General features: G+C 72.2%; 45 protein-coding genes and 4 pseudogenes (2 of these 49 only partly in view). 22 read left to right on the forward strand and 27 right to left on the reverse strand.

Features of this window, described 5'->3' with window-relative positions; genetic code table 11:
* From BUS84_RS10290 to BUS84_RS10320, 7 genes are all read left to right on the forward strand, one after another.
* Positions 1 to 102 carry the 3' portion of a sensor histidine kinase gene (locus BUS84_RS10290; protein WP_074310848.1) on the forward strand. The gene continues 1095 nt to the left of window position 1, outside the view, so the window shows 102 of its 1197 coding nt (coding positions 1096-1197); its start codon lies off the left edge, out of view; it ends in the stop codon at positions 100 to 102.
* Entirely contained in the window at positions 102 to 740 is a 639-nt protein-coding gene (locus BUS84_RS10295; RefSeq protein WP_074310850.1) for a response regulator, read from the forward strand. The genes BUS84_RS10290 and BUS84_RS10295 overlap by 1 nt, the downstream gene beginning before the upstream one ends.
* A 33-nt stretch (positions 741 to 773) precedes the next feature.
* Entirely contained in the window at positions 774 to 2177 is a 1404-nt protein-coding gene (gene sthA / locus BUS84_RS10300; RefSeq protein ID WP_074310852.1) for a Si-specific NAD(P)(+) transhydrogenase, read from the forward strand.
* Between the two features lie 62 nt (positions 2178 to 2239).
* Positions 2240 to 3307 carry a LacI family DNA-binding transcriptional regulator gene (locus tag BUS84_RS10305; RefSeq protein ID WP_084757317.1) on the forward strand — a complete coding sequence of 356 codons (1068 nt, stop codon included), beginning with the start codon at positions 2240 to 2242 and terminating at the stop codon, positions 3305 to 3307.
* A gap of 127 nt (positions 3308 to 3434) precedes the next feature.
* Complete coding sequence (locus BUS84_RS10310) at positions 3435 to 5291, forward strand: GH39 family glycosyl hydrolase (RefSeq protein ID WP_074310854.1); 1857 nt, start codon at positions 3435 to 3437, stop codon at positions 5289 to 5291.
* Between the two features lie 3 nt (positions 5292 to 5294).
* Entirely contained in the window at positions 5295 to 7085 is a 1791-nt protein-coding gene (locus tag BUS84_RS10315; protein ID WP_084757318.1) for a GH39 family glycosyl hydrolase, read from the forward strand.
* A complete protein-coding gene (locus BUS84_RS10320; protein ID WP_074310856.1) occupies positions 7082 to 8620 on the forward strand; it encodes an alpha-amylase family glycosyl hydrolase in 1539 nt (512 codons plus the stop codon). Before BUS84_RS10315 ends, BUS84_RS10320 begins: the two co-directional genes overlap by 4 nt.
* A gap of 17 nt (positions 8621 to 8637) precedes the next feature.
* Here BUS84_RS10320 and BUS84_RS10325 read toward each other — a convergent pair whose 3' ends face one another.
* The 5 genes from BUS84_RS10325 to BUS84_RS10345 form a co-directional block, all read right to left on the reverse strand.
* Positions 8638 to 10515 (reverse strand): ABC transporter ATP-binding protein, encoded by a 1878-nt coding sequence (locus BUS84_RS10325; protein ID WP_074310858.1) that lies wholly within the window; start codon positions 10513 to 10515, stop codon positions 8638 to 8640.
* Between the two features lies 1 nt (position 10516).
* The gene (locus tag BUS84_RS10330) at positions 10517 to 11446 is read right to left on the reverse strand and encodes an ABC transporter permease (protein ID WP_074310860.1); all 930 of its coding nucleotides are present in this window, start codon (positions 11444 to 11446) and stop codon (positions 10517 to 10519) included.
* Between the two features lie 22 nt (positions 11447 to 11468).
* Positions 11469 to 12464, reverse strand: coding sequence for an ABC transporter permease (locus BUS84_RS10335; protein ID WP_074312456.1), 996 nt, complete (start codon positions 12462 to 12464; stop codon positions 11469 to 11471).
* 63 nt (positions 12465 to 12527) lie between these two features.
* Positions 12528 to 14198 carry an ABC transporter substrate-binding protein gene (locus BUS84_RS10340; protein WP_208869567.1) on the reverse strand — a complete coding sequence of 557 codons (1671 nt, stop codon included), beginning with the start codon at positions 14196 to 14198 and terminating at the stop codon, positions 12528 to 12530.
* On the reverse strand, positions 14195 to 15226 hold the full coding sequence (locus BUS84_RS10345; RefSeq protein WP_074310862.1) for a LacI family DNA-binding transcriptional regulator: 1032 nt from the start codon (positions 15224 to 15226) through the stop codon (positions 14195 to 14197). Before BUS84_RS10345 ends, BUS84_RS10340 begins: the two co-directional genes overlap by 4 nt.
* 119 nt (positions 15227 to 15345) lie before the next feature.
* On the opposite strand from BUS84_RS10345, the gene BUS84_RS10350 reads away from it, so the two are divergent.
* The 6 genes from BUS84_RS10350 to BUS84_RS38190 all read left to right on the forward strand — a co-directional run bounded on the left by BUS84_RS10350 (position 15346) and on the right by BUS84_RS38190 (position 23464).
* The gene (locus BUS84_RS10350; protein WP_074310864.1) at positions 15346 to 17748 is read left to right on the forward strand and encodes a beta-galactosidase; all 2403 of its coding nucleotides are present in this window, start codon (positions 15346 to 15348) and stop codon (positions 17746 to 17748) included.
* Between the two features lie 101 nt (positions 17749 to 17849).
* Positions 17850 to 20600, forward strand: coding sequence for an AAA family ATPase (locus tag BUS84_RS10355; RefSeq protein ID WP_074310868.1), 2751 nt, complete (start codon positions 17850 to 17852; stop codon positions 20598 to 20600).
* A 46-nt stretch (positions 20601 to 20646) separates the two neighbouring features.
* On the forward strand, positions 20647 to 20928 hold the full coding sequence (locus BUS84_RS10360) for a hypothetical protein (protein WP_074310870.1): 282 nt from the start codon (positions 20647 to 20649) through the stop codon (positions 20926 to 20928).
* A gap of 1 nt (position 20929) precedes the next feature.
* A complete protein-coding gene (locus tag BUS84_RS10365) occupies positions 20930 to 21448 on the forward strand; it encodes a hypothetical protein (RefSeq protein ID WP_074310872.1) in 519 nt (172 codons plus the stop codon).
* 31 nt (positions 21449 to 21479) lie between these two features.
* Positions 21480 to 22052: a DUF3558 domain-containing protein gene (locus tag BUS84_RS10370; RefSeq protein ID WP_074310874.1), complete on the forward strand. Its 573-nt coding sequence runs from the start codon at positions 21480 to 21482 to the stop codon at positions 22050 to 22052.
* A gap of 17 nt (positions 22053 to 22069) precedes the next feature.
* Positions 22070 to 23464: a hypothetical protein gene (locus BUS84_RS38190; protein WP_074310876.1), complete on the forward strand. Its 1395-nt coding sequence runs from the start codon at positions 22070 to 22072 to the stop codon at positions 23462 to 23464.
* Positions 23465 to 23587: 123 nt separating this feature from the next.
* Here the strand turns inward: BUS84_RS38190 and BUS84_RS36595 are convergent.
* Positions 23588 to 24465: pseudogene (locus BUS84_RS36595) on the reverse strand (endo-1,4-beta-xylanase); the annotation flags it as partial.
* A gap of 48 nt (positions 24466 to 24513) precedes the next feature.
* Here BUS84_RS36595 and BUS84_RS39775 point away from each other — a divergent pair.
* On the forward strand, positions 24514 to 24822 hold the full coding sequence (locus BUS84_RS39775) for an acetylxylan esterase (RefSeq protein ID WP_244298556.1): 309 nt from the start codon (positions 24514 to 24516) through the stop codon (positions 24820 to 24822).
* A 63-nt stretch (positions 24823 to 24885) separates the two neighbouring features.
* On the opposite strand, the gene BUS84_RS10395 is transcribed toward BUS84_RS39775, so the two are convergent.
* The 3 genes from BUS84_RS10395 to BUS84_RS36600 all read right to left on the reverse strand — a co-directional run bounded on the left by BUS84_RS10395 (position 24886) and on the right by BUS84_RS36600 (position 29992).
* Positions 24886 to 25890 carry a hypothetical protein gene (locus tag BUS84_RS10395; protein WP_074310878.1) on the reverse strand — a complete coding sequence of 335 codons (1005 nt, stop codon included), beginning with the start codon at positions 25888 to 25890 and terminating at the stop codon, positions 24886 to 24888.
* Between the two features lie 124 nt (positions 25891 to 26014).
* Positions 26015 to 27163 (reverse strand): acyl-CoA dehydrogenase family protein, encoded by a 1149-nt coding sequence (locus BUS84_RS10400; RefSeq protein WP_074310880.1) that lies wholly within the window; start codon positions 27161 to 27163, stop codon positions 26015 to 26017.
* Between the two features lie 24 nt (positions 27164 to 27187).
* Positions 27188 to 29992 (reverse strand): AAA family ATPase, encoded by a 2805-nt coding sequence (locus BUS84_RS36600; RefSeq protein WP_244298464.1) that lies wholly within the window; start codon positions 29990 to 29992, stop codon positions 27188 to 27190.
* 132 nt (positions 29993 to 30124) lie between these two features.
* Between BUS84_RS36600 and BUS84_RS10420 the strand changes: the two genes are divergently transcribed.
* A complete protein-coding gene (locus BUS84_RS10420) occupies positions 30125 to 30676 on the forward strand; it encodes a DinB family protein (protein ID WP_074310882.1) in 552 nt (183 codons plus the stop codon).
* 21 nt (positions 30677 to 30697) lie between these two features.
* Here the strand turns inward: BUS84_RS10420 and BUS84_RS10425 are convergent, their stop codons facing one another.
* The 8 genes and pseudogenes from BUS84_RS10425 to BUS84_RS10460 all read right to left on the reverse strand — a co-directional run.
* Positions 30698 to 31309, reverse strand: coding sequence for a TetR/AcrR family transcriptional regulator (locus tag BUS84_RS10425; RefSeq protein ID WP_074310884.1), 612 nt, complete (start codon positions 31307 to 31309; stop codon positions 30698 to 30700).
* An 85-nt stretch (positions 31310 to 31394) separates the two neighbouring features.
* Positions 31395 to 32162, reverse strand: coding sequence for an SDR family oxidoreductase (locus tag BUS84_RS10430; protein WP_074310887.1), 768 nt, complete (start codon positions 32160 to 32162; stop codon positions 31395 to 31397).
* 197 nt (positions 32163 to 32359) lie between these two features.
* Positions 32360 to 33646 carry an ABC transporter substrate-binding protein gene (locus BUS84_RS10435; RefSeq protein ID WP_074310889.1) on the reverse strand — a complete coding sequence of 429 codons (1287 nt, stop codon included), beginning with the start codon at positions 33644 to 33646 and terminating at the stop codon, positions 32360 to 32362.
* Positions 33647 to 33732: 86 nt separating this feature from the next.
* Complete coding sequence (locus BUS84_RS10440) at positions 33733 to 34845, reverse strand: branched-chain amino acid ABC transporter permease (RefSeq protein WP_074310891.1); 1113 nt, start codon at positions 34843 to 34845, stop codon at positions 33733 to 33735.
* Positions 34842 to 35720 (reverse strand): branched-chain amino acid ABC transporter permease, encoded by an 879-nt coding sequence (locus tag BUS84_RS10445; RefSeq protein WP_074310893.1) that lies wholly within the window; start codon positions 35718 to 35720, stop codon positions 34842 to 34844. The genes BUS84_RS10440 and BUS84_RS10445 overlap by 4 nt, the downstream gene beginning before the upstream one ends.
* Positions 35721 to 35747: 27 nt before the next feature.
* Positions 35748 to 36470, reverse strand: a complete 723-nt coding sequence (locus tag BUS84_RS10450; protein ID WP_074310895.1) for an ABC transporter ATP-binding protein — start codon at positions 36468 to 36470, stop codon at positions 35748 to 35750.
* 58 nt (positions 36471 to 36528) lie between these two features.
* A complete protein-coding gene (locus tag BUS84_RS10455) occupies positions 36529 to 37314 on the reverse strand; it encodes an ABC transporter ATP-binding protein (protein ID WP_074310897.1) in 786 nt (261 codons plus the stop codon).
* A 137-nt stretch (positions 37315 to 37451) separates the two neighbouring features.
* A pseudogene (locus BUS84_RS10460) lies at positions 37452 to 37859 on the reverse strand (poly(ethylene terephthalate) hydrolase family protein); the annotation flags it as partial.
* On the opposite strand from BUS84_RS10460, the pseudogene BUS84_RS10465 reads away from it, so the two are divergent.
* A pseudogene (locus tag BUS84_RS10465) lies at positions 37855 to 39256 on the forward strand (catalase); the annotation flags it as partial. The pseudogenes BUS84_RS10460 and BUS84_RS10465 overlap by 5 nt on opposite strands.
* Positions 39257 to 39321: 65 nt before the next feature.
* Here the strand turns inward: BUS84_RS10465 and BUS84_RS10470 are convergent.
* The 4 genes and pseudogenes from BUS84_RS10470 to BUS84_RS10480 all read right to left on the reverse strand — a co-directional run bounded on the left by BUS84_RS10470 (position 39322) and on the right by BUS84_RS10480 (position 42913).
* Complete coding sequence (locus BUS84_RS10470) at positions 39322 to 39738, reverse strand: NUDIX hydrolase (RefSeq protein ID WP_074310899.1); 417 nt, start codon at positions 39736 to 39738, stop codon at positions 39322 to 39324.
* A 26-nt stretch (positions 39739 to 39764) separates the two neighbouring features.
* A complete protein-coding gene (locus BUS84_RS39780) occupies positions 39765 to 40184 on the reverse strand; it encodes an RICIN domain-containing protein (RefSeq protein ID WP_425293446.1) in 420 nt (139 codons plus the stop codon).
* 54 nt (positions 40185 to 40238) lie between these two features.
* Positions 40239 to 41816, reverse strand: a pseudogene (locus tag BUS84_RS10475) (serine/threonine-protein kinase); the annotation flags it as partial.
* 221 nt (positions 41817 to 42037) lie between these two features.
* Positions 42038 to 42913: an LLM class F420-dependent oxidoreductase gene (locus BUS84_RS10480; RefSeq protein WP_074310903.1), complete on the reverse strand. Its 876-nt coding sequence runs from the start codon at positions 42911 to 42913 to the stop codon at positions 42038 to 42040.
* A gap of 186 nt (positions 42914 to 43099) precedes the next feature.
* Between BUS84_RS10480 and BUS84_RS10485 the strand changes: the two genes are divergently transcribed.
* The 3 genes from BUS84_RS10485 to BUS84_RS10495 are packed head-to-tail and all read left to right on the forward strand — an operon-like array spanning position 43100 to position 46409.
* Positions 43100 to 44251, forward strand: coding sequence for an acyltransferase family protein (locus BUS84_RS10485; RefSeq protein WP_074310905.1), 1152 nt, complete (start codon positions 43100 to 43102; stop codon positions 44249 to 44251).
* Positions 44248 to 45390 (forward strand): alanine racemase, encoded by a 1143-nt coding sequence (gene alr, locus BUS84_RS10490; protein WP_074310907.1) that lies wholly within the window; start codon positions 44248 to 44250, stop codon positions 45388 to 45390. The genes BUS84_RS10485 and alr overlap by 4 nt, the downstream gene beginning before the upstream one ends.
* Positions 45387 to 46409 carry a D-alanine--D-alanine ligase family protein gene (locus BUS84_RS10495; RefSeq protein ID WP_074310909.1) on the forward strand — a complete coding sequence of 341 codons (1023 nt, stop codon included), beginning with the start codon at positions 45387 to 45389 and terminating at the stop codon, positions 46407 to 46409. Before alr ends, BUS84_RS10495 begins: the two co-directional genes overlap by 4 nt.
* A gap of 16 nt (positions 46410 to 46425) precedes the next feature.
* Here the strand turns inward: BUS84_RS10495 and BUS84_RS10500 are convergent, their stop codons facing one another.
* The 4 genes from BUS84_RS10500 to BUS84_RS10515 all read right to left on the reverse strand — a co-directional run bounded on the left by BUS84_RS10500 (position 46426) and on the right by BUS84_RS10515 (position 50162).
* Complete coding sequence (locus BUS84_RS10500) at positions 46426 to 46932, reverse strand: hypothetical protein (protein WP_084757322.1); 507 nt, start codon at positions 46930 to 46932, stop codon at positions 46426 to 46428.
* Complete coding sequence (locus tag BUS84_RS10505) at positions 46929 to 48395, reverse strand: sensor histidine kinase (protein WP_074310911.1); 1467 nt, start codon at positions 48393 to 48395, stop codon at positions 46929 to 46931. Before BUS84_RS10505 ends, BUS84_RS10500 begins: the two co-directional genes overlap by 4 nt.
* Complete coding sequence (locus BUS84_RS10510) at positions 48392 to 49087, reverse strand: response regulator transcription factor (RefSeq protein ID WP_074310914.1); 696 nt, start codon at positions 49085 to 49087, stop codon at positions 48392 to 48394. Before BUS84_RS10510 ends, BUS84_RS10505 begins: the two co-directional genes overlap by 4 nt.
* 61 nt (positions 49088 to 49148) lie before the next feature.
* Positions 49149 to 50162 carry a phosphatase PAP2 family protein gene (locus tag BUS84_RS10515; protein WP_074310916.1) on the reverse strand — a complete coding sequence of 338 codons (1014 nt, stop codon included), beginning with the start codon at positions 50160 to 50162 and terminating at the stop codon, positions 49149 to 49151.
* Positions 50163 to 50506: 344 nt separating this feature from the next.
* On the opposite strand from BUS84_RS10515, the gene BUS84_RS10520 reads away from it, so the two are divergent.
* Positions 50507 to 51022, forward strand: coding sequence for a winged helix-turn-helix domain-containing protein (locus BUS84_RS10520; RefSeq protein WP_074310918.1), 516 nt, complete (start codon positions 50507 to 50509; stop codon positions 51020 to 51022).
* Between the two features lie 73 nt (positions 51023 to 51095).
* On the opposite strand, the gene BUS84_RS10525 is transcribed toward BUS84_RS10520, so the two are convergent.
* Positions 51096 to 55466 (reverse strand): S8 family serine peptidase, encoded by a 4371-nt coding sequence (locus tag BUS84_RS10525; protein ID WP_244298465.1) that lies wholly within the window; start codon positions 55464 to 55466, stop codon positions 51096 to 51098.
* A 323-nt stretch (positions 55467 to 55789) separates the two neighbouring features.
* On the opposite strand from BUS84_RS10525, the gene BUS84_RS10530 reads away from it, so the two are divergent.
* Positions 55790 to 56341, forward strand: coding sequence for a winged helix-turn-helix domain-containing protein (locus tag BUS84_RS10530; RefSeq protein ID WP_244298466.1), 552 nt, complete (start codon positions 55790 to 55792; stop codon positions 56339 to 56341).
* 53 nt (positions 56342 to 56394) lie between these two features.
* On the opposite strand, the gene BUS84_RS10535 is transcribed toward BUS84_RS10530, so the two are convergent.
* On the reverse strand, positions 56395 to 57291 hold the full coding sequence (locus BUS84_RS10535; RefSeq protein ID WP_074310924.1) for an AurF N-oxygenase family protein: 897 nt from the start codon (positions 57289 to 57291) through the stop codon (positions 56395 to 56397).
* A 48-nt stretch (positions 57292 to 57339) separates the two neighbouring features.
* Here BUS84_RS10535 and BUS84_RS10540 point away from each other — a divergent pair, with 48 nt between their 5' ends.
* Positions 57340 to 57671: the start of a TetR family transcriptional regulator gene (locus BUS84_RS10540; RefSeq protein ID WP_074310926.1), read on the forward strand. Its footprint extends 397 nt past the window's final position; only the first 332 of its 729 coding nucleotides appear in the window; its start codon is at positions 57340 to 57342; its stop codon lies beyond the right edge, outside the window.

The following is a 57671-nucleotide window of genomic DNA, read 5'->3' on the forward strand; positions in this document are numbered from 1 at the left end:
GAGCGGGTACGCGCCCTCGGCGGCACGATCACCGCCGGGCCCGGCGTCGCCGGCGGCTGGGTGCTCGATGCGGCGTTCCCGCTGCGCACGGCGGTGCGCTGATGATCCGGGTGCTGATCGCCGACGACCAGGCGATGGTCCGCACCGGCTTCGGCATGATCATCGGGGCGCAGTCGGACATGGAGGTGATCGGCGAGGCCGCCGACGGGGTCGTCGCCGTCGAGTTGGCCCGGCGACTACGCCCGGACGTGGTGCTGCTGGACATCCGGATGCCCCGCCTCGACGGCCTCGAAGCACTGCGGCTGCTCGCCGGACCGGGCGTCGCCGACCCGGTCCGGGTGGTCGTGGTGACGACCTTCGACCTCGACGAGTACGTGCACACCGCGCTCTCCAACGGCGCTTGCGGCTTCCTGCTCAAGGACTCCGGGCCGGCGCTGCTGGTGGAAGCGGTCCGCGCGGCCGTCTCCGGTGACGCGCTAATCAGCCCGTCCATCACGGTACGACTGCTGGAGCACCTCAGCTCGCCCGCTCCGGCGCGCGACGACGCCGGGTTGTCACCGCGGGAACTCGACGTCGTGAAGCTCGTCGCCCGGGGGCTGACCAATGCCGAGATCGCCGCCCAGCTGTTCATCGCCGTCGGCACGGTCAAGACGCACCTGGCCAGCGTGCAGATGAAGCTCAAGGCCCGCAACCGGGTCGAGATCGCCGCCTGGGCCTGGGAACGCCGCCTCGTGGGCTAGCGCGGGTGCCGGCATCTTGCGACGCTAACGGTTGTGTATGACTACGACCTGGTGGTGCTGGGCTCCGGACCCAGTGGGCAGAAGGCCGCGATCGCCGCTGCGAAGCTGGGCAGGCGGGTCGGCATCGTGGACCGCCGCGACATGATCGGTGGGGTGTGCATCAACACCGGCACCGTCCCGTCCAAGACGCTGCGCGAGGCGGTGCTCTACCTGACCGGGCTGAGCCAGCGGGACCTCTACGGCAGCAGCTACCGGGTCAAGGAGGAGATCACGGTCAGCGACCTGGCCGCCCGGACCCAGCATGTGATCACCCGGCAGACCGACGTCATCCGCAACCAGCTCGCCCGCAACCGGGTCGCGATGATCACCGGCACGGGCAGGTTCGCGGACGCGCACACGATCTGGGTCGACGGCGGCTCCGGGCGCGAGTCCAGGGTCACCTTCGACAAAATCATCATCGCCGCGGGCACCCGCCCGGCCCGCCCGGACAGCGTCGACTTCGACGACCGGACCATCGTGGACTCTGACGGCGTCATCAACCTCCAGGCCGTGCCCCGCAGCATGGTCGTGGTCGGCGCCGGTGTGATCGGGATGGAGTACGCGTCCATGTTCGCCGCGCTCGGCACCAAGGTGACCGTGGTGGAGCGCCGGGACCGGATGCTCGATTTCTGCGACGAGGAGATCGTCGAGTCGCTCAAGTACCACCTGCGCGACCTGTCCGTGGCGTTCCGCTTCGGTGAGGAGGTCGCCGCCGTCGAGAAGCACCAGACGGCGGCGCTGTGCATCCTCAAGAGCGGCAAGAAGATCGTCGCGGACACGGTGATGTACTCGGCCGGCCGGCAGGGCCAGACCGACGACCTGGCTCTGGAGGCAGCCGGGCTGGAGGCGGACAGGCGCGGCCGGATCAAGGTCGACGCCAACTACCGCACCTCGGTGGAGAACATCTACGCGGTCGGTGATGTGATCGGCTTCCCGGCCCTCGCGTCCACGTCGATGGAGCAGGGCCGGCTGGCTGCGCAGCACGCCTGCGGCGAGCCGATCCGGGAGATGCACGGCCTCCAGCCGATCGGCATCTACACGATTCCGGAGATCAGTTTCGTCGGGCAGACCGAGGCGCAGCTGACCGACACCTCGACGCCGTTCGAGGTGGGCATCGCGCGCTACCGCGAGCTGGCCCGCGGCCAGATCGTGGGTGACTCGTACGGCATGCTGAAGCTGCTCGTCTCCCCCGACGACGGCCGGCTGCTCGGCGTGCACGTGTTCGGGACGGCCGCGACGGAGATCGTCCACATCGGGCAGGCGGTGATCGGCTGCGGCGGCACGATCGACTACCTGGTCGACGCGGTGTTCAACTACCCGACACTGGCCGAGGCGTACAAGGTGGCCGCCCTGGACGCGTCCAACAAGATCCGTAACATCACACGCATCGACGGCTAGCACACGTGCCTGCGTAGTGCTGCTGCAACCGGTTTCGGACCGACAGGAACGGATCGAAGAGCATGGGCAACGGTCGACTGACGGCCCGGGAGATCGCCCGTCTGGCCGGCGTGTCCGTCGCGACGGTCTCCCGGGTGTCCAACGGCACCGGCCAGGTGTCCGAGGAGACCCGCCGCCGAGTGTTGCGGGCCATCGAGGAGCACGGGTACCGGCCACACCACCTCGGCCAGGCCCTGGCCGCCCGTCGCCACGGCGCCGTGGGTCTGGTCTTCCCGGGGCTGTCCGGGCCGTACTTCTCGGAGCTGATCCAGGGCTTCGAATCCGAGGCGGTCAACTCCCGGACCAGCGTGCACATCCTCTGCACCCATCTGCGCGCCGACTCCGACGCGGAGGTGATCGAGATGGCGCACCGGGTGGACGGTCTGGCCGTGCTCGGTGGCACCCTCTCCGACGAGACGCTCGAAGAGCTGGCCGGAATGCTCCCGGTCGTGGTCCTGGCCGGCGGTGGACCGCCCGGGGTGCCGGCCGTACGGGTCGAGAACACGGACTCGACGGCCGCCCTGACCCGGCACCTGTTGGCCGACCACGCGTTGCGTCGGCTGGACTTCGTCGGCAACCCGAGCGGGTCGCCCGACGTGAGCGAACGCTGGGCCGGCTTCCGCGAGGCGCACCGGCAACTGGGCCTGCCGCTGCCCCGGGCCCCGATCCGGGTCGGGTTGCAGCAGCCCGACGGTGTCTTCGCCGCCGAACAGCTGCTCCGCCGGAGCATCCGCCCGCAGGGCATCGTCTGCGCCAACGACGAGACCGCCCTCGGCGTGCTCGTCGGCGCGTCCGGTCTCGGGCTGCGGGTGCCCGAGGATCTTGTGATCACCGGTTTCGACGACACACCGATGGCGGCCCTCGTCACCCCCGCGCTGACGACCGTCCGGCAGCCGGTCCGCGAGCTGGCCGCGCAGACCGCACGGCTGCTGATGCAGGTGGCCACGGGGGACGTCGACCGCAGCGGGCCGACCCTGGTGCTGCCAACCGATCTGGTCGTCCGGCGTAGCTGCGGCTGCGCGGCGCCCACCACACCAGGCTCCACGCCGACCGGCCGCCGTGCCGAGACTGGCCTTCGCCACAGCCGCTAGCACCGAGCGGCCGGCTTCGGGTAGGCGGCGCGGTACGCGAAAAAGTCGCAACTCCCCGGGCGCAACCATCGCAGAAACCGGTTACAGTGCTCGGACCGGACCACACGACACACCTGGAGGTGCCCCGGTGACGAGCGCAAGCGACCACCAGACGGCAGACGCCCGATCCGACTGGGAGGCCCGTATCGCGCTGCGCAGCGATGAGGAGGGCACGACCAGCGGCACGCCGCGGCTCGCCCCGCCCGGTGACCTGGTGGCCACCGCCGGAGTCGGTCACGTTCGACTGTCCTGGTCGCCGGTCTCCGGCGCCGTCGGCTACCTGGTGCACCGCGCACCGCTGCGCGACGGCGTACCCGCCGGCGACCTCACCCCGATCGACCACCTGGGCGGCGACGTCCTCTCGGTGCCCGACACCTGGTACGTCGACACCACCGGCGAGCCCGGCCAGTCGTACGCCTACGCGGTGGCCGCCGCTCCCGAGGTCACCGTGACCGGCCCGCTCAGCGTCCCGGTCCACGCCGCCGCGCTGGCGGCGGACGGCACCACCCCGACCGTCACGATGCGGGTCGACGCCGCCGACGCGGGCGTGCCCCTGCACCGGCCGTGGCAGCCGATGATCGGCAGCGAGCGCCTGTCCCAACTGCTCTGCACGGACACCTCCGGCGGTCGGGAGATCGGCACCGAGCTGTTCGCGGCGCTGCGCCGCATCCGCGCGGAGGTCGGCGTGGAGACGGTCCGCGCGCACGCGATCCTCCACGATGACCTGGGCGTCTACCGCGAGGTCGACGGCGAGCCGGTGTTCGACTTCACCGGCGTCGACCGGGTCTACGACCTGATCCTCTCCATCGGCCTGCGACCGGTCGTCGAGATCGGCTTCATGCCCCGCGACCTGGCCAGCGACCCGGAGCGGACGGTCTTTCAGTATCGCGGCGTCATCTCCCCGCCGAAGGACTGGCAGCGCTGGGCCGAGCTGGTGCGGGCGCTCGTCGCGCACCTGCTGGAGCGGTACGGCGACACCGTGCTGACCTGGGACTTCGAGGTGTGGAACGAGGCCAACCTCGAGGTGTTCTGGTCCGGCACCCGGGACGAGTGGATGCGGCTCTACGACGTCACCGCCAAGGCGGTCAAGGACGTCGACCCGCGGATTCCGGTCGGTGGGCCGTCGTCGGCCGCGGCCGGCTGGGTCGACGCGCTGCTGGAGCACGCCAACCGATCGGGCGCAGCGGTCGACTTCGTCTCCACCCACACCTACGGCAGCCCACCGCTGGACCTGCGTCCGACCCTGCACCGCCTGGGCTTCCCGGACGCGCGGATCCTGTGGACCGAGTGGGGCGTCACGCCCACCCACTTCCACCCGGTCAACGACGGCACCTCGGCGGCGACCTTCCTGCTCAGCGGCATGCGCTCGGCCGCCGGCCGGGTCGACGCGCTCTCCTACTGGGTGGCCAGCGACCACTTCGAGGAGCTGGGCCGCCCGCCCCGACTGCTGCACGGCGGCTTCGGTCTGATCACCGTCGGCGGCATCGCCAAGCCCCGCTACCACGCCCTGCGGATGCTCGCCCAACTCGGCGACACCGAGCTGACCGTCCGGGCCTCCGGAGACGGCGCGGACGGGCTGGTGCAGAGTTGGGCCAGTCGACGCGCCGACGGCAGCGTCGCCGTACTGGTCTGGGCCTCCACCCTCGACCAGTCCAAGCGCGACGGTGATCCGGCGTTGGCCCGGCAGATCCGGCTGGCCGTCGAGGGTGCCGCCGGCCGTACGGTCACGGTGACCCGCCTCGACCGCGAACACGGCGACGTCACCACGCTGGCCGAACGGCTCGGCGTCGGCGACTGGCCCGCCGAGCAGCAGTGGGAGGCGTTGCGCGCCGCCGACTCGCTGCCGACCGAGAAGGTCGACCCTCGGGTCAGGGGCGGGGCCGCGGTGGTCGAGCTGCACCTGCCCCAGCCGGGGGCCGTGCTGATCGAGGTCGCCGGGAGCTGAGCGGTGACCACCCCCGCTGAGATGTCGGCAGGCCGCGGGTCGGACGGCCCTCGGATCCGGGCCGGTCGTGGTCAGGTGAGCGTCGACTGGGATCGGGTGCCCGACGCCGTCGGTTACCTGGTGCACCGGGCCGACGGTGACGGCCCGTACCAGGTGGTCGACCATCGCGGCGGCGACCTGCTGGCGGTGCCCGGTCCGCCGTACGCCGACACCACCGTCGAGCCCGGACGGACCGTGCGGTACGCGGTGCGCCCGGTGCTCGACGCGGACCGGCCCGGCGACGGCCCGCTCGGGCCGCCGTCCGCGCCGGTCGCCGCCAGGGCCGACGGCGACGGCCTGGTCGAGGTGAGCGTCGACGCCGCCCGCCCGCTCGGGCCGGTGCACCGCCCGTGGCGGGACATGATCGGTTCCGAGCACCTGAGCCTGCTGCTCAGCACCGAGCGGGTCGGCGGCGAGCAGATGGGCGCCGGGCTCGCCGCCGCGCTCGCCCGGGTGCACCGCGAGCTGGGCGTCGAGCGGGTACGGGCGCACGGCATCCTCGGCGACGACCTCGGCGTCTACCGCGAGGTCGACGGCGAACCCGTGCACGACTTCGCCGGCATCGACGCGGTGCTGGACGCGCTGGCCCCGACCGGGCTGCGACCGGTGCTGGAGTTGTCGTTCACCCCCCGCGCGCTGGCTCGCGACCCGTCGCGGGTGGTGACCGACGCCGGCGTGTCCAGTCCACCCCGCGACTGGGATCGCTGGGCGACCCTGGTCGGGCACCTGGTCCGGCACCTGCGGTCCCGGGTCGGCGACGCCGAGCTGCGCCGGTGGGCGGTCGAGGTGTGGAACGAACCCGACCTGGACTGCTTCTGGACCGGCAGCCGGGAGGACTACCTGCGGATGTACGACGTGACCGCCCGCGCCGTGCGGGCGGCCTGCCCCGGCCTGCCCGTCGGCGGGCCGGCGACCGCGGCGACCAGGTGGATCGAGCCGTTCCTCGATTACGTCGACGCGTCCGGCGCTCCGCTGGACTTCCTCTCCACGCACGTCTACGGCAGCCCGCCGCTGGACCTGCGCCCGGCGCTGGCCCGGCACGGACGGGCCGGCACGCCACTGCTCTGGACCGAGTGGGGACCCTCCCCCACCCACTTCGCACCGGTCAACGATTCGGTGCTCTCGGCGACCTTCGTGGCCACCGGGATGCAGGCGGCGGCCGGCCGGGTGGCCGCGCTCGCCTGCTGGGTGGCCAGCGACCACTTCGAGGAGCTGGGCCGACCACCCGCGCTGCTGCACGGCGGGTTCGGGCTGCTCTCGGTGGGCGGCCTGGCCAAGCCCCGGTTCTGGGCGCTGTGGATGCTGGAGCAGCTCGCCCCGGCGCAGCTCGACGTCCGGCTCGACGGCGACGGGGCGGGCACGCTGGTCCGGGTCTGGCCGTCGGTCGACCCGCGGACCGGGCGGCTCGCGGTGGTGCTCTGGAACGGCACCCTCGACCAGGGCGTGCTCGACCGGTCCGACCAGCTCGACCGGCTGCACCGGTCGATCCGGCTGCGGGTGGACGGGCTGCCGCACGGCGCGTACGAGCTGCGGCACCGGCGGCTCGACGAGCGCACCTCCAACCTGGGCGCCACCGCGCGCCGCCTCGGCGTCGACGAGTGGCCGACCGACGAGCAGTGGGCCGCCCTGCGCGCCGCCGATCACCTCGCCGACGCGACCCCGCCGGTGACCGTCACGCCGGATCGCGGCACCGTCGCGCTGCCGGTCACCCTGCCCATGCCGTCGATCTCGCTGCTGGAGCTGACCCCGCGATGACCGGAACCGGACCCTGGTGGCGCGAGGCCGTCACCTACGAGGTCTACCTGCGCTCCTTCGCCGACGCCGACGGCGACGGCCTCGGCGACCTGGCCGGCGTACGGTCCCGGTTGCCCTACCTGGCCGACCTCGGCGTCGACGCGGTCTGGCTGACCCCGTTCTATCCCAGCCCGGACCACGACGCCGGCTACGACGTGTCCGACCATCGCGACGTGGACCCGCGCGTGGGCACTCTCGCCGAGCTGGACGGGCTGATCGCCGACGCGCACCGCCGCGGCCTGCGGGTGGTGGTCGACCTGGTGCTCAACCACGTCGCCAGCGCCCACCCCTGGTTCGTCGCGGCCCGCGCGGCCGGCCCCGGCTCGCCGGAACGGGACCGGTTCCACGTCCGGCCCGGCCGAGGCGTCGCCGGGGAGTTGCCGCCGAACGGCTGGCGCTCCATCTTCGGCGGGTCGGCATGGGCGCCGTTCGGGGACGGCGAGTGGTACCTGCACCTGTTCGACATCGAGCAACCCGATCTGCGCCACGAGCATCCCGAGGTGGCAGCGGACGCCGCGGCCACACTGCGGTTCTGGCTGGACCGGGGGGTCGACGGGGTGCGCTTCGACGCCGCCGGCTCGCTGGTGAAGGACCCGGCCTATCCGGAGTTGCCGGACGGCTGGCGGGCCGGCGACCCGTCGCCGTTCAGCGATCGCGACGACGTGCACGAAATCTACCGGCGGTGGGCACGGCAACTCGCCGCGTACCCGGGTGACCGGCTCGGCGTGGCCGAGACCTGGGGTGGGCCGGAGATCATCGAGCCGTACCTGCGCCCGGACGAGCTGGGGCAGGCGTTCGCGATGGACCCGATCTACTGGCCGCTGCGCCCGGAACCCTGGCGGGCGGGGGTGGACGCGCTGCTCGCCGCCACCACCCGACACGGCCGGCTGCCGGCCTGGGTGCACGGCAGCCACGACGTGAGCCGGGCGGCGCAGCGGTGGGGCCGCGACGGGGCCCGGGCCGTGCTGCTGCTGATGCTCGCGCTGCCCGGCGCGGTGTACCTCTACGCCGGAGACGAGCTGGGCCTGCCCGAGGTGGCACTGGCCGACGACGAGATCCGGGACCCGGTGTTCCGCCGCTCGGCGGGCGCCGACCGGGGGCGCGACGGCGCGCGGGTGCCGCTGCCCTGGACCGAGCAGCCGGCACCGTACGGCTTCGGGCCGGCCGGGTCGACGCCGTGGCTGCCCCAGCCGGCCGGCTGGGGCGGCTTCTCGGTGGCCCGCCAGGCCGACGACCCGACCTCGGCGCTGGCCCTGACCCGGGCGGCACTGCCGCTGCGCGGGACGTGCTGGCGCGGCCGGCCGGCGGAGGTGTCCTGGCTGGACGCCCCCGCCGACTGCCTCGCCTTCGAACGTGGCGCCGGCGGCCCCCGGTGCCTGGTCAACCTGGGCGACACGCCGGTCGACTGGCGACCGTACGGCCAGCGGCTGCTGCTCTCCAGCGCCCCGGTGGACGGGGCTTCGCTGCCCGGCCACTCGACCGCCTGGCTGCGCTGACCGGACCCGCGCGGTCGCTACGAACGGGTGGCCGGGGCGAAGGGGTTCGGGATCGAGTCGAGCAGCAGCCTGGTGTAGTCGTCCCGTGCGGCCCCGATCACCTCCCGGGTCGGGCCGTGCTCCACCACCACCCCCTGGTTGAGCACCAGCACCTCGTCGGCGAGCAGCCGGGCGCTGAGCAGGTCGTGGGTGATGTAGAGCATCGCGAGCCGGCGGTTGCGGACCAGTTCACCGAGCAGCTCCAGGATCTCGGCGCGGATCGAGACGTCCAGCATCGAGATCGGCTCGTCGGCGATGAGCACCCGCGGGTCGGGGGCGAGGGCCCGGGCGGTCACCACCCGCTGGCGCTGCCCACCGGAGAGCTGGTGTGGCAGCTTGTCGAGGAACTGCCCGGCCGGGGCGAGCCCCACGCTCTCCAGCAGCTCCGCCGAGCGCTCCCGGATCGCGGCGCCGCGCAACCCGGCGAAGTTGACCAGCGGGCGGGACAGGGCGTACGCGACCGTCCGGGTCGGGTTGAGGGCGCTGAACGGGTCCTGGAAGACCATCTGCACGTGCCGGCGGTAGTCGACCAGGGCGCGTCCGCGCAGCCCGTCCACCCGGACCGTCCGGCCGGAGTCGCCGTCGAAGCGCACCTCGCCGGAGCTGGGGCGTTCCACCCCGGTGATCAGGCGGGCGATCGTGGACTTGCCACTACCGCTCTGTCCGACCAGGGCGGTGACCCGGCCCGGGTGCAGGGTGAACGACACGTCGCGAACCGCGTCGACCGAGTGGGTGCGCAGCCCCCGCCGGCTGGTGTAACGCTTGCTGACCCGATCGACGGTGAGGACGGCCTCGGCCGCCACGTCGGACGTGTCGGCCGGATCGGTCAAGGCCCCGGTGGCCGGGAAGTGGCTGCCGATCGTGGCGGCGGCGTCCGCCGCGCCGAGACGCACCACCGGCAGCCGGTCCTCCTGGGCGACCAGGCAACGGACCAGCCCGCCGTGCTCGGGCAGCAGCTCGGGATGGATCTCCCGGCAGGCGTCCTCGGCGTGCGGGCAGCGTGGGGTGAACAGGCAGCCGCGGTGCGGCCGGGACAGGTCCGGCGGGCGGCCCGGAATGTAGGTGACCTGCACATCGGGCAGCCGCGGGTCGGCGTACGAGCCGAGCAGGCCGCGCGTGTAGGGGTGGCGGGGCTCGTGCAACATGCCGGCCGCCGAGCGGTTCTCGACGATCTCGCCGCCGTACATCACCATCACCCGGTCGGCCATCTCCAGCACCGTGCCGAGGTCGTGGCTGATGAACAGCACCGCGAAGCCCAGCTCGCGGCGCAGCTCCGCCAGCCGGGTGAGGATGCTGCGCTGCACCACCACGTCCAACCCGGTGGTCGGCTCGTCCAGCAGCACCAGTTTGGGGCGCAGCGCCAGCGCGAGGGCCAGTGCCACCCGTTGCTTCATGCCGCCGGAGAGTTCGTGCGGGTACGCCCGGAGCACCTGGCGGTCCAGCGAGACCAGCTCGAGCAGCTCGGTCGCCCGCGCGGTGACGTCGCCGGGGATCTTGTGCGCGGCGAAGGTGTCGGCGAACTGCGCCTGCACCCGGATCACCGGGTTGAGCGAGTTCATGCTGCTCTGGAAGACCGTGGACAGGTTGGTCCAGCGCAGCGTGCGCAGCTCGTCCTCGTCGGCGGTGGTCAGATCGACGCCGTCGAAGGTGACCCGGCCGCCGCTGATCCTGGCCGGCGCGGAGAGCAGCCGCAGGACGGCGTTGCCCAATGTCGACTTGCCGCAGCCGGACTCCCCCAGCAGCCCGACGAACTCGCCCTCGGCGATGTCGAACGAGACGTCGTGCACGGCACGGTTGGCCGGCAGGTCGCGCGGCGTGTAGGTGACGGAGAGGTTCTCCACCTCAAGCAAGGCCATCTCAATCCTCCCGGAGGTGGGGGTTGCTCAACGCGTCGATACCAAAATTGATCAATGTGAACGACGTGATCAGCAGCGACAGCGCCAGACCGGGCGCGATGAGCCAGGCCCACTGGCCGGTGAGCAGGGCCCCACCGAGGCTGGCCTGGTTGAGCATGGTGCCCCAGCTGACCGTCTGCGGATCGCCCAGCCCGAGGAAGGCCAGACCCGCCTCGCCACCGATCGCGCCGAGCGCCGCGCCCATGAAGCCGACCACGATCAACGACGTCATGTTGGGCACGATCTCGCGGGCGATGATCCGGGCGGTGCCGTCGCCGGCGAACCGGGCCGCAGTGATGTAGTCACGGGTGCGCAGGGTGATGATCTGCGACCGCTTGATCCGGGCGCCGTACGCCCAGCCGGTCACGCTGATCACGGCGATGATCAGCCACAGTCCACGGACCGGCGCGTACGCGGCCAGCGTCACCATCAGCGGCAGCGCCGGCACCACCAGACCGAGGTTGATCAGGAAAGAGAGGACCTCGTCGACCCAGCCCTGCAGGTAGCCGGCGGTCAGCCCGATGACCAGCCCGATCAGGGTGGAGAGCAGCCCGGCGGCGAGCCCGACGATCAGCGAGGTGCGGGCGCCGACGATCAGCTGCGAGAAGACGTCCTCGCCCTGTGCCGTGGTGCCGAGCCAGTGCCCACCCGTGGGGCCGAGCGAGGTCGGGAACGCGTCGCCGCGCGGGTCGTACGGCGCGATCAGCGGGGCGAAGAGCGCGACCAGCACGAAGGCGCCCAACAGCAGCAGTCCGGCGCGACACTTGCGGTTGCGCCACAGGATGACGAACCAGCCGGGCAGCCGGCTGCGCCGGGACAGCTCGGTGGCGCTCGCCTGGAGGGCCTCGGTGTCGGTGCCCGGGACCGGTACGGCGGGAGCGGGTGTGCTCATGTCAGCTCCTCGGTGCGCTCGGTCATGCCGTATCCGCCTTTCGCACCCGGGGGTCGAGGAACCCGTACAGCAGGTCGGCGAGGAAGTTCGCCACCAGCACGCCGACCGTGGTGAACAGGAAGATCGCCTGCATCAGCGGGTAGTCCCGGCTGGACACCGACTCCAGCAGCAGCCGGCCCATGCCCGGGTAGTTGAAGACCGTCTCGACGAGCACCGTGCCGCCGAGAACGCTGCCCAGCGCGATGGCGAAGCCGGTGACGTTGGGCAGGATCGCGATCCGGGCACCGTAGGTGAGCGCGATGCGCCGGCGGGGCAGGCCGCGGGCGACGGCGAGCCGGGCATGGTCCTCGCCGAGGCTCTGCACCATGTTGTTGCGCATCCCGATGATCCAGCCGATCGGGCCGGTGATCAGCAGCGCGACGGCCGGCAGCACGCTGTGCTGGAAGGCGTCGGAGATGAAGATCCAGCTCCAACCGGGACTGCTGCCGCCGCCGTAGCCGCCACGCTCGGGGAACCAGCGCAGGGTGATCGCGAAGACGTAGATGAGCAGCAGGGCGAGCCAGAAGAAGGGCAGCGTGCCGAGGAACGTCGAGCCGAGCGTGATGACCGAGTCGACCCGGCTGTTACGGCGGTACGCGGCCCAGGTGCCCAGCAACGTGCCGACGATGAACGAGATGATCTGGGTGACGCCGACCAGGATCACCGTCCACGGCAACGCCTGGCCGATCATGTGGGTGACGCTGTAGGGGAAGTAGGTGTACGACACCCCGAAGTCACCCTGGACGATCGCTCCCAGGTACTGCACGTACTGCTCGAAGAGGTTGCCGTCCGGGGCGCCGAGCATGATCCGGATGGCTTGCAACTGGGCCGGGTCGATGCTTTCGCTCTGCCCGGCCAGCCGCGACACGATCGCTTCGGCGGGATCGCCGGGTTGCAGCCGGGGAATCAGGAAGTTGAGCGTGACGGCCGCCCACAGGGTGCCGATGAAGAACAGGAAGCGTCTGGCGAAGTAGGCCACCGGGGCCATCCCTTCCGGGGGACGGGTCGGCCGGCGCGCCGGGGCGCGCCGGCCGGCCATCGGCTACTTGGTGTTCCCGGCGGGCTGCAGGTGGGTGATGATCAGCAGGTTGTCGCTGGGCGCGGCGTACGGGTTCTGCTCGTTCGGCCAGCCGGTCGCCTTCGCGGTGCGGTACTGGAACCACTTGGCCCCGTACCAGAGCGGGATCACCGGCACCTGCTCGGTCATCACCGTGGTCAGGTCGGCGACGGCCGCCTTCTGGGCCACCTCGTCGGTCGCGGTCCGCAGGGTGGCGATCAACTGGTCGGTGCGCGGGTCGTTCCAGCGGACGAAGTTGCTGACCGCCTTCTTGCCGATCGGCGCGGACTGGTCGCTGGCCAGCGGCTCCTGGAAGTTGCGGAACATGTTGCAGCTACCGCCGTGCACGCCGAGCAGGGCGTCGTAGTTGCCGATGGCCCGGTCGTTCTCGTACGCCTCGGGGGTGGGCGTCTCGGCCCGGACGGTGAAGCCGAGCGCGTTCAGGTTGGCCACGATGATCCGCTGTGCCTGCACCCAGTCGGTCCAGGAGCCGGGCACCCGGAAGCTGAAGGCGATGGGCTTGCCGTCCTTGCCGACGCGCTTGCCGGCACCGTTCTTCGGGTAGCCGGCGGCGGTCAGATCGGCGTCGGCGCGGGCCGGGTCGTAGCCGACCACACCCTGGTTGGGCAGGTCCTTGGGCAGCCACTCGGCCTGCCCCGGCACCACCAGGCCGGTCTGGCTGGCCGGCTTGACGTAGCCGAGCTGCGCCTTGTCGACGATCTCCTGCCGGTTGAACGCGGGCACGAGTGCCTTGCGGAACGCGGTGTCGTTGAACGGCGCCTTGGTCAGGTTGAGGTAGACGCTGATCGAGCCGCCGGAGGGGAACCAGTACTTGTTGTGCTCCGGGTCCCGGTCGACGTACGCCTTCTTGATGTCCGGCACGAACATGGCGTTGCTGTCGTACTCGCCGCGGCTGAGCTTGAGCTGGTCGATCTGACCACCGCCGTCCGCCTTGTGGAACCGCAGCTCGTCGACCTTGACCTTGTCGGCCTGCCAGTAGTCGGCGTTGCGGCCGAGCGTCAGCTGCTGCGGGTTGAAGGCCTTGACCGTGAACGGGCCGGTGCCGACGGGCTTCTCGGCGTTGGTGAAGGTGACCGGGTCACCGACGGTGGACCAGACGTGCTTCGGCACGATCTTGATCTCGCCGAAGAGCGTGAACGCCGCCGCGCCGGGCTGGGTGAACCGCATCGTCACGGTCTTCGGGTCCGTCGCCTCGACCGCGCTGAGGTAGCGCCAGATCCCCTTGGTGTCCAGCGCCTTGTGCTGCTTGAGCATGTCGTAGGTGAAGGTGACGTCCTCGGCGCTGAACGGCTTGCCGTCGTTCCAGGTCACCCCGTCGCGAAGCTTCCAGACCAGCGTCTGCGGGTCGGTCCACGTCCACTGGGTGGCGAGCCACGGCTTGGCCTGACAGCCGTAGCTGTCGTAGGCGATCAGCTGCTCGAAGACGTACTCGGTGGCGCCGAGACGGGTGGCGTCGAGGTAGGGGTTGTAGTTGGCCTGCGGGTTGCTGCCGCCGCCGAAGTCGCCGTAGTCGAGGAAGGCGATGCGACCGTCGGTGCCGGGGCCCGATGCCGATTCCGTACCGGTGCAACCGGTTACCGCCAGTGCCAACGCCGCCGCCAACGCGGCCGTGCGAACGAGCTTGGATCTCTTCACTTGCCGGTACCTCCTGTGGGGGTCGACGTCGAGCAGCCGCAACTGCGGCGCACGACGAGCTCGGTGGGGAGGACGATGCTGTCCGGCGCGGGGGCGCCGGGGGCGTCGGCGGCGCGCAGGATCAGCCGGGCGGCCTCGGCCGCCAGCTCCCGCACCGGCTGCCGGACGGTGGTGAGCGGAGGGGAGACGAGCGCGGCCATGGGCGCGTCGTCGAATCCGGTGATGACCAGGTCCTGCGGCACCCGCAGGCCCCGGCCGAGGGCGCCGACGAGGGCGCCGAGGGCGACCTCGTCGTTGGCGCAGACGATTGCCTCCGGAGGCCGGCGGTCGCGCAGCAACTGGTCGGCGGCGAGCACTCCGTCCGGCTGTTGCATGCTGACCCGGACCGGTTCGGTGGGCGGGGTGAGCCCCAGCTCCCGGTGGGCGGCGAGGAAGCCGGACCACCGCTGGCTGACGTCGGGCGACCCCTCGGGCGTGCCCACGAAGACCAGGTCGCGCAGGCCGTGCTCGACGAGCAGGTGCCGGGTGAGTCGTTCCATCGCCGTGGTGTTGTCCACGCCCACCGAGGGCACCGAGTCGCGGCCCGGGCCGGCCAGGACGACCACCGGGACCAGGTCGGCGAGCCGGAGCAGCGTCTCCTCCGAGATGGTGCCGCCCATGACGGCGATGCCGTCGACCCGCCGGGCCATCTCCAGCACCTGGGCGTCGGAGTCCTCCCGCAGGTGGGTGCAGAGGATGTGCACGCTGGCCCGGGCCGGCACCGCCTCGGACTCGAAGCCCTGGATGAGCTCGCTGAAGTAGGGGCCGGACAGGCCCGGAAAGACCAGGCCGAGCGCACCGTGCCGGCGGGCGGCGAGCGCCCGGCCCAGGTGGTCGGGTCGGTAGCCGTGCAGCTCGATCGCGTCGAGGACCCGCTGCCGCAGGTCAGCCGACACCTGGCCGGTGCCGTTGGAGACCCGGGAGACCGTGGCGACGGACACGCCGGCCAGGCGGGCGATCTCCCGAACCGTGATCCGACTGTTGCCCATGGCCCCCTCGATCCGTAACGTGCGGTGAACAGAAACCGGTTTCAGGCACCATAAGCAGGCTCGTGGCAGATCACAAGAGGACAGCCCGAGATGCCCGCCGAGAGGATGAGACAGGTCATATGTCCGAAGTGTTGCTCCAGAACCGCAGGATCGTCATCGACGGTCGCCCCCGACTGCTGCTCGCCGGGGAAGTGCACTATTTCCGGCTGGCCAGGGCGGACTGGGCCGACCGACTCGACCGACTCCGCGAGTGCGGCGCCGACACGGTGGCCACCTACGTGCCGTGGCTCTGGCACGAGCTGCCGGACGGCACCGTGGACCTCACGGGGCGTACCCACGAGCAGCGGGACCTGGCCGGCTTCCTGGACCTCGCCCACGAGCGGGGCCTGCACGCGGTGGTCCGGCCCGGGCCGTTCATCATGGCCGAGGTCAAGAACGAAGGCATCCCCTACCGGGTGTACGACGAGCACCCGCACCTGCTGCCGACCACCTGGGACGGCACGCCGATCGCGACCCGCACCATCGACTACCTCGCGCCGGAGTTCCTCGCCGCCGCCGACGGCTGGTACGCCGCGGTGATGCCGGTGATCGCCGAACGGCTGGCCGGGCGGGGTGGGCCGGTGATCGCCGTCCAGCTGGACAACGAGATCGGCATGCTCTCCTGGGTCACCAACTCCCCCGACCTCACCGACCTGCTGTGTGAGGATCTGCGCCGGTGGGCGATCGACCGGTACGGCAAGGACGCCGCCGCCGATCGGGTCGGCGCTGACGCGGGCGACCCGGCGGCCTGGGCGGCAGCGCTGCGCACCCCGCCGGAGGCGCGGTCCCTGGCCGTACACGACGACCTCGGCCGCTACATGCGCGACCGGTACCGCCGCTACGTGGCCGAGCTGCGCGCCAGCGCCGAGCGGCACGGGGTGCGCGGCGTACCGTTCCTGATCAACGTGCACGGCACGGGCGGCGGACGCGGCCGGACCTTCCCGATCGGCATCAGCCAGCTCTTCGAGTCCTACCGGGGCCAACCGCAGGTGACCTCCGGCTCCGACTACTACCTCGGCGACCTGACCGTCACCAACGTCGCTGACCTGTACGTCGGCAACGCCTTCCTGGCCGCCGTGCACGACGCCGACCAGCCGCTGACCTCGCTCGAGTTTGAGGCCGGCAACGGTGACTACGGCGAGGACCTGTCGACGCTCTACCCGCCCGAGGCGGTCGAGCTGAAGACCCGGCTCTGCGTGGCACAGGGCAACCGCCTGCTCAACCTCTACCTCTTCGCGGGCGGTCACAACCCGCCGCTGGCGCAGCCGGTGGGCGACGGCAACGACCGGATCGCCTTCACCGGCGAGCGGCACGGATTCGCCGCCCCGGTCGGCCCGGAGGGGCTGCTCAACCCGACCTTCGACGCGGCGAAACGCGCGCTGCACGCCGTGCGCTGCGTCGCCGACCTGCTCGCCGACTCCGACGAGGAGTACGACGGGCTGGCCCTCGGTTTCGTCCCCGACCACTACCTCACCGAGTACCACCACCCGGCCTCGCCGTCCCGCGCCGAACAGGTCGCCGACCTGGAACGGTTCCGGGGCATGGGACCGCGCGACGTACTGGCGCGGGCACTGCTGCTGGCCGGCCACTCCTTCCCGGCGCTGGATCTGCAGTCGGCCGGCCCCACCACCGGTGTGATCGCCCTGGCCAGCGCCACGACGCTGGGACGGGACGTGCAGCAACGACTGGTCGCGCACCTGCACGGCGGCGGCGGACTGCTGCTGCACGGGGTGCTGCCCGAGCGCGATCACGACGGCAGCCCCTGCACGCTGCTCGCCGACGCGCTGGGGCTGAGCGTCACCGGACGGGTCGAGGGCGGGCCGCACTACTTCCCGTCGGTTCTCGGGCACGGCTGGGCGTCCGGGCGGCCCGAGGTCCGGGTCGGCTACGCCCAGCACCTCGCCGGCACCGACGCCGAGCCGATCCTCACCGAGGTCGGCTCCGGGAAGCCGTGCGCCGTCGAGGTCGGGCACGGCGCCGGCCGGGCCGTGGTGGTCGCCGCCGACCTGCCGTGCGACCTCGACTTCTGGCGTGGCGCCCTGCACCGGCTGGGCGTACGCCCCCGACTCGACCCGCGGACCGACGGGCCGGGCCTGGTGGTGACCTCCACCGTCGACCCGACCGGGCAGCGGCTGCTGCACCTGATCAACGTCGCTCCGTCGGCGGTAACGGTCGCGCTGAGCTGGCACGGCGCACCGGTGCTGGGGGGCCGGCGGCTCCGGGTGCCCGCCCGCACCGGTGTGATCCTGCCGTACGGGATCCGGGTCGGTGACGCGACGCTGGTGGAGACGACCTGCGAGCTGGTCCGCGTCGACGACGACGCGGTGCTGCTGCGCCCCACCCAGGGCGACGACGTGGTGGTGCTGGCCACCGAACGGCCGGTCACCACGAGCCGGGGCACGGTCGCGGCGGCGGACGGCCGGGTGACCGTGCGCCTGCCCGGCGGGCCGACTGACGAGCCGGTGCGGGTCAGCCTCGGCTGATCTCGGGACGGCTGCGGAGGGGCGAGGCGCCCTCCGCAGCCGCACCCGCTCACCCGTTGGCGGGATGTCCCGTCCAGATAGGCGGGTGCCAGAATTCCCCCATGCGACGCGCCATCGTCGGCCGGGACGAGGTGTTCGACCGGGCCTGGCAGCTCCTGAGCCGACCGGGCCCGGTGATGTTGGAAGGGCCCCCCGGCATCGGCAAGACCGAGCTGTGGCGGGCGCTGGTCGCGCACGCGGCGCAGGCCGGTTGGCTGGTGCTGAGCTGCGCGCCCACCGAGGCCGAATCCGAGCTCCCGTACGCGGCCCTGGCCGACCTGCTCCGCCCGCTCGCCGACCGGGTCGCCGCGCTGCCCCGGCCACAGCGGATCGCCGCCGAGGTCGTTCTCCTCTCCGGCGACGCACACGAGGCGGTCGACGTACGGGTGGTCGGGGCGGCCACGCGCTCGCTGCTGGAAGCGGGGGCAGCGGCGACCATCCACCCGACGGTGCTCCTCGCGGTCGACGACGCGCCCTGGCTGGACCGGCCCAGCGAACGCGCGCTCCGGTACGCGCTGCGCCGGGTCACCGGCCTGGCCACCCTGCTCAGCCGCCGACGTAGCCCGGGCGCGGCCGACGACGTACCGCTCGGTCTCGACGAGGGCCACGTCGGCGGCCCGGTCGGACGGGTCGAGGTGCCTCCTCTGGACGTCGGCGCGCTCCACCACGTCCTGCGCGAGCAGCTCGACGTCACGCTCAGCCGGCCGATGCTCGTCCGGGTGGCCAGGGAGGCCGGTGGCAATCCGCTGCTGGCCATCGAGGTCGTCCGCTCCGTGCAACGCCTGCCGCGCCAGCCCTCGCCCGGCGACGATTTGCCGGTGGCCGCGTCCATGCACCACCTTCTCGCGGACGTCCTCGCCAGGCTGCCCCTGGCCAGTCGCACCGCCGTACGGCTGGCCGCGCTGCTGACCGTGCCGACCCTGGCCGACCTGGCGGCGGCGGGGGTGTCCACCGCTGCGCTGGACGCGCCCGAGGAGGCGGGGCTGATCGTGGTGACGCCGAGCGGCGTGCGGTTCACCCACCCGGTGTACGCGGCGGCCGTCCGGGCCGGTATCCCGCCGGGAGTCCGCCGCCGGCTGCACCGCCAGCTCGCCGACCTGCTCACCGATTCGGACGAGCGGGCCCGCCACCTCGCGCTCTGCGCGACGGACCCGGACCCGGTGGTCGCGGACACCCTGGCCGCCGCAGCCGCACGCTGGCACAGCCGGGGCGCACCCGACCTCGCCGCCGAGCTGCACTACCGCGCGAGCCAGCTCACCCCGGCCGACGACCTGGTACGCCTGGGCCGGCGGCGACTCGCGGCGGCCCGCTGCCGGTTCGACAGCGGCGACTTCCCGGCGGCCCGGCAGGCGGCCGAGGCGGTCGCGGCCGAGTTCACCGGCGAGGTACGGGCGGAGTCGCTGCTGCTGCGCGCCATCCTCGCCTGGTCGGGCGGTGAGGCGAGCCGGGCGGCGCTGGAGAACGGCACCCGGGCGCTGGCAGCGGCCCGACCCGGCTCGGCCCTGGCCGGCCGCATCCATGCCCACCTCGCCGTCTTCGAGGATCACACCGAGTCGGCCCGGGAGCACGCCGAGGCCGCAGCCGCACTACTGGACGGACGCGACGACGACCACGACCTGCTCGCCGCCGCCCTGGTGCTGCTCTTCTTTCAGGAGGTACGACTCGGGCGGCCGCCGCGTACCGACCTGCTCGACCGCGCGCTCGCCCTGGAGGGCGACGAACCGGCGTGGCTGGCGAGCACGGTGCCCGCGATCTGGTGGAAGTCCATCGACGACGCGGAGCGGGCCCGCCTGCGGCTGCACCGGATGCTGGGCCGCGCCGAGGCCCGGGGCGACGAGCCGCTACAACACGAGCTGCTCTCCCATCTCGGCGAGGCCGAGCTGCTGGCCGGGCGGTGGGACGACGCCGAACGGCACATCACCGCGGCCCGGGAGCTGGGTGACCAGCTCGGCACGGGCCTGGTCGGTGAGACCTGGCTGGCCGCACTGCTCGACGCGCACCGGGGTCGGCTGACCGACGCGACCAGGGTGGCCGAGTCCGGCCTGCGGCTCGCCGACGAACTGGACGACGACTGGTGCCGGCGGATCCACCAGCAGTTGGCCGGGTTCGTGGCGCTTTCCGCGGGCCGGATGGCGGAGGCGGCCGCCGCCTACGCCGGCCTGGCCGCGACGATCGACGCGAACGGGCTGGTGGAGCCACTGGCCATGCGGTTCGAACCGGACTGGATCGAGGCGTGCGTCGGGGCGGGCGATCTCGACCTGGCAGCGACCGTGCTGGCCCGGCTGATCGCTCGACACCGCCGGTTGCCGCGTCCGTGGACGATGCTGGGTGCCGCCCGGGCCCGCGCGCTGCTCGACAGCGCCACCGGCGTCGACGCCGGCGCGGCTCTCGACGCGCTGACGGCGGCACGGGACGCCGTACCGCCGGATGTGCTGCCGCTGGACCGCGCCCGCTGCCTGTTCGTGGCCGGGATCGTGCACCGCCGGTCCCGCCGCAAGCTGCCGGCCCGGCAGGCGTTGGAGGCGGCGGTCGCGGAATTCACCGCGATCGGCGCGGCCGCGTTCGCGGATCGCGCCCGGGCCGAGTTGGCCCGCGTGGGTGGCCGCCCACCGACGCCCCGGCACCTCACCGCCACCGAGGAGCGCGTGGCCCAGCTCGCAGCGCGCGGTCGGACCAATCGGGCGATCGCCGACGAGCTGTTCGTCAGCCCGAAGACCGTCGAGGCGAACCTCGCTCGGATCTACCGCAAGCTCGGCATCTCCACCCGCGCGGAGCTGGGCGCCGCGATGACCAGGGCCGACGCGCAAGCATAGGGAAACGCCCGATTCCTCGCCGTCCGCCCGGACCTAGCCTCAGGTCATGGCCGGTCACCTGTTCGCACTGGAGCAGTACGACCGTTCACCCGGCGCGGACGACTCGGTGCCGGCGTTCGGCACCCCGGGCTGTCGGCTGGTGGCCGCCATTCGGCTGCCCACCGACGATGTCGTGATCGCACTGGTCGAAGGCCCCGACGCGGAGGTCGTGGCCGCGGCCGCCGCAGCCGCCGCCTGGCGGGTCGACCGGCTGATCCCGGCCCGGTGGATCCAACCACCGGGGACCTCAACCACCGACCTGGACCTCCGACGAGCGAAGGAAGACTGACGTGCGCCGTCTGATCGCACCCCTGTGGTGTTCGCTGCTGCTCCTGCCGCTCGTCGCGTGTGGTCCCGAAGCCGCGGGCGACGCCGACCCGGCCGCCGATGCCGGCGCCGGAGTCGACGTCGGCGGCGGGGACCTGCCGGACGTACCCCGGCCCGCGTGCCCGTTCACCGCGACCCAGGTCGCGGACCTCCTCGGTCAACCGATGGAGGACCAGGGCGACTGCCTGTTCGGCGACGGCAAGGGCGTCGCCGCGCTCACCATCACCACCGCCTCCCCGATCGCGGGCGGAGCCACGTACGACTACCAGCGCCAGCAGGCCACGACGGCGTACCGGGAGGTGAAGGACGTCGACAAGGGACGCAAGGCATACCTCGCCGTCAAGGACATCGGCGGCGAGGCCGTCGTAATCAGTGACAAGGGCAGCTTCACCGTGATCCTGAGCAGCTTCGAGCGGATCGGCGCCGGCCCCGGCGGATACGAGCCGGCCCTGCGCAAGGTGCTCGACGCCCTCCCGCTGTAATGCCGAGCCAACGACCGGAAGGGGAGCCGCGATGACCCACCTCGGAACCGGCCAGCGGTGGGGTGTCGCCGCGGCCACGATATTGACGCTCACCGCCCTCGCCGGCTGCGGAATGATCGGCGGTGACGACGCTGGCGACACCCCGGCGGCCGGAGCCGGAAAGAGCGTGGCGGCCACACCGGACGACGACCCATCGGTCGCCGCGTCGGCGGAGGCGCCGCCCGCTGCGGCAGCCGTCGACGCCTGCGCCCTGGTGACCAGGCAGGAGGCCGAGAAGCTGGCCGGCACCCGGCTGGAGGACCCGCTGGAGAAGCCGACGGACCGGGACACCTGCACGTACACCGGCCCGGTCACCGGCCCCACCGCACAGGTGGAGGTGTACGTCGGCGACGGCGCGAAGAAGTTCCTCGACATCGACCGCGAACTCGGGCACAAGATGACCCCGATAAGCGGTGTGGGCGACGAGGCGTACGCCGAGGACGGCACGGTCTTCGTCAGCAAGGGCGGGGTGTGGGCCTGCGTCCGGCTGGTCCGCAGCGAGGACCCGGCCCTGTACCGCGCGGGCCTGGAAGCCGTGGCGCGTACGGCCGCCGGGCGGCTCTGATCCCCGAGGGAGGCGACATGGTGACACCCCGATCGCGGCGTCTGCGCGCGACGGCGGCGCTGCTCGCGATAGCCCTGTTGCTTCCCACGGCCTGCGAGCGGGGTGACGCCGGCCCGAAGCCACCCGGTCCGCGGGCCGGTGACACCGGCGGGGACCAGCGGTACGGGGCGGCGCCCGCCCCCGACGAGAAGGTGACCTACCAGCCCGACGTGGTGTTCGTGGGCGGCGGTGGCGGGTCGGTACGCGGGCTCTCGGAGGACGCGCTCACCTGGCGTATCGATCCGGGCGCCAGCGGCGCCGACCAGCTCGCCCGGGGGAAGGTCATGTTCCTCACCGGCCGGGCGGTCGGGCGGGTGCTCGACGTCCGCCGGGACGGGGCCGACCTGGCGGTGACCCTGGGGCCGGTGGACGTCACCCAGGTCATCCGTGACGGCACCTTCACCGGTGACCGTCCGGTCTCCCTGGAGCGTCCCACCCGGTTCGACGCGGGCACACCGTTCTGGGCCGAGTATGACGCCGCGAACGGCGGCACCGGCGGCGGCGTCCCCGAGGCTGTCGCGGCAGAGCGGCGGATCGCGGGCTTCTCGGTCACCCCGGTCTGCTGCGCGGACGGAGTGGGCGCGCGGTTCAGCTACGACGGCGGCGGGGTCCGCATCATCGGCACGGCGACGTTGCTGATGAAGAATCCGACGGCCCAGTTCCACCTCGAGATCCGGGGCGCTACGGTGCGCCGCGCGGAGCTGCGGATCGGCGGCATGGCCGGGTTGCGGATCGACATCTCCGGTGCCACCCGCACGGGCCAGAACATCAACAAGCGCATCCCGATCCCGCTGGACTTCAGCGTGCCGGTCGGCGAGATCCTCGGCGTGCCGTTCTCCATCACGGCGAACCAGCTCATCGGGGTGCAGACGGCGTTCAGCGCCAAGGACGGAAACCTCAGGGCGGCCGGCGAGTGGTCGCTGGGCGGCTCGCTCGGGTTCGGGTACGCCAATGGCACGTTCGGGGTCACCAAGCCCTGGAACCTCACCGTCCGCAACAGCATCACGGACTCGATCTACGGGCCGTCAGTCGGCGTCAGCGGGGTCATCCTCCACTACCAGGCGGCCTTCCGGGCCGGTCTGGGCGCCTTCGGCTTCACCGCAGGGCTGTACGCCACAGTCACCGCCACAGTGGGGCTGACCGTCGGCTCCGCCCTGGGTGCGCCGGTGGCGCTGTGCCGCAGCACCCAACTCGGCCTGTACCTGGACTACGGGGTTGGCTACAGCCTCCCGGCCGGTCTGGTCAAGGCGATCAACACGTTCCTGGAGCTGGTCAACGCCGGGTCGATCGAGGCGAAGGCGGGGATCGGCCGGGTCGACAACGTGTTCAACAAGCTGGACATCCAGCCGGACGTGAAGGTCTGCCGGGCCTGACGCCGTGACGCCCACCGACCGTGGCGTCCGACCAGCTCCGGGCCCCGGCATCACCGGGACCCGGTGCCGGGCCGGCCGGTGTGGAGCGCGCGCTCACCGCTCCACACCGGCCGGTACGGCCCGTCAGCCCGCGGCGCAGGTCAGGGTCAGGCCGCCGGCGGTGCCATTGGCCTGGAATCCGAACTCAGCGGACTGGCCGGCGCCGACCTGGCCGTTGTAGGCGACGTTGGTCCAGCGCGTCGTGCCGGCGTCTGCGCTGCGGTTGGCGTTCCAGGCGTTGGTGACCGTCGCGCCCGACGGCAACGCGATCGTCACCGCCCAGGAACTGATGGCCGATGATCCGGCCGTCACCTTGACCGTCGCCACGAAGCCACCGGTCCATTGGTTCACCGACACGGTCGCGGTGCAGCCACCCGGCCCCGGCGGCGGGGTCGTCGGCGGCGGAGTGGTCGACGGCGGGGTGGTGGGCGGCGGGGTCGTGCCGTTGTTCAGCGCGGCGAGGACCGCGTCGTACGCCGGCTTCTTGGCACCGCCGCTGGTGAACAGCAGCGGGGTCTGCGAGGCCCGCCACGAGTCGCTGTCCCGGATGCCCCAGACGGTGATGCCGTTGCAGCGGGCCACGGCAAGGCAGTCCTGCACGACGCTGCGGTACGTGGCCGCCGAAGCCCCCTCGATGTCCAGCTCGGTGATCTGCACGTCAACGCCGAGCGCCGCGAAGCTGGACAGCGTGGTGCGGTAGTTGCTGGGGTACGGCGAGCCGCTGTTGAAGTGCGACTGGAATCCGACGCAGTCGATGGGTACGCCACGCTGCTTGAAGTCGCGCACCATCGTGTACACGGCCTGGGTCTTGGCGTGCGTCCAGTCGTCCGTGTTGTAAGTCGTTGTAGCAGAGCTTCGCGCCGCGGTCGGCCGCCCGGGCGGGCCCGGAAGGCCGCCTCGATCCAGTCGCTGCCGGTCCGCTGGAGGTTGGAGTCGCGCCGGGCGCCGGAGCCACCCTCTGCGACGTCCAGCGGGCCATCGGGCTGACCGACGCCTCGCCGTACGGCGAGATCGCCCGGTACCTGGCGGTGCACCGCGAGGCCGAGGAGGCGGTCCGCCGCACGTTGTCCTATGTCGAAGGGGTGTCCTTCGCACGGCGGGCGACGGCCCCCGCGCACTTCGGGATCGGCCTGCGTGACACCGTCTGCCCGCCGAGCACCGGCTTCGCCGCCTACAACCAGTACGGCTGCGCGACCGGCCGACCGCTCCCGCCCGATCGGGAAATGCACGTCTACCCGTTCAACGGCCACGAGGGCGGTGAGGCCGTCCACGTTCGGCGCCAGCTGCGCTGGCTCGGCGCGGTGCTCGGCCGGGACTGACGCGGCACGCCGGGCCGGCGAGGAGCCGGCGCGCAGCGACGCTCCGGGTGGGACACGTCCAGGTCAGCAAGCCGTCCACCGCACGGCGGTCACCTTGCCGGCAGTGTTGCGGAAGCCCACGACGGTCCCGTCGTCGGCGATCGCCCGGCCGGAAATGGTCACCCGGTCACCACCGCCCGGCAACTGGCGGGCGGTGGGACCGGGGACCACCCATTCGCCACCGACGGCCACCCCGCGCGCGTTGACGTCCTCGATCCCGTACACCTGCCGGTCCAACTGGGTGTACACGCCGGTGCGCAGGTTCCAGCGCACCGGGAACTGGTCACCATCGCTGAAGGAGACCCGGCCGACCGCCCAGCGGCCCTCGGCCGCCAGGACCTGCGTGGACTGGGCAGCGGGCACGGTCAGCTCCGAGTACCGGCCGTCCGGGTGCCGCACCCAGCCGGTGAAGTACTCCGGGCCGGAAGCGGTGCCCACGATGCTGCCGTCTCGGGTGACGCCCAGCGCCAGCGCTCCGGCCGGGGCGTCCAACTCCTCGACCGTTCCCGGCCGGGACGCCGGCCACCGTAGCGCGACGAATCCGCCGGTCGCGTCGTCGAAGCGGTATCCCACCACGTCACCAGCGGCGTTGATCGCCGAGACGTAGACCTGGTCCGACGGAGTCGGCAGGAGGGTGAAGACACCGTTCCGGTAGCTCCACGGCTGGGTCCGGCCGTCGGCGTTTCCGTTGCCGATCACCACGCCGCGAGCGTTGACGTCGACGACGCCGTCGCCGTTCGGCCAGGGCACGGTCGTCAGCCGGCCCCGGTCCCAGAGCAGCAGGAACGCCTCGGTGGGGCTCTCCTCGTGCACCCGCAGCGCTCCGCCGGCGACGTACCGGCCGGTGGGGTCGATGGCGTATGCCTCGGTGCGGTACATGTTCGGCGGCTGCGGCAGCGTCTCAATGGCGCACGACGGCGCAGGTGGACGGGGAAACGCGGTGGCGGGCGACGCGGCGACGACGGCCGCGGTGGCCAGCAGGCCGACGGCGGCGCCGGCCGCCAGGGCGCGTCGAACGAGACGATGCATCGGAGTCTCCCCGTGGTGGCCGGGACGAGCGGATGCGCTTGATGGTTCCACCGCCACGGCACCGTCCGGTCGGGCGCCGGCTGTCGGATCCGCGATAGCCCGCCGCACGCCACGGTGGACGAGGTCAGAAGGCGTTGACTCCGGTGAGCGCGCGCCCGATGAGAAGTTCCTGGATCTGGCTGGTGCCCTCGTAGAGGGTGGCGACCCGGGCGTCCCGAAGGTACTTGCCGACCGGGTACTCGTCGATGTAGCCGTACCCCCCGAACACCTGGACCGCGTTGTTGGCCGCCCGGACGGCGGCCTCGCTGGCGAACAGCTTGGCCATCGATGCCTCGGTCGCGAAGGGCTGGCCGCGGTCGATCAGGTCGGCCACCTGCCACACCAGGAGCCGGGCCGCGGCGGTGTCCACCGCGATGCTGGCGAGCAACTGCTGGACGAGCTGGTGCCCGGCGATCGGTTTGCCGAACTGGGTCCGCTGCCCGGCGTAGCCGACCGCGGCGTCCAGGCAGCCCTGGGCGATGCCGACGCAGCCGGCGGCGACCGACATCCGGCCCTTGGCGAGGGTGGCCAACGCCAGACGGAAGCCGCCGCCCTCGGCGCCGAGGCGGGCCGCGTCGGGCACCCGTACCTCGTCGAAGCGCAGCTCACCGGTGGCCTGGCCGCGCAGGCCGAGCTTGCCGTGGATCTCGCGCCGGGTCAGCCCGGGGCTCTCGGTGGGCACCAGGAACGCGGTGATGCCCCGGTGCCCGGGGCCACCGGTGCGGGCGAAGACCAGCGCGACGTCGGCGGTGGTGCCGTTGGTGATGAACGTCTTCGTGCCGGTGAGCAGCCAGTCGGTGCCGTCGCGCACCGCGCGGGTGCGCAGCGCGGCCGCGTCCGAGCCGCTGTCCGGCTCGGTCAGCGCGAAGCAGCCGAGCGCGGCCCCGGAGCAGAGCCGGGGCAGCCATTCGGCCCGCTGTGCGGCCGACCCGTGTGCGGCGATCGACTTGGCGACCAGGCCGAGCGAGACGGACACGATGCCGCGTACGGCCGAGTCTGCCCGGCCGAGCTCCTCCAGGACCAGGCAGTAGGCGAGGTGGTCGCCGCCGGAGCCGCCGTCGGGCTCGGCGATGGTGAGCCCCAGGAAGCCCAGGTCGCCGAGCATGCCGACGACGGCCGGATCGACCGACTCGCGGCGGTCCCAGGCCGCCGCGTGCGGCACCAGCTCCCGGTCGACGAACTCGGCGGCGAGCTGGCGGACGGCCGTCTGCTCGGCGGAGAGGGTGAGCTCCATGACCCTTAAACTAGCGGTGATAGTTTACGTCGTCCAGGGCGGACGGTGACCGGTCGGCGATCGCCGGTCGGGGGCCAGGCCGGCGTGCCGCTCGGCGGCGAACGCGCGGGCCAGCTCGGTGCGGGAGCGGATGCCGAGCCGGTGGAACACGTTGCGCAGGTGATGGTCCACCGTGCGGGTGGAGAGGAACATCCGGGCGGCGATCTCCCGGTTGGTGGCACCCTCCGCGACCAGTTCAGCGATCCGTAGTTGCTGGCCGGTCAGCAGCCGTGCCGCCGGCAGGTCCGGCGGGCCCACCGATTCGCCGGCCGCGCGCAGCTCCGCGGTGGCCTGCTCGGCCCAGCAGCTCGCCCCGAGCAGGGTGAACGTCTCGCGGGCCTGGTGCAGGTGTGCGCGGGCGTCACGCGGACGCCTCCTGCGGCGCAGCTCCTGACCGAAGAGCAACTCGGTGCGCGCCCGCTCGAACGTGCCGGCCTCCGTCGGGTGCAGCCGCAGCGCCGTCCGGAACTCCCGCTCGGCCTCAGCGCTGCCCCATGGCGCGAGCAGCGCGTGACACCGGGCGGAGAGTGCCCGGCGCAACGGGCTCGCCGTGCTGCTGGCCCACCGGTCGAAGACGGCGAGCGCGGCCGTTGCCGCCGGTCGGTGCGCCAGGTGGGCGGCCGCCTCCACCAGGTACGGGGTGGCCATCACCTGCACGAGGACCTGACCCCGGACGGTACCGAGCCGGGCCAGGGACGCCAGTCGGGCCGCGGCCTCGGCGTGCCGCCCGTCGACCAGGTCGAGCACCGCCAGTGCCCACCCGGCGAAGGCGTGTGGCCGGCTGCCCGGCGTCGGCGCCTCGCCGATCTCCCGGATCCGCCGCAGACTGGTTGCCCGGTCGGCCCGGATGGCAGCCAGCACGGCGAGCATGCCGAGGTGGACGTTGGCGCAGTTGACCTGACCGGTGGCGCGGGCGACCCGCAGGCCGTCGCGGGAGGTCTCGGCCGCCGCCTCGTGCCGGCCCAGCCAGTACTCGGCGACGGCCCGCAGCTCCAGTGCCCGGGACAGCATGGACAGTTCGCCCCGGTCGCGGGCCAACCCGACGGCGCGCTCGGCGAGCCGGTGCGCCGCGCCGTCCACGGCGACCACCAGGCCGGCCGCCGCCGCGCAGGTGAGCGCGGTCGGGGTCAGCGCCGGGCCGGTCAACCGGCCACCCAGCACGACGGCGCGTCGCAGCGCGGGGCCGGCTCGCTCGTGGTCGCCCCGCAGGGTGGCCGCCACCCCGGCGACCAGAGAGCTCATCAACTCGGTCGCCGGCGGGTCGTTCGGGCGCCGCAACGCCAGTGCCCGGCGGCCGACCTCGGCGTACCGGTACTGGTCGCCGGCGAAGCAGACGGCCTCGCCGGCCCGCGCCAGCGCGGCGAACGCGAGGGCACGGTCGGTGCGGGCCACCGCCCCCGCGGCGGCCAGCAAGGTGGCCGATGCGACCGAGGCGGCGTCACACCGCAGCTCCAGCTCGCCGCGCAGCAGGTCGGCGTGACCGGTGACGGTCCCGTTCGCAGGGATGGAGCGGAGGCGGTCGAGCAGCAGCCGGGCCTGACCGGGTTGGCCCGCGGTCCAGGCGTACCGGGCGGCGGCCAGCAGGCGGGCGGCGGCGCGGGCCGGTTGGTCACTGAGTTCGGCGGCCCGGCACAAGGCAGCAGAGGCGGTGGCCCAGCCGCCCTCCCCATCGGCTGCCGCCTGCTCCAGCTCGGTGGCGAGGGCCGGGTCGGTACCCGCCGTCGCGGCGGCGAGATGCATGGCCCGGCGCAGCCGCTGCCCGTCGGAGTCGAGCACGCCGGCGAGCAGCTGGTGCGCCGCGCGCCGCTCCGCGAGCGGTGCGCCGGCCGCGACCATCGCACGGGCCAGCGGCTGGGGGAACGTGACGCCCCGCGGCTCGACACGGACCAGGCCGGCGACCTCCGCCGGGGCGAGCGCCTCGACCGCGGTGCCGGCGACCGCCGCCGCCCGGATCAGGGTGGCTGGCTGCCCGTCCTCGTCCAGCGCGGCGAGCAGCAGCATCCGTCGGGTGTCCGGCGGCAACCGGTCCAGCCGGGCCCGGTAGGCGCGGCCCAGCGCGCCGTCGGCCGGTGGTGCGGGAGGCAGCGGCTCCTCCCCCCGCCCCTGCGCGGGGGTGAGCACCTCGGCGAGGTCCACCAGGGCCTGCGGGTTGCCGCCACCGACCGCGGCGAGCGCTGCCACGACCGGCGCGGCGGGTCGCTCGGGCAGCCGGTCGGTGAGGACGGCGACGCTCTCCCGCTCGTCCAGGCGCCGGAGCCGGTGCGCCGGTATCCCGTCGACCGTGGCGGTGGCGTCGGCGGTGAGCAGGACGGCGACCGGCAGGTGCCGCAGCCGGCGGGCCACGAAGGCGAGCACCCGCGCGCTCCGCCGGTCCCCCCGGTCGACGTCGTCCATGGTGGCGAGCAGCGGGCGGTCCCGCGCGGCGGCGGCGAGCAGCCCGAGCACGGACATCGACAGTGCCCGTTGGCGGTCGGTCGGGCAGCCCTCCCCGTCCAGCGCGCGCCGCAGCAGGTGCCACTGCTGCTCGGGCAGGGCGGTGGCCCGGTCGAGCACCGGATCGAGCAGGCGTTGCAGGCCGGCGTACGGCAGCGCGGCCTCCTCGGGCAGGCCGGTCGCGGCCAGCACGGTGCAGCGCTCGGCGTACCGGTGAGCGTAGCCGACCAGTGCGGTCCGGCCCGAACCCGGCTCGCCGTGCAGCAGCAGGGCACCACCGCCGTCGGTCACGCCGTCGAGCAGGTTCCGGACAGCCCGGCACTCGTCGTCCCGACCGCGCAGCACGGTTATTTGCACTCTTGATGCAGTAACCATGTATTCAGTGTCACCTATCGGTAACCGGATGGAAAGAGGTGGGCGACCGCTGTACCGCCAGCCCAGCGGGCGTCGGGGCACAATTCGTCGGACCCGGTCGGTAGGTTGACGACCATGACTGAGGTCGAGGAGCAGATCAGCCCCAAACCTCCCCTCGCGGCCGACGAGGCCGCCACCCTCCTGGGCTTCCTCGAACGGCAGCGCGCGACGCTGGCGTGGAAGTGCGGGGCGTTGGACGCGGCGGGCCTACGGGCACAGCTCGCCCCGTCGTCGATGACCCTGGGTGGGTTGCTCAAGCACATGGCGCACGTCGAGGACGACATCTTCTCCTCGTGGCTGCTCGGGCGCGAGGCGGGCCCACCGTGGGACACGGTGGACTGGGACGCCGACCCCGACTGGGACTGGCGCTCCGCCGCCGGGGAGTCGCCGGAGCAACTGGTGGCGCACTGGCGGTCCGCCGTCACCCGGTCCCGCGGTGTGGTCGCGGACGCGCTGGCCGACGGTGGCCTGGAGCAGCTCGGCCGCTTCACGAACTCCCGCGGTGAGTCGCCGACCCTGCGGTACATCCTGCTCACCCTCATCGAGGAGTACGCGCGCCACGTCGGCCACGCCGACCTCATCCGGGAGTCGGTGGACGGGCTCACCGGCGAGAGCCCGCCGGACTGACCCGGCGCCCGCCGGCCGGGGTCAGCCGGCCGTCACCTCGGCCAGCAGGGCGCCCACCGTGCGGGCCATGACCCCGCGGGCCTGGTCCACGCCCAGCTCCAGGCCGTCGCGCAACATCGACCATGCCGGCCACATGCTGGCCGCAACCAGTGCGTTGAGCAGCTGCTCGCGGCCCCGCCCGGCCTGCGCCAGCTCGGCGGCGAAGAGCTGCTCGACCTCATCCCGGACCCGGTCGATGTGCTTGAGGCGGTTGCGGTGCAACTGGTCGGAGACGGGCTCGCGCATCTGCGCGGCCCGCGCCGACGGCGCGATGAGCTGGAGCAGCCGGGCCCGTTGCCGGCAGTACGCGTCGATCCGCTTCGTTAACGGCAGGCTGGGCGAGATCGGCCGGTGGGCCGCGTCCTGCTGGCGGAGCACCTCGGCGCCGCTGGCCTCGAAGAGCGTCTCCATGTCCTTGAAGTTGGTCCAGAGGGTCCGCAGCGAGATGCCAGCCCGCTCGGCGATGCGCTCCCCGGTCGGCCGGAGGTCACCCTCGGAGATGAGCGCGAGGTGCGCCTCGACGATGGCCACACGGGTGCGCTCGGCCCGGGCGGTCCGCCCGTCGACCCGGCCCGCGACCTCGACCCCGTCCATCCGCCCCCGCCCCTTCACCGCCACGACGTCCCCCGACGCACCGCCGAGTCTAGACAAACGGTGATCATCGGTACCCGGGCCGCCGTCATCCGGCGCGGCCGGTCAGCGTGACGCCGCCGTCGCAGACGATGGTCTGCCCGGTGATCCAGGCGGCGTCGGCGGAGGCCAGGAAGGCGACCGCGCCGGCCACGTCCTGCGGCAGGCCGAGCCGCCCGAGCGGGTACCGTGCGGCGACCTCGTCCTCCCGGCCCTCGTACAGCGCGGCGGCGAAACGGGTCTTCACCACCCCGGGGGCGACGGCGTTGACCCGGACGGTCGGCCCCAGCTCCGCCGCGAGGCTGGCGGTGAGGTGGTTGAGCGCGGCCTTGCTCACCCCGTAGAAGGCGATGCCGGGCGACGGGCCGAGGGCGGCGATCGACGAGACGTTGACCACGCAGCCACCCCGGTCGGTCATGCCGGCGACGCACACCTCCTGCACCCAGCCGCCCGCGGCGACCAGGTTGACATCGAGGATCTTGCGCGCCGCCGCCAGGTCCAGCCCGACCAGTGGACCGTGCACCGGGTTGATGCCGGTGTTGTTGACCAGGAGGTCCACCGGACCGAACGCCGCGGTGACCTCTCGTACCGCGGCCGCCCGGTGCTCGGCGTCGTCGGCCCGGCCGGGCACGGCCACGGCGCACGCCGGGCCGCCGAGCGCGGCGACCGCCTCGGCCAGCGCCTCCGGACGCCGGGCGGTCAGGCCCACCCGCGCGCCCTCGGCCACCAGCCGCTGGGCGATGGCCAGACCGATCCCCCGACTCGCACCGGTGACGATGGCGACCCGGCCCGCGAGCCGACCTGAATCTGCATTCACAGTGCAGATAGTAGGAGCAGCGATCGGTGTCGGTCAACGCCGGGACAGCAGCGCCGGCTCTCGGACAGCCCGCACTCGCCCGCCGCCCACGCGGCCGGATCAGGTGCGGTCACGGCAGCGGGCAGCCGTACGACCGGGCGTGGTCACGGCGGTGTGCCGCGCGACCACGCCCGGTCGACTGCCGGGCGTGCAGGTCGTCAGGAGACGGTCGGCACCCCGTTCGCCGGCGGGGCCACCGGAGCGGCGGTGTACTCGTTGACCGGCCCGTCCTCCTCGTCGGTCTCGTACGCCGGCCCGAAGTAGCTCTGCACTCCCCCGCTCACCCGGCTCAGCCGCTGCCCGCCGTAGCCGGAGTGGTCGTCGGCGGAGAAGCGCAGCGGCACCAGCCCGGGGCCCTGGAAGCCGCCCTTCTGCACGGTCTCGAGCACCTTCTCGCGGGTGAGGTCCTTACCTGCGCCCAGCAGCGTCTGAACGAACAGGTACCCCACCGACATGCCGTAGACGGTGTTGCCGTCGAACGGCGCGTCCCCGTTGTGCGACTTGTTGATTCTCATGAAGAGCTGGATCCACGGGTTCGCGGTGTCGTTCTGCATCGGCAGGTAGTTGGTGCCGACCATGCCCTCCAGCAGTGGGGCGGCGGCGCCGAGCTGCTTGGCCAGCGTCGGATGGTCGGCGCCGACGTTGGAGACCAGCCACTGCGGCTTGAAGCCCAGTCGGGCGGCGGTGCCGATGGAGAGCGCGGTGAAGCCGGGCACGGTGGCGAGCATGACGACCTGGCAACCGGCCGCCTTGAACGCGCCGATCTGCGGCGCCACGTTGGTGTTGCTGGTGACGTACGTCTGCTTGACCGCGACGGTCCCCGCGCCGAGCACCTTCTCCACGCCGGCCAGGCTGTCCCGACCGAAGTCGTCGTCCTGGCCCAGGAAGCAGACCTTCTGGCCGGCCAGGTTCGCCTTGGCGTAGTTGGCGAGGATCTTGCCCTCGACGGTGTAGTCGGGGTTGAAGCCGAACGTGCCGGGATACTTGTCCGGCTGGTCCCAGCTGCGGCTGCCGGAGGCGACGAAGAGGTCGGGGACCCGGTTGCTCTTGAGGAAGTCGAGCACGCCGGTGTGCGTCGGCGTACCGAGGCCGTTGAGGATGGCGAAGACCTTGTCCTGCAGGACGAGCTGGCGAACCACCTGCTGGGTGTTCGCCGGGTTGTAACCGTCGTCCATGATCTTGTAGGTGATCTTCCGACCGTGCACGCCGCCGTTGGCGTTGACGTAGTCGAAGTACGCCTTCGTCGCCGGGGCGATCTTGGAGTAGCCGGCCGAGGCCGGTCCGGTGAGCGGCATGTGCGTGCCGACGACGATCTCGGTGTCGGTGACGCCCGGCACCGATCCCCCGCCGGGACCGGAACCGTCGTCGCCGCTGCAACCGACGGTGGTGATCAGCAGAGCGATGGTGCTGGCGATCGCAAGACCGCGTCGTGCCGTACGGTGCATCGGAAACACCGACCTTTCTCGGTCCGGTTCTTCAATCGAACGGTGTGGTGGTGGGGCGCCCGGCCGAGACCGGACAGGGGACAGCTTCAGGACCGCCGGCCCGGCCGGCGGGCCAGCAGGGCCCGGCCGAGACGCGACAGCAGACCCTGCACGCCGCCGGGCGCGGCGATCATGACGACGACCAGCGTGATTCCGAAGATCGCCAGCGGGAGGTTGCCCTCCAGCCGCTGTGCCACCGCGGGCGAGAGGGTGAGCAGCTCGGTCACGGAGTGGGTGAGGTCGGGCAGGGCGACCAGCAGGACGGCCCCCCACAGGGCACCGGCGAGGCGGCCCAGACCGCCGATCACCACGGCCATCAACAGGAAGAGCGACAGCGTCAGCGAGAACGCCCCGGGCGAGACGCTCTGCGCGAGCACCGCGAGCAACGCGCCGCCCAGGCCGGCGGTGGCGGCGCTGACCACGAACGCGAGGACCTGGGTGCGGGCCACGTGGATGCCGGCGAGGCGGGCCGCCACCTCGTCGTCGCGCACCGCCCGGAAGGTGCGCCCGTACCGGCTGCGGATCAGGTTGGCCAGCAGCAGCAGGGCGAGCAGGGTGGCCGCGCCGGCCAGCCAGAGCTGCCACCGCTCGTACGGGAAGTACGGGCCGAGCGACGCCGGCGGCGGCTCCACCGGCACCGACAGCCCCTGCTCGCCGTTGAAGACGCCGTCGAAGGTGACGGCCAGCGCCGGCACGACGACGGCCACGGCGAGGGTCACCCCCGCCAGGTAGGGACCGCGCAGCCGCGCCGCGGCGACGCCGACCACCGCGCCGACCGCGACCGTGCTGACGATCGCCACGCCCAACGAGATCGGCAGCAACCAACCGCCGGTCATCCCACGGTCAGCGAAGGCGTTCTGGCAGAAGGCCACGGTGTACGCGCCGGTCGCCATCAACGCACCGTGCCCCAGCGAGAGCTGGCCGTTGAGCCCGGTGAGGACGGTCAACCCGGCGGTGGCGCAGAGGTAGGCGGCCACGGTGGCGAGCTGGAAGTTGCGGAACGGCTCGACGGCGTAGCTGACCGCGACCAGCACCAGCGCGGCGGCGAGCGCGAAGGCGAGGTGGCGCAACAGGGTCGAGCCGCGCCGCCGGTCGACCGGGCGCTCACCGGCGCCGGCCGGCCGCTGCTTCGGCGGCACGGCCGCCTGGGTGGCGCTCACACCCGCCTCGCCGCGACCGGGGCGAACAGCCCACCGGGCCGGACCAGCAGCACCGCCAGCAGCAGGACCAGCACCGCGAGGGGGGTGAGGTCACTGCCGGCGTAACCGCTGACGTAGGAGAGCAGCAGACCCACCACGAGGCCACCGACCACCGCCCCTGGTGGACTGTCCAACCCGCCGACCACCGCCGCGGTGAACGCCGAGACGAAGACCAGGTCCATCGCGTGCGGGTGCAGGCCGAGCTCGGTCGGGATGACCAGCATGGCGGCCAGCGCGCCCACGCCCGAGGCGAGCGCCCAGCCGAGAGTCAACATGCCACCGACATTGACCCCGAGCAGGCGCGAGACCTCGGGGGCGAACGCCGCCGCCCGCATCCGCAGCCCCACCGGCGTCCGCGCGAACATCCAGGCCAACCCGCAGACAACCACCCCGATCGCCGCGAAGACGAACAGGTCGTACGGGGAGAGCACGGCGACCCCGCCGACGGTGAGAGCCGACCGGCTGAACGGCGCCTCGGCGGGCCGGAACTCGCTGCCGTACACCATGCCCAGGACGGCTTGGATCAGCAGCACCAGCCCGAGCGCGACGATCACCGGGTTGAGCGGGGACGCGTGGTCGACGAAGCGCATCACGGCGCGGTCGACCAGCGCGCCGAGCAGCAGCCCGACGACGATCGCGACCACGAAGCCCAGCCAGTACGAGCCGGTCTCCGCGGCCACGGTGTAGGCGACGTACGCGGCGGCGACGGCCATCGCCCCCTGGGCGAAGTTGACGACCCGCGCCGCCCGCCAGATGAGCACCAGGGCCAACGCGAACGCGGCGTAGACCGCACCGCGGGACAGGCCGTCGACGGTGAGGAAGACGAAGCGGTCCAACAGTTCTCCCTCCCGGGGACGAGGTGGTCAGAAACCGAGGTAGGCGTGCCGCAGGTCGACGTCGTCGCGCAGTTCGGCCGCCGGCGCGGCGGTGACCACCCGGCCGAGGGCCATCACCACGCCCTGGTCGGCGACGGCGAGCGCGCTGCGCACGTTCTGCTCGACCAGCAGCACGGTCAGGCCGGTCTGGTCGCGCAGTTGGCGCAGCAGAGCCATCGTCCGGGCGACCACCCGTGGCGCCAGGCCGAGCGACGGCTCGTCGAGCAGGAGCAGACGGGGCCGGCCGACCAGCGCCCGGCCGAGCGCGAGCATCTGCCGCTCGCCACCGGAGAGCTGATGGCCGAGGTTCCGACGGCGCCGGGCCAGCGGCTCGAAGAGCTGGTAGACCTCGTCGAGGGCGCGGCCGGCGTCGGCCCGGTCGCGGCGCCACAGCCCGCCGAGCCGCAGGTTCTCGTCGACGGTGAGTTCGCTGATCACGCCCCGCCCCTCCGGGACGTGCGCCATGCCACGCCGGACGAGCTGCTCCACGGGCGTGCCGCGCAGGTCCTCCCCGGCGAGGAGGACCTGGCCGGCGACCGGACGGATCATGCCGGAGAGCGCGCGCAGCAGGGTGGTCTTGCCGGCGCCGTTCGCGCCGACGACCGCGGCGATGGTGCCGGCCGGGACGGTGAGGTCGATGGCCTGCAGCACGGGCGCGGCGCCGTAGCCGGCCACCAACCCGCGCACCACGAGCAGGTCGGAGGCGCTCACGCCGCACCGCCTTTCGTTCGCGACTGCGGGGCTCGCAAACCCTGCTCACTCCTCGCGCTCACGCCGCGGCCTCGTCGACGGCGGCTCCCAGATAGGCGTCGGTGACCGCCGGGTCGTCGCGGATCTCGTCGGGTGTGCCGGCGGCGATCACCCGGCCGAAGTCCAGCACCACGATCTCGTCGCAGACGGCCATCACCAGGTCCATGTGGTGCTCGACCAGCAGCACCGCGCAGGGGTCGGCGTCCCGCCGGGGCAACTGCCGGACCAGCTCCGCCAGCTCGGTGATGTCGTCGGCCCCGAGGCCGCCTGCGGGTTCGTCGAGCAGGAGCAGCCGGGGCCGGGCGGCGAGCGCGCGGGCCAGGGCGACCCGCTGGCGTACGGCGAAGGGCAGTGTGGTCGGCGCGGCGTCGGCGTGCCCGGCGATACCCAGGTCGTCCAGGATGTCCAGAGCGTGCTGGCGCAGCCGCCGCTCGTCGCGGTCGCTGCTCGGCAGACCGAGCAGCGCCGGGACGAAGCCGGCCCGCGCGGTGTGCGAGGCGCCGGTCATCACGTTCTCCAGCACGGTGAGCCCGGCGAAGAGCCCGGTGCCCTGCAGGGTCCGGGCGATGCCGAGCCGGGTCAGCCGGTGCGGCCGTGGCCGCAGCGGCCGGCCGTCGAGGGTGAGCGATCCCGTCTCCGGTGAGACGAAGCCGCAGATCACGTTGAACAGCGTGGTCTTGCCGGCGCCGTTGGGCCCGATGACGCCCACCACCTGGTTGGGTGCCACCCGCAGCGAGACGTCGTCGAGGGCGGTGAGGCCGCCGAAATGTACCCCGATGTGGTGCAGTTCGAGACCGCGCTTCATCACCCATCCCTCTGTTGTGGCGGGTGTTATTTACACTCGCAGTGTACGTTTCTCGGGTACCGCGTCAAGACCTTCAATGCCCCCTTTGCCCGTGCGGACGGGGCGGCCGCCACCGGCGACCGCCCCGGGGATCGCGATCAGGAACTGGGGCAGGTGTTGCGGTACTCCTGGATCTGCGAGCCGCTCGGGCCGGGGCACACGAACTGCTCGTAGCGGGTGTCGTTGTCGACGAACCGCTTCAGCCAGGCCACCATCTGCCGCGCGGTCGGCGTGTTCACCGTCTGCGGGAAGAAGTGGCTCGCCCCGTTCAGTTCCAGGTACGCCTTCTCGGCGGACGCCGGGATGCTGTTGTAGAAGGGTTCCGAGTGCGACGAGACCGGCGCGACGGTGTCGCTCTCGCCACCGATGATCAGCGTGGGCACCCGGAGCTCGGACCAGCTCTTGTCCGTGTTCCACGGCGCGAGCGGCACGGCGGCCTGCAGCGACGGCCGCGCCGAGGCCGCCTCCAGGCTCCCACCGCCGCCCATCGAGTGGCCGGCCACGGCGCTGGCCAAGTTCCACTGGAAGCCCAAGCTCGGTGTGCACTCCCTGACCTGGGAGGAGGCACAGATGCTGGGCGGAGTGGACCCGGACTTCCACCGCCGGGACCTCTACGACGCCATCGAGGCTGGCGCGTTCCCCGAATGGGAACTCGGCATCCAGGTCTTCCCCGACACTCCTGACGAGACCTTCGCCGGGATCGACCTGCTGGACCCGACGAAGATCGTGCCGGAGGAACTGGCGCCGGTGCAGCCCGTCGGGACACTGACGCTCAACCGGACGCCGACGAACTTCTTCGCGGAGACCGAGCAGGTCGCCTTCCACCTCGGTCACCTCCCGCCGGGCATCGACGTCACGAACGACCCGCTGCTGCAGGGCCGGCTGTTCTCGTACGTCGACACGCAGTTGACCCGGCTCGGCGGGCCCAACTTCTCCCAGATTCCGATCAATCGCCCGCACGCCCCGGTCAACGACATGCTCCGCGACGGCTTCCACCAGCACGCCGTCCACGCGGGGGTCGCGCCGTACCGGCCGAACTCGCTTGACGGCGGCAATCCGTTCCCGGCGGGCGACGACGAACAGGCGCTCTTCGACGTGCCGGTGACGGTGGCGGAGGCACCCAAGGTTCGCGCGAACCCAGCCTCGTTCGACGACCACTTTCAGCCAGGCGCGCCTGTTCTGGCTGAGCATGTCGCCGGTCGAGAAGGAGCACATCATCCGCGCCTACACCTTCGAGCTCGGCAAGTGCTACCACCAGGCGATCAAGGAACGCCAGCTCCAGTGCCTCGCCAACATCGACCCGGTGCTGTGCGCGCAGGTCGCCACAGGTCTGGGGCTGCCCGCGCCGGAGCCGACCGTGCCGCTCGCCGACGCCACGCCCAGCCCGGCGCTGTCGCAGGTCGGCGGGGAGTGGCCGGCCGACGGTCGCATGATCGGGATCGTCGTCGACCCCGACACCGACCTGGACGGCGTCAACCAGGTACGCGAAGCCGTGTTCGAGGCCGGCATGGTTCCCCTCCTGATCGCTCCGCACGGCGGCATGGTGGGGAACCTGCCTGTACAGCGGACCTTCGCCACCGGTCGATCTGTCGAGTTCGACGCGCTCCTGCTGGCCGGGGCGCCGGCGCCCGCACCGGATGCCATCCCGGCCCATGACGACAAGGCGGCCAGGCCCGCCTCGGTGTCCGTGGATCCCCGCGTGCTGCTTCTCGTCGAGGAGCGCTGGCGGCACGCCAAGGCGATCGGCGCCTGGGGCGCCGGCGGCACCGTGCTGGAGCAGGCGGGGGTGACGGGGACCCCCGGCGTCGTCACGGCCGGCACTGCGATCGAAACCCTGACCGCTGTACGGCAGCTGATGGCCGCACACCGGGTGTGGGAACGCTTCCCCGCCTCGGTCGCCTGACACGACCAACCGCTGACGAGGGCTGTCCTCCGGTTCGTCCGGAGGTCAGCCCTCGTCAGCGCGGTTCACCAGGCGTTGTCGTCGGCGAGCACGCGGTTGATCGCCGTACGGATGTAGGGAGGAATCCGCAGATCCGGGAGCCGTTGCGGCGGGAAGAACCGCAACTCGACACCCTCGGAGAGGGTGAGTCGGTCCGGCCGGCCGTTCCAGCGTCCCGCGAAGAACGTGATGAGTTGACCCGACCCGAACTCGTCCCTGACCTGGAAAAGTTCAACGAGCCCGTCGGCGGTCAGACCCGCCTCCTCCGAGAGTTCGCGCTCGATGGCCTCGCGCGGGCTCTCCCCCGGATCGCATCCTCCACCCAGGACGCTCCAGTATCCGGGCCAGGAGATCCCCGGGATGTCGTCGCGCAGATGCAGCAGAAGATTGCCGAGGTCGTCGAAGATCAGGGCGACCGCGCCCTGCGACACGTCAGAGGTCATGCTGCGTCCACCTCCACCCGTCGCCGTCATCTCCGGGACCACTTCTGCTGCTCCGCCGCGGCGTCGCAGGTCCGCTGTTCGATTAACGCGCCGCTCGCCGTGGCCAAGTCGACCCCGCCCAGGCACATCCCGCTGTGCGCGTTGACCAGTTGACGCTGCTCGTTGAGGGTGAACTGCTGCGCCGGTGTCGTGTTGCAGGTGGTGAGCTGGATCGGCGCACCGTCGTCGCTCGACGCGTTGACGACATCGAGGCAGCGGCCGCCCAGTTGCACGCTCCCGTCCGCCCGCATCGTCCACAGCTGATTGCGGGCCCGGTCGTCCCGGCAGTCCCAGAGCCGCACCCGAACCGGGTCGGGTGACTCCGGCGCCGTGACGTCCAGACACCGGTCGCTCGCCGCACCGACGAGACGGTGGCCCGAGGTTCTGGGCGCGGCGCTCGGTGCCACCGACGGCGTGCTGTTGGGCTTGGCGCTCGCAGCGGTGCCCGCCGGCGCCGATGCCGGCCGGAAGCCCCCGGTGACCTCCCGGAAGGCCTCCACTCCGGCCGCCCAGGCGGCATCCGGTGTCGACCAGACGATGCTGTAGCCCTTCCGCTTTCCCGTCGTGAAGGTGCGTTGCCGGGCGTGCATCGCCGTGCCGGTGTCGCCGGTGTAGACCCACTCCCAGTCGGCGGCCTTCAGCTGGTAGTTGACGGCGACGATCTCGATGCGGCGGTAGTCGCGGTAGCGCCCGGGCAGGGCGGGGTCCTTCTCGCGGCGGGTCACGTCGGCCAGCGGGTCGCTGCGGGGCGAGTCGGTCTGGCTGACCAGCAGCACCCGGTCGCCGTCCGGCTCGTGGAACTCGACCTGGTGTCCCCGCCGGACGATCCGCCAGTCGCGCGGCGCCGGCACAGCGAACCCGCTGCTGTCCCGATAGACCGACCAGGTGATCGCACCACCCGCGGCGGCGGTCGGCGACGGGCCGGCGCTCGCCGCCGCACCCGGCGCGGCGGTGTCCACCAACTCCGCCCCGCTGCCGGTCGCGCGCGACGTTCCTCGGGTGGCCAGTGGGATGCCGATCACCAGTCCGAGTGCCAGCAGGGCGGCGAGCCCGCCGAGCAGCAGCGTCGGTCGTCCCCGCCCGGCGCGGGCCGACGACACCGGACCGTCGGCGTCCGGCGCGGGTTGGGCCGGGATCCGGGGTACGGCGTGCGCGTCGGTCGGATGGGCGAGGGTCGGCGCCGACTCCGAGTGGGATGGGGTGGCCACCGCCGTGCGCTGTGGCGCGCCGGCGAGCACCGCGCGCAGCAGTCGCTCGGCGGTGTCGGCGTCCATCCGCTCGGTCGGGTCCTTCCGGAGCAACCCGGTCAGCACCGGCGCGAGCGGCCCGGCGTGTCGTGCCGCGGGTGGCGGCTCGGTGACGAGCGCGGCCAGGCTCATCAGGCTGGACGGCCGGGCGTACGGCGACTGACCCTCGACTGCGGCGAACAGGGTCGCACCGAGCGACCAGAAGTCTCCCTGCGGACCGACGGTGCCGCTCATGGCCCGCTCGGGCGAGACGTACGCGGGCGAGCCGAGCACCACACCGCTGAGGGTCAGGTTCACGTCTTCGACCGCGGTGGCCAGGCCGAAGTCGGTGAGCACGACCCGACCGTCGGTGCCGACCAGGATGTTGGCCGGTTTGACGTCGCGGTGCATGATCCCGGCACGGTGCGCGGCGCGGAGCGCGCCCAGCACCGCCAGCCCGATCTCCGCCGCCCGTACCGGTGGGACGGGGCCGTCGGTGGCGATGATCTCGTGCAGCGAGCGGGACGGCACGTACTCCATCACGATCTGCGGGTCACCGTCCGAGCCCAGCAATACATCGAAGACCCGGACGGCATGGGGATGGTCGAGCCGCGCGATCGCTCGCGCCTCGCGAAGTGATCGGATGCGCAATTCCTGTCGCGCCTCATCGGTCAGACCCGGCGGTGGAACGATTTCCTTGATTGCCACGTCGCGCTGAAGCATCCGGTCGCGGGCTTTCCACACTCGACCCATTCCGCCTTGGCCGAGGAGCTCCAGGACTTCATACCGATCGGTAACAAGAATTGGTAACATCTGCGGCACGCGGGAGAGGCTACCTGGCTGGCCACGGCAGCAGTTTCCGACGGGCGATGCCGACGTTTATGTGACTCGGATCATTCCCGTTGACCGCGCACGACGCCGATGCGCAGGATCGCTACTGTCCCGCTTTTCGGACGCTTCACGGCTGATGGTGGACGCACAGAAATACAGCGCGGGTTCGGCTGCTGTTCACAGTGGTCGCACCGTCGCAGGCGTCAGCCGATGTCGGCCAGCCGTGGCAGCACCTCGTCGCCGAGCCGTCGGGCGAACTCCACCGGGTGGCGATCCGGCGTGACCTGCACCTCGGTGACCCCGAGCGCGGCGTACGAGGACACCTCGGCGAGGAACGCGTCGACGTCGACCAGGGGCGGCCGGTGGGCGACCACCGTCTTCTCGATGGTGTCGTAGTCACGGCCCTCCGCGGCGCAGTGCCCGCGCAGCACGTCCAACTTCCGCGCCACGTCCTCGGCGCCGGCGGCAGTGCCGAACAGGTTGCAGGCGTCGGCGTACCGGGCGACCAGGAGCAGGGTCTTCTTCTCGCCGCCGCCGCCGATCATGACGGGCGGGTGCGGACGGCTCAACGGCTGCGGGAAGTTGATCGTCTCGGCGAGTTGGTAGTGCCGCCCGACGAACGGCCCGTTGTCGTCGCTCCACATCTGCTGGACGATGCGCAGCGTCTCCTCCAGCCGCTCGAACCGCTCGGTCATCGGCACCACGGGCACGCCGAGCCCGCGCTGCTCCCGCTCGTACCAGGATGCGCCGATCCCGAGCCGGGCCCGGCCGCCGGAGAGCACGTCGAGCGTCGTCACCGTCTTGGCGAGCAGACCCGGGTACCGGTACATCACCCCGGTGACCAGCACGCCCAGCGTCATCCGCTGCGTCTTCGCCGCGACGAAGCCCAGCGTCGTGTACGCCTCCAGCATCGGCTCCTCGGCCGGGGCCACCGCCTCCATCTGGAAGAAGTGGTCCATCACCGTGAAGGACGCGACGCCGGCCTGCTCGGCGGTGGTGGCCGCCTCGGTCAGGGTCGGTGCGATCGCCGCCGGCTCGGCCGGGGTCGAGTAACTCCAGTAGTGCAGTCCGAGCTTCATCCCTCGCGACACCTCCGGAACCAAGCCTAGTGGTCCTCGACGCCGCCGGGCGCCCATTGATCGACGATGCCGGCCAGTTCTGCCCCGCATCTGGCGGATCGCGTCGGACGGCAGCCGCGATTTCCATTACCGGTTCATGACAATTCGCAGATCACTCGGGGATATCCGACTGACACCTTCGTTCGGGTGATCCGACAGCCGACATCCACCGACGCCCGGCCACCCGAGCACGAGCCCGACGTGACGCACGACCGGTTCCGCCACCGGCGGTACCGGACGCTGTCCGGCTCCACCCCGGGCCGGCCACACCGAGCGGAGTGGGCCGACGCCGCGAAGGGCGTCTGCATCATCCTGGTCGTCCTGTGGCACGTCGTCGTCAAGGACTATCTGCAGATCGACTGGCACATCGGCGTACCGGTGCCGGGCCTGTGGGGAACGGTGGGTGAGCAGTTCCTCCCGCTGCGGATGCCGCTGTTCTTCACCATCTCCGGCGTCTTCGCGACGAACGCCGTGCAGCGGCCCTGGCGGGTCGTCGCCCGCAGCCGGATCGGGAGATTCCTCTACCTGTACGCCCTCTGGCTGCTGATCCACACCGCGGTCCTCGCCGCCGCCCCGGACTTCCCGACCGACCGCGCCACGTCCGTCCTCGGGCTGCTGGAACAGCTCACCATCACGCCCTCCAACCTGTGGTACCTGTACGCCCTGGCGCTCTACTTCACGGTCGCCAAGGCCGTCCGCCAGGCCCCCCACGTGCTGATCCTGGCGCCCGCCGCGGCGCTGTCCGCCGTCGCCGCCGCCGGCCTGCTCGACACGCCGGGCAACCGCGCCGGGCTGTACCAGAACCTGATCTTCTTTCTGGCCGGCCTGTACCTGCGACCCCGGATCGAACGGTGGGCGGCCACCGCCACCGGGCACCGGCTCGCGGTGACCTCGGGCGCCTACGTCCTCCTGCTCGCCGCGATGGCGGTGGTCGGCGCGCAGCGATGGTTCGGCGTGTGGCCGCTGGTGTCCGTCGTGGCGGTCGCCTTCGGCATCACCGCCGCCGCCCGGCTCGGCCGGTGGCCCGCCCTCAGCAACCGGCTCGCCACGCTCGGCCGCATCACCCTGCCCATCTACGTCATCCACATGCCGGTGCTGGCGCTGCTGCACCGGCTGCTGCTCGGGCCGATCTCCGGGCTGGACCAGGTCGGCCAGGGCCTGCTCGTGCTCGGGTACCCGATCCTGCTGACCGGGCTCGTGATCGGCGTGAGCCTGACCGTCCACCGCGAGCTCCTGGCGGTCCACGCGCGCTGGCTGTTCGCCCTCCCCGGCCCCCGGCGGGTGGAGGCGGCCGGATGAGCGCCCTGGGCGAGGCGGTGGTCGACCTCGACGCGATCGCCAGCAACGTGCGGACCATCGCGTCGATTGCCGGTACGGAGCTGATGGCCGTCGTGAAGGCGGACGGGTTCGGCCACGGCGCGGTGCCGGTCGCGCGGGCAGCGCTGCTTGCCGGCGCCGGTTGGCTGGGGGTGACCTCGGCGTCCGAGGCGCTGGCACTGCGCTCGGCGGGCATCACCGCACCCACGCTGAGCTGGTTGCACCGCCCCGACGACGACTTCGACCAGTTGATCGCCGCCGGCGTCGACGTCGGCGTGTCGACCACGACCCACCTGCAGGCTGTCGTCGACGCCGCCCACCGGCTCGGCGTGCCGGCGACGGTGCAGCTCAAGGCGGACACCGGGCTGTCCCGCAACGGGGCCGCCGGCGACGACTGGCCCGAGCTGGTCGGCTGGGCCCGCAAGTACGAGGTGGAGGGCGGAATCCGGGTGCGCGGCGTCTGGTCGCACCTGGCCGACGCCGACGCACCGGGCAGCCCCGGGCTCGCTTCACAGGTGGCGGTCTTCGAGGAGGCGCTGCGGGTCGCCCGGTCCGCCGGCCTCGACCCAGATCTGGTGCACCTGGCCAACTCGGCGGCCGCGCTGGCCGCACCCCGGACCCGCTTCGACCTCTGCCGGATCGGGCTCGCGCTGTACGGCGTGGACCCGTTCGGCGGGACCGGGCCCGGCGACGTCGGGCTACGCGCCGCCATGACGCTGCGCACGACCGTGGTCAACGTGAAGCGGGTGCCGGCCGGCACCGGCGTCTCCTACGGACCCGGGTACGTGACCGGCGCGCCGACCACCCTGGCCCTGCTGCCACTCGGTTACGCCGACGGGCTGACCCGGGCCGCCGAGGGCCGCGCCGAGGTGTGGCTGGGCGGCCGGCGTCGCCCGATCGTCGGACGCATCGCCATGGACCAGTGCGTGGTCGACGTGGGCGATCTTCCCGTGGCGATCGGGGATCGGGTCGTGGTGTTCGGCCCCGACCGGGGCGACCACGCCCAACCGACGGTCGCCGAGTGGGCGCGGTGGGCCGGCACGAACCCGCACGAGATCTTGACCGGTGTCGGGGCCCGGGTGGCCCGCGACCACCTCCACGAAAGGGCGGAAACGTCATGACGATCCGACTGGCAGTGCTGTACGGCGGGCAGAGCGGCGAGCACGAGGTGTCCCGCCGCTCGGCGGACAGCATCCTCGCCGGCCTCGACCGGGACAGGTACCAGGTCACCGAGGTGCTCATCGGTCGGGACGGCGGGTGGCACGTCGACGGCCGTGCGGTGCCACTCCCCCTGGCGCTGCGCGTGTTGCGCACCCAGGACGTGGTGTTCCCGGCCCTGCACGGCCCGTACGGCGAGGACGGCACCGTCGCGTCGCTGCTGGAATGGCTCGGGGTGCCGTACGTCGGCAACGGCGTCTTCGCCAGCGCGGCCGGCATGGACAAGGGCGTCACCAAGAGACTGCTCGCCGCGGAGGGCCTGCGGGTCAGCCCCGGGGTGACTCTGCGTCCCGGCGAGGAGCTGTCCCCGGCCGACCAGCGACGCCTCGGCCTGCCGGTGTTCGTCAAGCCCGCCCGGGCCGGCTCCAGCCTGGGCGTGGTCCGGGTGACCGACTGGTCGCGACTTCCCGCGGCGCTCCAGCAGGCCCGGGAGGTCGACCCGAAGGTGCTCGTCGAGCAGGGCGCGCGCGGACGGGAGATCGACGTGGCCGTGCTCCAGCATCCCGACGGCCGGGTGCAGGCCGGTCCGCCCCTGGAGATCAGGGTGACCGGCGCCGGGTTCTTCGACTACGACGCGAAGTACGACGGCGGGGCGATCTTCCAGATCCCCGCCGCGCTCGACCCGGCCACCACCGAGGTGTTCCAGGACCGCGCGATCCGTGCCTTCGACGCCCTCGACTGCCGCGGGCTGCTCCGCGTCGACTTCTTCCTGCCCACGCAGGGGTCCGCCGAGCCCATCGTGAACGAGGTGAACACCTTCCCCGGGTTCACCACCGCCTCGCAGTTCCCGCAGATCTGGCAGCGGGCCGGGATCGGGTTCGCCACCCTGCTCGACATCCTGATCGCCGGCGCCCTGGCCGACCAGGGCCGGGTCGCCTCCATCGGGTTGCCCCGGCCGGCTCGGGCTATCGACCTGGTCTGAGGGGCCGTCGCCCCGGTCACTTGATCGGACAGGACCGGGGCGGACGGACGCCGTCCGGCCCGGCGATGGTGACCGGGACGAAGCTGTCCCCCTGGCCGGCGAGCGCCAGGGCATCGGCCACCGTGCAGATGATCTGGTCGGCCGCGACCGCCGACAACGGCCGCACGGCACCGGTCATCGTCACCGTGACGCCCGGTCCGTCGGCTGTCGCCGTCACCGGTGTGGCCGGGACCAGGCCGACCGGCACCTCGCTGGCGAGGCCCTGGCTCCGCTCGAACTCGTCCGGGCCCGCCGCCAGCATGCCGAGCGTCTGCTCGGGCGAGGCGGTGATCCCCTTGGTCCCGCGGATGACCAGCGCGAGTCGTCCGTGCGAGAGCAGGTAGAGGCCGACGCCCACGGCCGGGCCGGACGTTGCGGAGCGGCCGGTGATGACGTCGCTGGGCCGGACCCCGCAGCCCGTGGCGAGCAGCGTGAGCAGGAGCGCGCCGGCGAGCGACGCCCGGGCCGCCCGGCGGCCGGTCACCGTACGCCTCCGGCGTCCGCCGCGTCCGTGGCCACCCGGGGCAGCCGGAGCGTGAACACCGCGCCGCCCGTGGGGTCGTTGCCCGCGAGGAGACTCCCGGACTGCCCGGCGTGCTGGTGCAGGCGCGCGTTTTCCCATGCGATGGCGAGGCCGAGGCCGCTGCCCTCCGAGCGGGTCCGGGCGGTGTCCGCCTTGTAGAAGCGGTCGAAGACGTGCGGCAGCACCTCCGGGTCCAGCCCCGGCCCCTGGTCGCGGACCTCGATGGTGATCCAGTCCGGCTCGGCGCGCAGGCGCACGGACACCGGCTCGGCGCCGTGCCGGAACGCGTTGCCGACCAGGTTGGCGACGATGACGTCCAGCCGGCGGGGGTCCAGCCGGGCGTGAACTCCGGACGGCAGCTCCGCTCGCACCCGATCGGCCCAGCCCCGGACCCGCAGGGTCGCGGTCACCGCCGCGGCCACGTCGACGTCGTCGAGGGAGAGCCGCGCCGTGCCGGAGTCGAACCTGCTGACCTCGATGAGGTCGTTGACCAGCTGGGTGAGGGTCTGCGTCTCCTGACTGACGAGCCGGGCGGCCCGGCCGGCATCTCCGGGCAGCCGGTCCGCCTCCTCGTCGAGCACGTCGGTGACCGCCGTCATCGCGGCCAGGGGCGTGCGGAGTTCGTGCGACACGTCGGCCACGAAGCGGCGGGCGTCGGCCTCCATCCGCCGCAGCTCGCCGACCTGCCGCTCCAGCGTCCCCGCGGTGTCGTTGAAGGTCCGCGCCACGTCGGCCAGCTCGTCGGCGCCCCGGACCGCGAGCCGGGTGGTCAGGTCGCCCTCACCGAGCTGGCGCGCCGCCCGGCCCAGCTCGCGGACCGGCCGCAGCACTCCCCGGGCTGCCAGCAGGGCCAGCAGGACCGCGAGGACCAGGGAGAGCCCACCGGTCAGCCACGCCAGGGTGGCGAGCCGGTCGATGCTCTGCTGCTCGGAGGCGAGGCTGCGCACCGAGTAGACCTCCAGGCCGGACGGCACAGGCGTGCCATCGGGCCGGTCGATCTCCAGCTGGGTCCCGATGAGCAGCACCGGTTCTCCGTCGCGCGAGACGCGTTGCCAGGCGATGAGGCCATCCCCGACCGCCTGCCGAAGCTCCGGGGTGAGCGGCTCGGGCACCTGAGCGCCCTGCGCCCGCATGTCGCGGTAGAGGACCACCGCGTATCCCTCCCGGTCGGAGAGGCGATGGGCCAACGTGTCGAGCTCCTCCTGGGACGGCGGGAGCCGGCGTACCGGGTAGACCTTCGTGAGCTGATCGGTCAGCGACGCCACCGCTGCGTCCTGCGCCTGCTGCAGGATGACCGTCCGGGCCTGGAAGTAGCTTCCGCTGGCCACCACGGCCGTGGTGGTCACGCCCAGCAACGCGAAGGCCAGCAGCAGCCGGACCCGCAGGCCGGACGCTCGGCCACCGGCCCAGCGCCATGGCGTCACAGCGGCCCGAACCGGTACCCGAAACCGCGGACCGTCTGGATGAAGACCGGCGCCGACGAGTCATCCTCGATCTTTGCGCGCAGCCTCTGCACGCAGGCGTCCACCAGCCGCGAGTCGCCGAGGTAACCGTGCTCCCACACGGCCTCCAGCAGTTGCTGGCGGCTCAGCACCTGGCCCGGCGTCTGCGCGAGTTCGAGCAGCAGGCGCAGCTCCGTCGGGGCGAGGCTGACCGGCAGCCCACCCTTGCTGACCACCAGCGCGGCCCGGTCGATGGTGAGGGCACCGTGCTCTTCCAGGCCGGACCGCTCGCCGCCGGTGCGCCGCGACTCGCCACCGGTCCGCCGCAGCACCGCACGGATACGCGCCTCGAGCACCCGGGCCTGCACGGGCTTGACGACGTAGTCGTCGGCGCCGGCCTCCAGGCCCGCCACCACGTCCATGTCGTCGTTGCGGGCGGTGAGCATGATGATCGGAAGGTCGCCGAGCTGCCGGATCCGGCGACAGACCTCGAACCCGTCCATCCCGGGCAGCATGAGGTCGAGGACCACGACGTCGGACGAGGCCGCCCGCAACCGTTCCAACCCCTGCTCACCGGTTGCCACGGCGTCGACCGTGTGGCCCTGTCGGGTGAGCGCGAGTTGCAGCCCGTCGCGCACCGTCTGGTGGTCTTCGATCAGCAGGACCTGGGACATGTCGCCAAGTATCCCATCATGAATAGATTTAGCTTTCGTCGATGTCCGGGGTGGTCGGGTATCAGGTCTGGACGATCCCGCCGTCCCGGGTTTCCGCCTCCGGGTGCCGCTGGGCGCGGGCCCGCGGGCGGGTCGGGACGAGGAAATCCGCCGACCGCACCAGGAACACCACTGAGCCCACCGCCAGGATCGTCGCCCCGGTCACCGCCACGATCGCGACCAGCAGCCCGGGCTGCACCGAAGCGGCCAGACCGGGCATCACCACCAGAAGCGCCCAGAGCAGCACGGCCAGCGCCACCGCCCCCTCGATGAGCCTGCGCCACACGGCGCCGTCCGGTTCCCGGCGCGGACCGACGGCACCGCCCTGACCGGCGTCACCGCGCCGGCCCGCCGCCAGCGCCGCCGCGGCCAGGCAGAACAGCGTCACACCCAGCAGGACGCCGCCGAGCGCGTCACTGAACCGGTGCCAGCCAGTGATCATGGTGGCCGAGGCGATCAGCGAGACACCTGCCGCGCCCGGCACCGCCAGCCAGCGTCGGGCCCACGCGGGCAGCACCAGCATGAACGCCAGCAGCAGGGTCGTCGCGGCCGCGACATGACCACTGGGAAAGCTGTTGTGGGTGCTGGAACTGACGATCTGGAAGTCCGGGCGGGGAAGCACCGACTTCACCGCACCGGCCACCACCACCGCGCAGACGACCATGCCGACGCCCACCACTCCCGCCAGCAGCCGCCGGCACAGCGCTCCCAGCAGCAGCACCGTGCCGAGCAGGGCAACCAGCAGCGTCGGGTTGCCGAAGGTGGCCAGCACGGTCCGGGCCGGACCCACCAGGACGGTCTGCTGTTCGTAACCCCCACCCCGCTCGGCGCGCGGCAGGAGCAGCCCGTCCAGCCACTGACCGGGGTAGGTCCGCACGAACACGGCGCAGGTGAGGCCCAGGGCGAGCAGGTGGCCCAGGGCCGCCCCGAGCAGCAGCCGGCCCAGCGGCGCGGCTGCGCGGGCAGGTGACAGCGGTCGCGCCGGCTGCGGGCCGGGCGCCGACCGTCCGACGTGGTACGAGGATCCGAGCGACATACCGGCCATGGTCGGCCCGCCAGGTCCGGACGCTGTCCGCGGATTGTCTTGGTTCTGTCACAGTTTCGGCCCCGGCCGAAGGAGAACGGGTGGACCGCGCCGGCACGCCTCCCGGCCGGCGGCGTCGCAACGCGGCGATGACCAAATTCTCCGGCAAACCCGGCCAAGTCGCCCCGAATCACTTATGTGAAGCGTGAAAGGTCATTCATATGCTTGCATGCAACTATGTTTTACCCTGCCGAGACGCAATTCCACTAAGGTCAGGACGCCGATCAGGCAATGTTTCGGTCGGCAGCGCGACAACCATCCGGAGAAAGTTGGGGAACCGGAAGGGGTTGGGGAAAATGCAGGGGATTCCGGTCGCCTCCCTGGTCATCGGCATCGCGTCCTCGCCGGCCGAGCGCAGACAGCTGGCCCGGCTGCTCGGCGGGAGTGACGCCTTCCTGATCGTCTCGAATGTCGACCAGGCGCGGGAGTTTCTCGGGGTGGTGGAGATGCCGGCCGCCGCCACGGTGATTCCCGCCGCCGAGAGCGTGGTCGCCGAGGCGGCGCAGAGCTTACAGACGCCGCCACCACCCGACCTGGCCGTCGATTCCGACCGCCGGGTGCTGCGGTGGCGCGACCGGGAGATCGACCTGACCCGGTTGGAGCATGACGTCCTGCTCTGCCTCGTCCACGCGCCCGGGCAGGTCTGGACCTATGAACGACTGCACCTCGAGGTGTGGGGCAACAGGCACCTCGGCCGCGGCTCGGACATGCACTCCGTGGTCCGCCGCGTACGCCGCAAACTCGCCCGGCTCAACGCCGCGGCGACGATCCACGCGGTCCGCGGCGTCGGCTTCCGGCTCGCCCCGGTCTGACCGCGGAGGACATGGTCCGGCCCGCCTGGTCACTGACCAGGCGGGCCGGATCTGTCACCTACCAGTCAGGCGTTCAGCACCGAACGGGAGACAACCCGAAGTTCTCCACCGTGGGTGTGGTGGCGTTGATCTTCGTCGAACGGGTCTGCGGCTTCCAGCCGTCCTTGGCGACGATCATCGTGAGCGGGTTGTTCCGACGGTCCACCCAGTAGGCGTACTTGCCCTGGGTGTCGGTGGCGAAGGTCCACGACATCGCCCACGAGTCGACCTGGACCACCGCGCCGGCAATCGGCGAGGTCGCACCCGCGCAACTGGTCCCGGTCACCGTGCCCATCAGCTTGCCCCAGGTCTTCGGCGGCGTTGCGGTCATGGTCACCGCCACCGGCGCCACCGTGTACGGCGTGTTCTCCTTGATGCCGACCGAGCCGGAGTAGGTGCCCGGCTGGTCCACGTTCGCCGTCATCCCGACGGTGACCGTGACCTTCTCACCTGGCGTCAGGGTGACCGCCGACTTGTCGATCGTCATCCAGCTGACATCGGCCGCCGCCTCGGCACAACCCTCGAACCCCGGCAGCACCTCGCTGTCCGGCGCCGCGCTGAAGCTGCCGGACGAGCCACCGATCTTGTAGAAGCCGCACGCCGCGCCACCGCGGTACCGCGCGGTGTTGGCGTTCGGCAGGTTGGACCACGAGCTGGTGCCCGGGTCGTAGGCGAAGCCGGCGTTGCTGATGGCTCCACCCTGCGAACCGCCGACGACGAGGAGCTTGCCGCTCGCGACAGCGAACGAGCTGGCCCAGTTGTCGACCGGCGCATCGGCGATGGCGGTCCAGGTGTTGGCACCCGGGTCGAAGGCGTAGCTGGCCTTCTGCGAGGCGGCCCCGTCGTTGCCGCCGGTGCAGTAGATCGTGCCGTCGATCCCGCCGCAGGAGGCGAAGGCCACCGACTTCGGGTAGTTGGCCATCGTCTCCCAGCTGTCACTGCCCGGGTCGTACCGGACGACAGTGTTCGACATCGGCGTACAGGCCGCCGTGGTGCAGCCACCGATGGCGTACAGCTTGCCGTCGACCACAGCCTGCCCGGCGGCAGCTCTCGGCGCCGGGTTGTCGGCCAGCTCCGTCCAGGTGTTCGCCGCCGGGTCGTACGACCAGGTTGCCGCGTCCGGGCCGCCGTCCGCCCAGCCGCCGGTCGCGATGATCTTTGCGTCCACGACGCCCACGGCCAGGGCGTTGCGGGCGCCGGGGAGGTCGGCGACCGACGCCCAGGTCTGGGCGACCGGGTCGTACGCGTAGTTCTTCGTGGTCGAGCTCGACCCGTCGCCACCGCCGATCGAGTACACCATGCCGTTCAGGCTCACCACCCGGTTGTCCATGATGTTGGCCGGGTAGTCGGTGATGTCCGTCCACGGGGCGGCCTGCGGGCTGACCGCGGCGGGGGTCGCCATGGCCGCCTTGCCGGACGCCTTGGCGGCGAACGACGTCGGGACGGTGAGCCGCTGCTCCGGTGCGCCGGTGGCTCCGAGCACCTGCTGACTGGTCATCCGGGACCCGTCCGCCCGCAGGAGTTCGAACCCGTTGTCCCGCTCACTGAACTCGACGTCGACCGGCGCCCCGCCGGTGTTGGTCACCGTGAACGTCCTGCTGGCCTTGCCGCTGGGCATCTGCACCGTCGCGCTCACCTGAGTCGGCGTCACCGACAGCCGGCCGGCCGCGAGCTGGAAGTTCGCGGTGGTCGCCCAGTCGGCCTGCACGTCGACCTGCTTGCTCTGGCTGACGTAGTTGCCGGCCTTCGCGGTGAACTTGTGCGTGTCGGTCAGCGTCGAGTAGAGCCAGTAGAAGCCGTCGGCCAGCCCCGGGTCGTCCGGGGTCGCCACGGTGACGGCCTTCTCGGTGGGCCGGTCGTCACTGGTGACGGTGGCGCCGTTGACGTAGCTGTTGTCGTTCTTGTCACGGACGTTGCCGACGACCAGACCGCCGTCGACCGGCACGCAGGTGACCTGGCTGCCGATCAGGACGTTGTCGACCTCCCACCACCACTCGTACGAGGCGTCGTAGTAGTGGAACCGCACCTGGACCTGCGCCTTGCCGGCCGCCTGCGGGATCGGGATCTCGGTGACCTTCGGCCCCCGGACGTCGGACTCCTGCCGCAGGACGTTCGTCCAGGTGGCGCCGCCGTCGATGCTGAGATCGACATCGGCGGTGTCGTCGGCCAGTTGGTTGAAGTCCTGGTTGAACCGGATGACCGGGGCAGTGACGGCGGTCAGGTTGACCACCGGGCTGACCAGGGAGCTGTCTTGGCTCCCGCCGGCACCGTAGGCGTCGCTGTCGATAATCGCGAAGTTGCCGCTGCCACCGGTCAGGTTGCCGCGGTTGCCGTCGTCGGTGAACTTCCAGACCTGGCCGTTGCCCTTGTTGTCCACCACGGACCAGCCGGCCGGCACGGTTGTGCCGTCGAAGGTCTCGTACTCGCCGTCGGAGCCGAAGGTGTAGCCCGGCGCCGTCGTGCAGGTGGTGGTGTCCACCGGCACCGCGACGTTCGCGGTGACGTTGCCCGACCCGACCACGACCTCCTTGGTGACGGTCTGGTAGCCGGGGTACTGCGACTCGTACTTCAGGGTGTAGGTCTGCCCGGCCGGCAGCTTGATGCTGTAACGGCCGTTCGCCGGCGCGGTGTAGTCGTACACGCCGGACACACCCGTCACGGTGACCTTGGCGTAGAGCGGCCAGCCGTGGCCGGAGCCGTCGGTGACCGCTCCGGTGACGTTGACACTCGCCACCGCCGTCAGCGCGACGTTCAGCGTCGTGGTCGCGCCGTCCGTGACGGTCGCCGGCTTCGTCGTGCTGGCGTAGCCGAACGCCGCCACGGCGACCTGGTAGTCACCGACCGGGAGCGTGGCCGAGTACTTGCCGTCGGTGCCGGTGGTCACCTCGCGCCCGGTCGGCCCGGTGAGCGTCAGGGTGGCACCGGCGATCGGGCTGCCGGTGGTCGCGTCGGTGACCGTGCCGGCCAGGATGCCGGTGTCGCCGGTCGGGGCGGCGTTGAGCAGCGCGAGCGCGTCCAGTCGGCCTTCGCCGTAGACGTTGTTGTCCGCCGGAGTGCCACCGCACTGGTCGTCGGCCTTGTCGATCGCGGCGCCGTTGAGCAGCGCACGGGTCGCGTTGACGTCGCCGACCAGCGACGGGGCCGCCGCGTACAGCAGGGCGACCGTGCCCGCCAGGTGCGGAGCGGCCATCGACGTGCCGTTGTAGCTGGCATAGGAGTTGCCCGGGATGCTCGACCGGACGTTCACGCCCGGCGCCGAGATGTTGGGCTTGATCTCCCCATTCTGCCCGGCGCCCCGGCCCGAGAAGCCGGCGACGTTGTTGTTGATGTCGTACGCGCCGGTCGAGTAGTTGCTGACCAGGCTGCCTGGCGAGCCACTGCTCTGGCACGCCGGCCCGCTGTTGCCGTTGGACCAGGCCCCGAAGATTCCGGAGGCGGCCCAGGCCAGCGTCACGTCCTCCATGAAGGGTTCGTTGGACGGGTTCTGGCTGCCCCACGAGTTGTTGATGATGTTCGGCCGCTTGCTCGCGTCCGCGTTCTCGCCGTTGAGGTCCGTCGGCTCGAGCATCCACTGCCCGGAGGTGACCAGAGCGTCGTCGTTGGGGCAGCAGCCGTTCGCCGCGATCCACTTGACCCCGGGCGCGACACCGATCTGGTTCGCGCCGTCGGAGCCGGCCATGGTGCCCATCGTGTGCGTACCGTGGCCGTTGGTGTCACAGGGGGCGGTCGCGCAGGTCCCGGCGGCGTTGAACCAGTTGTAGTTGTGGTCGAACGTGCCGTCGCCGTTGTTGCCGCGGTAGGAGTTGACCAACGCCGGGTGGTCGAACTGGACCCCGGTGTCGATGTTCGCGATGGTGATGCCCTCGCCCGTGACGCCGTACTGGTCCCAGACGTCGTCGGCGTTGATGTTCGCGATGCCCCACTCGAGGGCGTTCACGGTCTTCTCATCGGTGCCCTTGGTGACCTCGGGCACCTTGTAGGCGACCGGGGCGTAGAGACCCTCCACCTCCTCGTGGGCGGCGAACTTCTGCGCCATCGCCAGCGAGCCGCTGCTCACCTTGATGGCGTTGGTCGCCCAGAAGGTCTGGTACTTCGCGCCCGAGCCGTCGAGTTCGGCCCGGATCTTGCCCTGGCTCTCGGCGGCGGTCTTGCGCAGTGCCTCCGCGACCGCCGTGCCGCGCTTCGACCAGTCCGTGATGGCGCTGGCCTTGCTCAGGTCCGCACGGTCCTTGAACCGGATCCAGAAGTCCCCTTCACTCTTGGCCTGGAGCTGCTTCGCGAGCTCCGGTCGGATCTTGTCCCCCGGAGCGGCGCCGGCCGCCGTTCCGCCGGGCGCCGCCTGCGCGCCCGAGCCGATACTGGCCAGGCATGTCGCGGCGAGGATCATCGCCGCACCAGCGCTCACCAGTGATCTGGCTGTGCGCCTCCATTGTGGACGTCTGAACATCCGTGTTGCCTCCCTCAGAACGACCCAGGGTGAAAATGGGCCATGGTGAGAGTGCAGGAGATCCGTCTCGATGAAACCGAGTGGACGAACCCCTCCATGCCCCCCATGCACCGCGCGGGTCACGCCGGTTGCCCGAATGGACACTATGATCGAGAAGAAAGGACGATCAAGAACTTGCCGTAAGCAACTTGTCACTAACGGTTGCCAGGCGGGCGGCAGGCTTGCCCAACACTGTCAGGACCATGACGAGAACTGGGCAGGATGATGCCCATGGATCCCGGGTGGGTGCTGTGGCCGAGGACGACGAAGCGGCGGTGGACGGGTCCGATCCGGTTGACGAGCCGTTCCCGCTGCTGATCGCGGTGACCTCGTCGCCGACCGAGCGAATCCGGCTCGCGGAGCGCCTCGAGGGCATCGCCCCGCTGCTGCTGGTGGCCGACCTCAACGAGCTGCGCCGGCTGATCGCCACTCCACAACGGCCTGCTGGGATACCGTCCCAGCCGGCGCCCGCCGCCGCAACCGACTCCGCCCTGGTCATCGACTCGCCCCGGTCCACCGCCCGCTGCCAGGACCGGGAGATCGACCTGACCCGACTCGAACACGACCTGCTGATCTGCCTGACCACCGAGCCGATCCGGGTCTGGAGCTACGGCGAGCTGCACCGGTCGGTCTGGCGCGACGAAGGGCGCGAGCGCAAGGCGGACGTGCAGTCGCTGGTGAAGCGGCTCCGACGCAAGCTGCACGACCTCGGCACCGGTGCCACGATCGAGGCCGTGCGCGGCGTCGGGCTGCAACTGACCGACCGTCAGGAGCCGCGGATCGGGCGGGCCTGACGCGGCTGCCTGATGTGGGCAGCGCCCCAGTGGACCACCGGGGCGGCGATCGGTCAAATCAGCCCGGCACGGGTCCACAGCAGGCGCCCCGGCCCGGCCACCAGGCCCACGCCCGCCAAATGGGCGTGCACCCGCTCCGCCGACCAGCGCAGGGTGGTACGCCAGTGCGGGTTGGCGCGGGCGGCGGCCCGGCCGACCGCCGGCGGGATATCCACCGCCGCGTACACGTCCGGATGGACCAGGCGGTTGGCGATCGTGTGGGCGGCACGGCCGACCAACAGCCGGGCGTACGACATGCTCAGCGGGCCGGCGGCCGCGACCTGGCGGCCCAGCTCCTCGCGGGCGAACCGGACGTGCCGTGCCTCCTCCACCACGTGGATACGCGAGACCATCCGGATGAGCGGCTGGAGCGACTCGTCTGCCATGATCTCGCGCTGGAACGCGTCGAGGATCTCCTCGGCGATGAGGATCGCGGCGTACATCCGAGGGCCGCTGGCGGTCGCCTTGAGGAACCGGCCGAGCAACTGGTCGACCGGGTTCGCCCGGTAGACCGGGCAGCCCATCGCCTCGATCAGCCGACCGAACATGATGGAGTGCCGACACTCGTCGGCGACCTCGGTCAGCGCGTACTGGGCGTGCCGGCTGGTCGGGTCGGCGTCGTAGTAGTGCCGGATCAGCATCTGCATGAGGATCGTCTCGAACCACAGCCCGGCGCTGGCCGCGCTGGCCACCTCGTGCTTGGTGAGCTCGACGCGCTGCTCCTCGCTGAGCCGGGCCCAGAGCGGGGTGCCGTAGAGGCTGCTGCGGTGCGGCGGGAGCCAGTAGGCGCCCGGGACGTGCGGCGCGTCCCAGTCGATCTCGACGACCGGGTCGTAGCTGGTGCGTAGCGAGGAGGTGAGCAGCCGGTCGGCGACCGCCGCGCGCTCGGATTCCGCCGGTCCCGCGTCCATGGCTCCTCCATATTGACGTGACGTCGGGTAACTGTTACGAGTAGTAGCATGCGATCGCCGCTCAAAGATGTCAATGGATCCGATCCGGCGACCCCCGCCCCCGACGAGGGCCGGAAGGCGAAGGGCAACGGCCGCCGGGACCGGTGGGCCGACCACCGTGAGCAGCGACGGCGGGACCTGATCGGCGCCGCCGTGCAGGCGTTGCTGCGACACGGGCCGGAGGTCGACATGGACCAGGTGGCCGCCACCGCCGGTGTCAGCAAGCCGGTCCTGTACCGCTACTTCGCCGACAAGTCGCAGCTCTGGGTCGCGGTGAGCGAGGTGGTGGCGGCCCGGATCATCGACACCGTGGCGCCCGCCGTGGAGCAGGTCCGCGAGGA

This window comes from Micromonospora cremea (assembly GCF_900143515.1).
In the GTDB taxonomy this organism is placed as follows: domain Bacteria; phylum Actinomycetota; class Actinomycetes; order Mycobacteriales; family Micromonosporaceae; genus Micromonospora; species Micromonospora cremea.

Coding starts and splice junctions, on each gene's coding strand:
- BUS84_RS10420 (WP_074310882.1), top strand. CDS start 30,125: ATGACTGAGGTCGAGGAGCAGATCAGCCCCAAACCTCCCCTCGCGGCC.
- BUS84_RS10495 (WP_074310909.1), top strand. CDS start 45,387: ATGACGATCCGACTGGCAGTGCTGTACGGCGGGCAGAGCGGCGAGCAC.
- BUS84_RS10435 (WP_074310889.1), bottom strand. CDS start 33,646: ATGCACCGTACGGCACGACGCGGTCTTGCGATCGCCAGCACCATCGCT.
- BUS84_RS10510 (WP_074310914.1), bottom strand. CDS start 49,087: ATGTCCCAGGTCCTGCTGATCGAAGACCACCAGACGGTGCGCGACGGG.
- BUS84_RS10520 (WP_074310918.1), top strand. CDS start 50,507: ATGCAGGGGATTCCGGTCGCCTCCCTGGTCATCGGCATCGCGTCCTCG.
- BUS84_RS10320 (WP_074310856.1), top strand. CDS start 7,082: ATGACCGGAACCGGACCCTGGTGGCGCGAGGCCGTCACCTACGAGGTC.
- BUS84_RS10305 (WP_084757317.1), top strand. CDS start 2,240: ATGGGCAACGGTCGACTGACGGCCCGGGAGATCGCCCGTCTGGCCGGC.
- BUS84_RS10370 (WP_074310874.1), top strand. CDS start 21,480: ATGACCCACCTCGGAACCGGCCAGCGGTGGGGTGTCGCCGCGGCCACG.
- BUS84_RS10455 (WP_074310897.1), bottom strand. CDS start 37,314: ATGAAGCGCGGTCTCGAACTGCACCACATCGGGGTACATTTCGGCGGC.
- BUS84_RS10425 (WP_074310884.1), bottom strand. CDS start 31,309: ATGGACGGGGTCGAGGTCGCGGGCCGGGTCGACGGGCGGACCGCCCGG.
- BUS84_RS10535 (WP_074310924.1), bottom strand. CDS start 57,291: ATGGACGCGGGACCGGCGGAATCCGAGCGCGCGGCGGTCGCCGACCGG.
- BUS84_RS10295 (WP_074310850.1), top strand. CDS start 102: ATGATCCGGGTGCTGATCGCCGACGACCAGGCGATGGTCCGCACCGGC.
- BUS84_RS10515 (WP_074310916.1), bottom strand. CDS start 50,162: ATGTCGCTCGGATCCTCGTACCACGTCGGACGGTCGGCGCCCGGCCCG.
- BUS84_RS38190 (WP_074310876.1), top strand. CDS start 22,070: ATGGTGACACCCCGATCGCGGCGTCTGCGCGCGACGGCGGCGCTGCTC.
- BUS84_RS10350 (WP_074310864.1), top strand. CDS start 15,346: ATGTCCGAAGTGTTGCTCCAGAACCGCAGGATCGTCATCGACGGTCGC.
- BUS84_RS10395 (WP_074310878.1), bottom strand. CDS start 25,890: ATGCATCGTCTCGTTCGACGCGCCCTGGCGGCCGGCGCCGCCGTCGGC.
- BUS84_RS10330 (WP_074310860.1), bottom strand. CDS start 11,446: ATGAGCACACCCGCTCCCGCCGTACCGGTCCCGGGCACCGACACCGAG.
- BUS84_RS10360 (WP_074310870.1), top strand. CDS start 20,647: ATGGCCGGTCACCTGTTCGCACTGGAGCAGTACGACCGTTCACCCGGC.
- BUS84_RS10480 (WP_074310903.1), bottom strand. CDS start 42,913: ATGAAGCTCGGACTGCACTACTGGAGTTACTCGACCCCGGCCGAGCCG.
- BUS84_RS10355 (WP_074310868.1), top strand. CDS start 17,850: ATGCGACGCGCCATCGTCGGCCGGGACGAGGTGTTCGACCGGGCCTGG.
- alr (WP_074310907.1), top strand. CDS start 44,248: ATGAGCGCCCTGGGCGAGGCGGTGGTCGACCTCGACGCGATCGCCAGC.
- BUS84_RS10470 (WP_074310899.1), bottom strand. CDS start 39,738: ATGACCTCTGACGTGTCGCAGGGCGCGGTCGCCCTGATCTTCGACGAC.
- BUS84_RS10400 (WP_074310880.1), bottom strand. CDS start 27,163: ATGGAGCTCACCCTCTCCGCCGAGCAGACGGCCGTCCGCCAGCTCGCC.
- BUS84_RS10325 (WP_074310858.1), bottom strand. CDS start 10,515: ATGGCCTTGCTTGAGGTGGAGAACCTCTCCGTCACCTACACGCCGCGC.
- BUS84_RS10345 (WP_074310862.1), bottom strand. CDS start 15,226: ATGGGCAACAGTCGGATCACGGTTCGGGAGATCGCCCGCCTGGCCGGC.